62 protein-coding genes and 1 pseudogene (1 of these 63 only partly in view) are annotated in these 56,110 nt (G+C 51.8%); 31 read left to right on the top strand and 32 right to left on the bottom strand.

From position 1 onward, the window contains the following. Both WH277_RS27275 and WH277_RS27270 read left to right on the top strand, forming a co-directional pair. Window positions 1–877, top strand: partial view of a terminase ATPase subunit family protein gene (locus WH277_RS27275; RefSeq protein WP_339507416.1) — the 3' portion only. Its footprint begins 887 nt before the window's first position; the window shows 877 of its 1,764 coding nt (coding positions 888–1,764); its start codon lies beyond the left edge, outside the window; it ends in the stop codon at window positions 875–877. After that, window positions 877–1,905, top strand: coding sequence for a phage portal protein (locus WH277_RS27270; protein ID WP_339507414.1), 1,029 nt, complete (start codon window positions 877–879; stop codon window positions 1,903–1,905). The genes WH277_RS27275 and WH277_RS27270 overlap by 1 nt, the downstream gene beginning before the upstream one ends. 34 nt (window positions 1,906–1,939) lie before the next feature. Here the strand turns inward: WH277_RS27270 and WH277_RS27265 are convergent, their stop codons facing one another. Genes WH277_RS27265 through WH277_RS27255 form a run of 3 tightly spaced genes read right to left on the bottom strand, consistent with a single transcriptional unit; the run spans window position 1,940 to window position 3,694 of the window. Then, the gene (locus tag WH277_RS27265; RefSeq protein WP_339507413.1) at window positions 1,940–2,485 is read right to left on the bottom strand and encodes a HEPN domain-containing protein; all 546 of its coding nucleotides are present in this window, start codon (window positions 2,483–2,485) and stop codon (window positions 1,940–1,942) included. Window positions 2,486–2,497: 12 nt separating this feature from the next. Beyond that, entirely contained in the window at window positions 2,498–3,139 is a 642-nt protein-coding gene (locus tag WH277_RS27260) for a hypothetical protein (RefSeq protein ID WP_339507412.1), read from the bottom strand. Window positions 3,140–3,166: 27 nt separating this feature from the next. Next, on the bottom strand, window positions 3,167–3,694 hold the full coding sequence (locus WH277_RS27255) for a DUF262 domain-containing protein (protein WP_339507411.1): 528 nt from the start codon (window positions 3,692–3,694) through the stop codon (window positions 3,167–3,169). Window positions 3,695–3,960: 266 nt separating this feature from the next. Here WH277_RS27255 and WH277_RS27250 point away from each other — a divergent pair, with 266 nt between their 5' ends. Continuing rightward, window positions 3,961–4,155 (top strand): hypothetical protein, encoded by a 195-nt coding sequence (locus WH277_RS27250; protein WP_339507410.1) that lies wholly within the window; start codon window positions 3,961–3,963, stop codon window positions 4,153–4,155. Window positions 4,156–4,184: 29 nt separating this feature from the next. On the opposite strand, the gene WH277_RS27245 is transcribed toward WH277_RS27250, so the two are convergent. The 3 genes from WH277_RS27245 to WH277_RS27235 all read right to left on the bottom strand — a co-directional run bounded on the left by WH277_RS27245 (window position 4,185) and on the right by WH277_RS27235 (window position 7,105). Then, a complete protein-coding gene (locus tag WH277_RS27245) occupies window positions 4,185–4,415 on the bottom strand; it encodes a DinI-like family protein (protein ID WP_339507409.1) in 231 nt (76 codons plus the stop codon). A gap of 18 nt (window positions 4,416–4,433) precedes the next feature. Next, window positions 4,434–4,619, bottom strand: a complete 186-nt coding sequence (locus WH277_RS27240) for a hypothetical protein (protein WP_339507408.1) — start codon at window positions 4,617–4,619, stop codon at window positions 4,434–4,436. Between the two features lie 188 nt (window positions 4,620–4,807). Next, window positions 4,808–7,105: a replication endonuclease gene (locus tag WH277_RS27235; RefSeq protein WP_339507444.1), complete on the bottom strand. Its 2,298-nt coding sequence runs from the start codon at window positions 7,103–7,105 to the stop codon at window positions 4,808–4,810. A 50-nt stretch (window positions 7,106–7,155) separates the two neighbouring features. On the opposite strand from WH277_RS27235, the gene WH277_RS27230 reads away from it, so the two are divergent. Beyond that, window positions 7,156–7,746 (top strand): hypothetical protein, encoded by a 591-nt coding sequence (locus WH277_RS27230; RefSeq protein WP_339507407.1) that lies wholly within the window; start codon window positions 7,156–7,158, stop codon window positions 7,744–7,746. Window positions 7,747–7,762: 16 nt separating this feature from the next. Here the strand turns inward: WH277_RS27230 and WH277_RS27225 are convergent, their stop codons facing one another. The 6 genes from WH277_RS27225 to WH277_RS27200 all read right to left on the bottom strand — a co-directional run bounded on the left by WH277_RS27225 (window position 7,763) and on the right by WH277_RS27200 (window position 9,750). After that, the gene (locus WH277_RS27225; protein WP_339507406.1) at window positions 7,763–7,990 is read right to left on the bottom strand and encodes a TraR/DksA C4-type zinc finger protein; all 228 of its coding nucleotides are present in this window, start codon (window positions 7,988–7,990) and stop codon (window positions 7,763–7,765) included. Then, window positions 7,990–8,217 (bottom strand): DUF2732 family protein, encoded by a 228-nt coding sequence (locus WH277_RS27220; protein ID WP_118664030.1) that lies wholly within the window; start codon window positions 8,215–8,217, stop codon window positions 7,990–7,992. The genes WH277_RS27225 and WH277_RS27220 overlap by 1 nt, the downstream gene beginning before the upstream one ends. A 65-nt stretch (window positions 8,218–8,282) precedes the next feature. Next, window positions 8,283–8,615 carry a hypothetical protein gene (locus tag WH277_RS27215; protein ID WP_238337015.1) on the bottom strand — a complete coding sequence of 111 codons (333 nt, stop codon included), beginning with the start codon at window positions 8,613–8,615 and terminating at the stop codon, window positions 8,283–8,285. After that, window positions 8,615–8,800 (bottom strand): phage filamentation protein Fil family protein, encoded by a 186-nt coding sequence (locus WH277_RS27210; RefSeq protein ID WP_339507405.1) that lies wholly within the window; start codon window positions 8,798–8,800, stop codon window positions 8,615–8,617. The genes WH277_RS27215 and WH277_RS27210 overlap by 1 nt, the downstream gene beginning before the upstream one ends. Before the next feature lie 7 nt (window positions 8,801–8,807). Beyond that, window positions 8,808–9,317: a phage regulatory CII family protein gene (locus tag WH277_RS27205; RefSeq protein WP_187509068.1), complete on the bottom strand. Its 510-nt coding sequence runs from the start codon at window positions 9,315–9,317 to the stop codon at window positions 8,808–8,810. 31 nt (window positions 9,318–9,348) lie between these two features. Continuing rightward, window positions 9,349–9,750, bottom strand: coding sequence for a hypothetical protein (locus tag WH277_RS27200; protein WP_159336715.1), 402 nt, complete (start codon window positions 9,748–9,750; stop codon window positions 9,349–9,351). Window positions 9,751–9,864: 114 nt separating this feature from the next. Here WH277_RS27200 and WH277_RS27195 point away from each other — a divergent pair, with 114 nt between their 5' ends. The 4 genes from WH277_RS27195 to WH277_RS27180 all read left to right on the top strand — a co-directional run bounded on the left by WH277_RS27195 (window position 9,865) and on the right by WH277_RS27180 (window position 12,575). Beyond that, window positions 9,865–10,707 (top strand): phage repressor protein CI, encoded by an 843-nt coding sequence (locus tag WH277_RS27195; protein ID WP_339507404.1) that lies wholly within the window; start codon window positions 9,865–9,867, stop codon window positions 10,705–10,707. A gap of 314 nt (window positions 10,708–11,021) precedes the next feature. Beyond that, a complete protein-coding gene (locus WH277_RS27190; RefSeq protein WP_339507403.1) occupies window positions 11,022–11,609 on the top strand; it encodes a hypothetical protein in 588 nt (195 codons plus the stop codon). A 283-nt stretch (window positions 11,610–11,892) separates the two neighbouring features. Then, a complete protein-coding gene (locus WH277_RS27185; protein WP_227534610.1) occupies window positions 11,893–12,147 on the top strand; it encodes a hypothetical protein in 255 nt (84 codons plus the stop codon). A 68-nt stretch (window positions 12,148–12,215) separates the two neighbouring features. After that, the gene (locus WH277_RS27180) at window positions 12,216–12,575 is read left to right on the top strand and encodes a bleomycin resistance protein (protein ID WP_339507402.1); all 360 of its coding nucleotides are present in this window, start codon (window positions 12,216–12,218) and stop codon (window positions 12,573–12,575) included. Between the two features lie 153 nt (window positions 12,576–12,728). Here WH277_RS27180 and WH277_RS27175 read toward each other — a convergent pair whose 3' ends face one another. Both WH277_RS27175 and WH277_RS27170 read right to left on the bottom strand, forming a co-directional pair. Further along, window positions 12,729–13,859, bottom strand: a complete 1,131-nt coding sequence (locus WH277_RS27175; RefSeq protein WP_339507401.1) for an AI-2E family transporter — start codon at window positions 13,857–13,859, stop codon at window positions 12,729–12,731. A gap of 126 nt (window positions 13,860–13,985) precedes the next feature. Beyond that, complete coding sequence (locus WH277_RS27170) at window positions 13,986–14,780, bottom strand: spermidine synthase (RefSeq protein WP_339507400.1); 795 nt, start codon at window positions 14,778–14,780, stop codon at window positions 13,986–13,988. Window positions 14,781–15,082: 302 nt separating this feature from the next. On the opposite strand from WH277_RS27170, the gene WH277_RS27165 reads away from it, so the two are divergent. Next, window positions 15,083–15,376, top strand: coding sequence for a hypothetical protein (locus tag WH277_RS27165; protein ID WP_133841811.1), 294 nt, complete (start codon window positions 15,083–15,085; stop codon window positions 15,374–15,376). A 284-nt stretch (window positions 15,377–15,660) separates the two neighbouring features. On the opposite strand, the gene rsmF is transcribed toward WH277_RS27165, so the two are convergent. The 3 genes from rsmF to yebS form a co-directional block, all read right to left on the bottom strand. Next, window positions 15,661–17,097, bottom strand: a complete 1,437-nt coding sequence (rsmF, locus tag WH277_RS27160) for a 16S rRNA (cytosine(1407)-C(5))-methyltransferase RsmF (RefSeq protein WP_339507399.1) — start codon at window positions 17,095–17,097, stop codon at window positions 15,661–15,663. A gap of 167 nt (window positions 17,098–17,264) precedes the next feature. After that, window positions 17,265–19,898, bottom strand: a complete 2,634-nt coding sequence (locus WH277_RS27155) for a PqiB family protein (protein ID WP_339507398.1) — start codon at window positions 19,896–19,898, stop codon at window positions 17,265–17,267. Further along, window positions 19,867–21,111: a membrane integrity lipid transport subunit YebS gene (gene yebS / locus WH277_RS27150; RefSeq protein WP_133841814.1), complete on the bottom strand. Its 1,245-nt coding sequence runs from the start codon at window positions 21,109–21,111 to the stop codon at window positions 19,867–19,869. The genes WH277_RS27155 and yebS overlap by 32 nt, the downstream gene beginning before the upstream one ends. Window positions 21,112–21,334: 223 nt before the next feature. Between yebS and WH277_RS27145 the strand changes: the two genes are divergently transcribed. The 4 genes from WH277_RS27145 (at window position 21,335) to htpX (ending at window position 25,756) form a co-directional block, all read left to right on the top strand. Then, entirely contained in the window at window positions 21,335–21,835 is a 501-nt protein-coding gene (locus WH277_RS27145) for a GAF domain-containing protein (RefSeq protein WP_133841815.1), read from the top strand. Between the two features lie 96 nt (window positions 21,836–21,931). Beyond that, entirely contained in the window at window positions 21,932–22,624 is a 693-nt protein-coding gene (proQ, locus tag WH277_RS27140) for an RNA chaperone ProQ (RefSeq protein WP_133841816.1), read from the top strand. A gap of 19 nt (window positions 22,625–22,643) precedes the next feature. Then, entirely contained in the window at window positions 22,644–24,689 is a 2,046-nt protein-coding gene (gene prc, locus WH277_RS27135) for a carboxy terminal-processing peptidase (RefSeq protein ID WP_167863786.1), read from the top strand. Window positions 24,690–24,874: 185 nt separating this feature from the next. After that, entirely contained in the window at window positions 24,875–25,756 is an 882-nt protein-coding gene (htpX, locus tag WH277_RS27130) for a protease HtpX (protein ID WP_133841818.1), read from the top strand. A gap of 51 nt (window positions 25,757–25,807) precedes the next feature. On the opposite strand, the gene WH277_RS27125 is transcribed toward htpX, so the two are convergent. Continuing rightward, entirely contained in the window at window positions 25,808–27,181 is a 1,374-nt protein-coding gene (locus WH277_RS27125) for an MFS transporter (protein WP_339507397.1), read from the bottom strand. A gap of 188 nt (window positions 27,182–27,369) precedes the next feature. On the opposite strand from WH277_RS27125, the gene kdgR reads away from it, so the two are divergent. Then, a complete protein-coding gene (gene kdgR, locus WH277_RS27120) occupies window positions 27,370–28,161 on the top strand; it encodes a DNA-binding transcriptional regulator KdgR (protein ID WP_133841820.1) in 792 nt (263 codons plus the stop codon). A 38-nt stretch (window positions 28,162–28,199) separates the two neighbouring features. Here the strand turns inward: kdgR and WH277_RS27115 are convergent, their stop codons facing one another. Then, window positions 28,200–28,436 (bottom strand): YobH family protein, encoded by a 237-nt coding sequence (locus WH277_RS27115; RefSeq protein WP_133841821.1) that lies wholly within the window; start codon window positions 28,434–28,436, stop codon window positions 28,200–28,202. 230 nt (window positions 28,437–28,666) lie between these two features. Here WH277_RS27115 and WH277_RS27110 point away from each other — a divergent pair, with 230 nt between their 5' ends. The 5 genes and pseudogenes from WH277_RS27110 (at window position 28,667) to rlmA (ending at window position 31,893) form a co-directional block, all read left to right on the top strand. After that, window positions 28,667–28,942: a YebO family protein gene (locus tag WH277_RS27110; protein WP_133841822.1), complete on the top strand. Its 276-nt coding sequence runs from the start codon at window positions 28,667–28,669 to the stop codon at window positions 28,940–28,942. A gap of 19 nt (window positions 28,943–28,961) precedes the next feature. Next, complete coding sequence (locus WH277_RS27105; protein WP_133841823.1) at window positions 28,962–29,966, top strand: MBL fold metallo-hydrolase; 1,005 nt, start codon at window positions 28,962–28,964, stop codon at window positions 29,964–29,966. A gap of 539 nt (window positions 29,967–30,505) precedes the next feature. Then, window positions 30,506–30,574 (top strand): annotated as a pseudogene (locus tag WH277_RS27100) (DUF2627 domain-containing protein); the annotation flags it as partial. A gap of 88 nt (window positions 30,575–30,662) precedes the next feature. Next, window positions 30,663–30,872, top strand: coding sequence for a transcription antiterminator/RNA stability regulator CspE (gene cspE / locus WH277_RS27095; RefSeq protein WP_001062678.1), 210 nt, complete (start codon window positions 30,663–30,665; stop codon window positions 30,870–30,872). Between the two features lie 163 nt (window positions 30,873–31,035). Continuing rightward, the gene (rlmA, locus tag WH277_RS27090) at window positions 31,036–31,893 is read left to right on the top strand and encodes a 23S rRNA (guanine(745)-N(1))-methyltransferase (protein ID WP_159336536.1); all 858 of its coding nucleotides are present in this window, start codon (window positions 31,036–31,038) and stop codon (window positions 31,891–31,893) included. Here rlmA and WH277_RS27085 read toward each other — a convergent pair. The 4 genes from WH277_RS27085 to manX form a co-directional block, all read right to left on the bottom strand. Then, window positions 31,874–32,332 carry a DUF986 family protein gene (locus WH277_RS27085; RefSeq protein WP_133841825.1) on the bottom strand — a complete coding sequence of 153 codons (459 nt, stop codon included), beginning with the start codon at window positions 32,330–32,332 and terminating at the stop codon, window positions 31,874–31,876. The two genes, rlmA and WH277_RS27085, sit on opposite strands and share 20 nt — an antisense overlap. Window positions 32,333–32,450: 118 nt before the next feature. Then, window positions 32,451–33,299: a PTS mannose transporter subunit IID gene (locus WH277_RS27080; RefSeq protein ID WP_133841826.1), complete on the bottom strand. Its 849-nt coding sequence runs from the start codon at window positions 33,297–33,299 to the stop codon at window positions 32,451–32,453. 15 nt (window positions 33,300–33,314) lie between these two features. Then, window positions 33,315–34,115 (bottom strand): PTS mannose/fructose/sorbose transporter subunit IIC, encoded by an 801-nt coding sequence (locus WH277_RS27075; RefSeq protein ID WP_133841827.1) that lies wholly within the window; start codon window positions 34,113–34,115, stop codon window positions 33,315–33,317. 57 nt (window positions 34,116–34,172) lie between these two features. After that, window positions 34,173–35,132, bottom strand: a complete 960-nt coding sequence (manX, locus tag WH277_RS27070; protein WP_133841828.1) for a PTS mannose transporter subunit IIAB — start codon at window positions 35,130–35,132, stop codon at window positions 34,173–34,175. Window positions 35,133–35,649: 517 nt separating this feature from the next. Between manX and WH277_RS27065 the strand changes: the two genes are divergently transcribed. After that, entirely contained in the window at window positions 35,650–37,212 is a 1,563-nt protein-coding gene (locus WH277_RS27065) for a TerC family protein (RefSeq protein WP_339507396.1), read from the top strand. A gap of 81 nt (window positions 37,213–37,293) precedes the next feature. On the opposite strand, the gene WH277_RS27060 is transcribed toward WH277_RS27065, so the two are convergent. From WH277_RS27060 to pabB, 4 genes are all read right to left on the bottom strand, one after another. Continuing rightward, complete coding sequence (locus WH277_RS27060) at window positions 37,294–38,856, bottom strand: EAL domain-containing protein (protein WP_133841830.1); 1,563 nt, start codon at window positions 38,854–38,856, stop codon at window positions 37,294–37,296. Window positions 38,857–39,096: 240 nt separating this feature from the next. Next, on the bottom strand, window positions 39,097–40,461 hold the full coding sequence (locus WH277_RS27055; protein WP_133841831.1) for an L-serine ammonia-lyase: 1,365 nt from the start codon (window positions 40,459–40,461) through the stop codon (window positions 39,097–39,099). Window positions 40,462–40,653: 192 nt separating this feature from the next. Then, window positions 40,654–41,226: a CoA pyrophosphatase gene (locus tag WH277_RS27050; protein WP_339507395.1), complete on the bottom strand. Its 573-nt coding sequence runs from the start codon at window positions 41,224–41,226 to the stop codon at window positions 40,654–40,656. Continuing rightward, a complete protein-coding gene (gene pabB / locus WH277_RS27045; protein WP_159336540.1) occupies window positions 41,216–42,583 on the bottom strand; it encodes an aminodeoxychorismate synthase component 1 in 1,368 nt (455 codons plus the stop codon). The genes WH277_RS27050 and pabB overlap by 11 nt, the downstream gene beginning before the upstream one ends. 116 nt (window positions 42,584–42,699) lie before the next feature. On the opposite strand from pabB, the gene WH277_RS27040 reads away from it, so the two are divergent. After that, window positions 42,700–42,939: a YoaH family protein gene (locus WH277_RS27040; RefSeq protein WP_339507394.1), complete on the top strand. Its 240-nt coding sequence runs from the start codon at window positions 42,700–42,702 to the stop codon at window positions 42,937–42,939. A gap of 36 nt (window positions 42,940–42,975) precedes the next feature. Here the strand turns inward: WH277_RS27040 and WH277_RS27035 are convergent, their stop codons facing one another. Beyond that, window positions 42,976–43,320: a RidA family protein gene (locus WH277_RS27035; protein WP_133841835.1), complete on the bottom strand. Its 345-nt coding sequence runs from the start codon at window positions 43,318–43,320 to the stop codon at window positions 42,976–42,978. Between the two features lie 132 nt (window positions 43,321–43,452). Here WH277_RS27035 and WH277_RS27030 point away from each other — a divergent pair, with 132 nt between their 5' ends. From WH277_RS27030 to rnd, 5 genes are all read left to right on the top strand, one after another. After that, window positions 43,453–45,372 carry an ATP-dependent DNA helicase gene (locus WH277_RS27030; RefSeq protein ID WP_159336542.1) on the top strand — a complete coding sequence of 640 codons (1,920 nt, stop codon included), beginning with the start codon at window positions 43,453–43,455 and terminating at the stop codon, window positions 45,370–45,372. 49 nt (window positions 45,373–45,421) lie between these two features. Further along, window positions 45,422–46,123, top strand: coding sequence for a tRNA (adenosine(37)-N6)-threonylcarbamoyltransferase complex dimerization subunit type 1 TsaB (tsaB, locus tag WH277_RS27025; RefSeq protein WP_133841837.1), 702 nt, complete (start codon window positions 45,422–45,424; stop codon window positions 46,121–46,123). Window positions 46,124–46,181: 58 nt separating this feature from the next. After that, on the top strand, window positions 46,182–46,778 hold the full coding sequence (locus WH277_RS27020; RefSeq protein ID WP_133841838.1) for a Slp family lipoprotein: 597 nt from the start codon (window positions 46,182–46,184) through the stop codon (window positions 46,776–46,778). A gap of 216 nt (window positions 46,779–46,994) precedes the next feature. Then, window positions 46,995–48,680 carry a long-chain-fatty-acid--CoA ligase FadD gene (gene fadD / locus WH277_RS27015; RefSeq protein ID WP_339507393.1) on the top strand — a complete coding sequence of 562 codons (1,686 nt, stop codon included), beginning with the start codon at window positions 46,995–46,997 and terminating at the stop codon, window positions 48,678–48,680. 120 nt (window positions 48,681–48,800) lie between these two features. Then, complete coding sequence (gene rnd, locus WH277_RS27010) at window positions 48,801–49,910, top strand: ribonuclease D (RefSeq protein WP_133842141.1); 1,110 nt, start codon at window positions 48,801–48,803, stop codon at window positions 49,908–49,910. 54 nt (window positions 49,911–49,964) lie between these two features. Here rnd and minE read toward each other — a convergent pair whose 3' ends face one another. The 3 genes from minE to minC are packed head-to-tail and all read right to left on the bottom strand — an operon-like array spanning window position 49,965 to window position 51,794. Next, complete coding sequence (minE, locus tag WH277_RS27005; RefSeq protein ID WP_133841840.1) at window positions 49,965–50,240, bottom strand: cell division topological specificity factor MinE; 276 nt, start codon at window positions 50,238–50,240, stop codon at window positions 49,965–49,967. Between the two features lie 3 nt (window positions 50,241–50,243). After that, window positions 50,244–51,056 (bottom strand): septum site-determining protein MinD, encoded by an 813-nt coding sequence (minD, locus tag WH277_RS27000; protein ID WP_062746173.1) that lies wholly within the window; start codon window positions 51,054–51,056, stop codon window positions 50,244–50,246. A 42-nt stretch (window positions 51,057–51,098) separates the two neighbouring features. Next, on the bottom strand, window positions 51,099–51,794 hold the full coding sequence (gene minC / locus WH277_RS26995; RefSeq protein WP_133841841.1) for a septum site-determining protein MinC: 696 nt from the start codon (window positions 51,792–51,794) through the stop codon (window positions 51,099–51,101). Between the two features lie 156 nt (window positions 51,795–51,950). On the opposite strand from minC, the gene WH277_RS26990 reads away from it, so the two are divergent. From WH277_RS26990 to WH277_RS26975, 4 genes are all read left to right on the top strand, one after another. After that, entirely contained in the window at window positions 51,951–52,226 is a 276-nt protein-coding gene (locus tag WH277_RS26990) for a YcgL domain-containing protein (protein WP_133841842.1), read from the top strand. A gap of 90 nt (window positions 52,227–52,316) precedes the next feature. Beyond that, on the top strand, window positions 52,317–53,357 hold the full coding sequence (locus WH277_RS26985; RefSeq protein WP_339507392.1) for a lytic murein transglycosylase: 1,041 nt from the start codon (window positions 52,317–52,319) through the stop codon (window positions 53,355–53,357). Window positions 53,358–53,426: 69 nt separating this feature from the next. After that, a complete protein-coding gene (locus WH277_RS26980) occupies window positions 53,427–54,086 on the top strand; it encodes a fumarylacetoacetate hydrolase family protein (RefSeq protein ID WP_133841844.1) in 660 nt (219 codons plus the stop codon). Window positions 54,087–54,150: 64 nt separating this feature from the next. Continuing rightward, window positions 54,151–54,600, top strand: coding sequence for a YcgN family cysteine cluster protein (locus WH277_RS26975; protein ID WP_133841845.1), 450 nt, complete (start codon window positions 54,151–54,153; stop codon window positions 54,598–54,600). 55 nt (window positions 54,601–54,655) lie between these two features. Here WH277_RS26975 and dsbB read toward each other — a convergent pair whose 3' ends face one another. After that, the gene (gene dsbB / locus WH277_RS26970) at window positions 54,656–55,186 is read right to left on the bottom strand and encodes a disulfide bond formation protein DsbB (RefSeq protein ID WP_133841846.1); all 531 of its coding nucleotides are present in this window, start codon (window positions 55,184–55,186) and stop codon (window positions 54,656–54,658) included. Between the two features lie 285 nt (window positions 55,187–55,471). On the opposite strand from dsbB, the gene fadR reads away from it, so the two are divergent. Further along, a partial coding sequence (fadR, locus tag WH277_RS26965) for a fatty acid metabolism transcriptional regulator FadR (protein ID WP_339507391.1) occupies window positions 55,472–56,110 on the top strand: 639 nt, incomplete at its 3' end.

Here is a 56,110-nt window from a genome sequence, read left to right as displayed (position 1 = left end):
CGAGTTGTTCAACAAGGGCCGACGTAACCGCGCCGACCGCATCGAGCTGGATCTCAGTCATTCTCACCTGGCCAACGGCGCGTTATGCGATGACGGCCAGTGGCGGCAGATTGTCACCGTTGAGGATGCGCTGACCGGGGGCTGCAACCTGTTCGACCTGGAGCAGCTGTCGCTCGAATACAGCCCGTCTGAATATCAGAACCTGCTGATGTGCGAGTTTGTCGACGACGAGGCAAGCGTATTCCCGTTTGCCGAGCTGCAGACCTGCATGATCGACAGCATGGAAGAGTGGAATGACTTTAACGTGTTCCTGCTGCGTCCCTTCGACTATCGCCCCGTTTGGATTGGTTACGACCCGTCACACACGGGCGACAGCGCAGGCTGTGCCGTCATCGCGCCGCCTCTGGTTCCCGGTGGTAAGTTCCGCGTGCTGGAGCGCCATCAGTGGCGCGGCATGGATTTTGCCGCGCAGGCCGCATCCATCAAGGAGCTGACGGAGAAATATAACGTCGAGTACATCGGGATTGATGCCACCGGTATCGGCCAGGGTGTTTTCCAGCTTGTGCGCCAGTTCTTCCCCGCAGCCCGTGAAATCCGTTACACGCCAGAGGTGAAAACCGCGATGGTCCTGAAAGCGAAGGACACGATCACCAGCGGGCGCCTTGAGTACGACGCAGGGCATACGGATATCACGCAGTCCTTTATGGCTATCCGCAAAACGATGACCGCCAGCGGGAACCGATCAACCTATGAAGCCAGCCGCAGCGAAGAGGCCAGCCACGCCGATGTCGCTTGGGCAATCATGCACGCACTTTTAAACGAACCGCTTACCGCCGCCGCCGGTGGTCAGAGTCAAAACTTTGTGGAGTTTTATTAATGAGCAAGCGTAAAGGCCGCAAGTCTTTTCAGCAAAAATCCACGCCAGCAATGACGGCTACATCCAACCAGCAGGCCGAGGCGTTCAGCTTCGGTGAGCCGATCCCGGTACTTGATAAGCGGGATATTCTGGATTATGCCGAGTGCATCAGCAACGGACGCTGGTTCGAACCGCCGGTGAGCTTCCACGGTCTGGCTAAAAGCCTGCGCGCTGCCGTACACCACAGCTCACCGATTTACGTTAAGCGCAATATTTTGCTGTCTACTTACATCCCGCACCCGATGCTCAGTCAGCAGGATTTCAGCCGCATCGTGCTGGACTATCTGACCTTCGGTAACGGTTTTGCAGAACTGCGCAAAAATGCATTAGGGAAGGGGTTCCGCGTGGAGTGTTCACCGGCGAAATATACCCGGCGCGGCGTTGAGGATGACACGTTCTGGTTTATCAATGACTGGAAAGATGCGCATCGTTTCGAAACGGGCAGCGTGTTCCAGCTACTGGAACCGGATGTAAATCAGGAAATTTACGGCCTGCCGGAATACCTGAGCGCGCTTAACTCGGCCTGGCTGAATGAAGCGGCCACCCTCTACCGCCGCAAGTATTACCAGAACGGCGCGCACGCGGGTTATATCCTGTATATGACGGACGCAGCGCAGAGCAGCAGCGACATTGAGCAAATGCGAAAGGCAATGCGCGACACAAAAGGCGTCGGCAACTTTCGCAACCTGTTTATGTATGCGCCCAACGGAAAGCCGGACGGGATTAAGATCCTGCCGCTGAGTGAGGTCGCCACCAAAGATGATTTTTTCAATATCAAAAAGGCCAGCCGTGACGACCTGCTGGCCGCGCACCGGGTACCGCCTCAGATGATGGGTATCATCCCGGACAATGCGGGCGGTTTTGGTGATGTGGTGAAAGCGGCACAGGTCTTTGTAAGGAATGAGCTGACTCCGCTTCAGGAGCGGATGAAAGAAATTAATCAATGGGTTGGCGCTGAAATTATTGGATTTAAAGATTACTCGCTTTAGTTTTCAAATTGGGTAACTAGGTTACCCAATTCAGTTATGCTGCTGTGGTAGAATTACTATGCTCCCTTAAGTAACCAGGGACCCACTCTACAAAATATGTTGCTTCTTGATAAAGATCATAAATTTCGCGCGTAGTTTTTTCTAAAGTGAAATTCCCAAAATCCTGATGCACTAGGCGGTTTCTTTCTCTGCCCACTTCCAAAAATGCTTTTATAGATGAGTCAAGTGCAGGATTTTCTCTTACGGCTATTTTGGCAACTTGTAAGAAATCCTGACCGAACAGTGAGAAAAAAGCATTGGCATTTTTCTCATCCCAACTAAACCATGTATGATACTGCCGTTTAATAGCTTTGTTCTGAACTAACGAAGCTATAATATGCCCTCCACCGGCAGATTCACATACAAAGTCCATTACACAGTCAGACATGTTTTTTTCGAAAAAACTTGCAGCAGCCAGAAGTAGTGATTTTTTAAAATTTTCTTCTGCTGAACTAATTAATGAGATTTCTTGTGTTTTTTGCAGTAAGGCAATCAACTCATAAAATTCAACATGAAGCCTATCTACGATTGTACCTGCCATGGTCACCCCCCGCTAGACTAGTATCAACGTATCTTTAGCAATATCCAATCTCGCAGAGACATTGGAAACTTTAGTTGTTCCTTCACTAGCAGCCTGAGTGAAGGTAGTATTCATTTTTATGTCGTTCAAGCTTTCTAAAGAAATTTTTCCAGTAACTAATCTTTCTTCATTAAATGCATCGAAGCATGCTGCTCGGAAGACTGCTTCATAGACTGCAATATTGAAACGATTATTGCTTTTGTTAGTGAATGCATCTTCAGGAAGCTCACTACAAGAATCTAAGAAACTAACATATAAATTTTGGAGGTAAGTGTTTTGCTCTATGGTGTTGTTTTTACATTTTTTGGAAAATTGGTTTAAGAATTTGACCATAGATGGTACGTAATTCTCAATATCCATCAGCATAGCAAATCCGCGTAAAATAATTTCAATATCTTTTACATGCAGATCAGGTTGCGATGAACCTAATAATGTTCTTGTTTCGGGGAAGCTATTCAATCGGTATAACATCTCGTAAAAAGCAGAGTGATACATGCTGGTTCTTATTTCTTGTGGGCGAAGATTTATACCACCAGTATTTAATCTATTAAATATCTCATACATTGAAGAATCATCACCATCTGGCGTGTTCTGTTTTACAATAATATTTCTCAAAGGTCTCAAGTCAAATTGTGTTTTATATTAGCCAAGCGTGGAGTAATTAAGGTTTTTAAATATGCTTTTAACTCCAGGTATTTTCTCCGGGAGTTTTAGGTTAAAGGATTGAAAGTAAGTGTCATCATGGAGAACTTCCTCTGGTATTCTGCCAGCCTTATCAAAAATCTCTCTAAGCTCCACTCTCATTTCTTTTCGTGGGAATCTTTTTTTCACGAAGTAATAAATAGACATTAACCTTTGTTGCCCATCGATTACAAGGAAGTTATTCCTCCCTTGCTCATAAAGAAAAATTTGAGGTACGGGCAATCCTAATATTAACGATTCGATCAGCTTTGAAGATCGTGCAATATCCCAAACAAAATTACGTTGAAAGCCAGGTATTTTTACAGCGCCAGATTCAATAAAACTAAATAAAGTCATCACATTGAAATCATTGGGAGTTGACGTGATGTCATATTCGGCTATCTGAAAAGGGTCAGTGTTATCAGCATAATCCTCAAACCAACTGTTTTCCGTTGAGGGCAGCACTTCATCGAAAGTTTCTTCAGACATAACATCTCCTTGTTCATAACGTAGAAAATCTAGAATTAGATTATTCGAGAATTTACTTTACTACAACTGAACATTCGCGCGCAATGCTATCCCCGCCACGCCTGCCCGCTTTAGTGACCTCATTTCATGCAACTGCACGATCCTCACGAAGCTGCGCCGCAACTGGTGTGGTGAGGAGTGTGGGGCAGGGGATCCTACATGCGGATCCATGCACTCTATGCATGCATGGCTACAGGCCACCGATTTGGTGGCCTAAATGCGGGTTAATGAGTGAAGCGGAAGAGGTGGAAACCGTGCACACCCTCAGTAACGATCTTAACGTTCTGGCGTTGCGCCTTGATGTAGATATTGGCCTCAGCAGCAGTAATCGCATAGCCGGCACCAATAACCAGTTGAACAAAGTCAGCCGTGGAAATTTCGAGAAAATTACCCTGATGCTTTATGGCTTCCCTGTAAGCTGAAAACATTGCACCGTCTTTTCTGGCCATGTCTAAACCCACCCATCCTGTTCCCATACTTCCTGTATCAACTGGCTTAAGATTTCGCGGTCAGACTCCAGAGTAAACCCTGCTATCTCAATACCAGCAGTGATGCCTGTGCGTATGGTGATTTTTGTCGCCGGGAAAACACTTAACACACGGCGGTGCAGTTCAGCATGAAAAGCATTCAGCGCTTCCGGGCTGACTTTCTGTTGACGATCCAGAGTGATATCAATTTGCATAGCGGCCTCAGTGACAGCTCAATCAACAGCGTAAAAAAGACTGTCGCTGATTTCATTGCGAGGCGGCGCATTCGCCAGGTCAGCAATGATACTCAGCGCCAGTTCGAAATCAGTTGGTTTGCAGTTAGCTATGAGTGACACCTCAGCTATAAACCGTACACACGCCATTTTTTTATGCATGGCGTTTAGTTCGTCCATCTGCATACTCCCCCCTGTATAAGTACTGTGTATATATACAGTATCATGGTGCTTAAGTGGATTGAAAGCATTTTGTTAAGATAAGACTTAAGTTTTATCAGTATGATAAGAAAGGTAAAATTCCATTTTCAGTATTCCTTTATCTGTGCATGGCTAGGCACCCGATAGGTTACAAAGGCAGGGCAGTCCGGGCCTTAAACCCCTTTTGATGCTGTACGCAAAAGATTAAACCGGGCTAACAGTTTCACAGTGTTAACCGGCTCTTTTCCTCTAAAAATCTCACCACTGCCCGCGCCTCTGTACCATTCACCGAATATTTTGGTATCAAAACCACGGATAAGGCGCACAGCCAGGCCACGGCTAATCGTCTCTCCGGTCAGATCCTTGATTTCGCCAATCGCCCGGGCACAGGCCGCTTCAACTTTCCCACTGCGCCTGAACTCTTTAGCTGCCTTTTTCGGCTGATCGGCCCGTATCCTTTGCAACAATCGCCGGCGCTCCGTCCGGTTCATCTTCTCAAAGTCCTTAGCAGGCATTATTTCCGGGTTCGACGCATCCTCAGATCCCGGCTTCCCCGTACAGTTATTGACAGAACTCCGAGAGGACGCGGGCGCGCCCTCAAGGTCAAAAACAAAATCAAAGGCAGATTCAACTGACAAAACCGAAAGCGGGGCATCTGATGCGTCAGCCTGCTGAGTGGCTTTTTTAGGCACGATCTTCCACTGCACAAGGCGAGTCAGGATAGGTGTATCTTCTCCAACGGCGGTGGAATACACCCCCTTGATGCGTACCGTTTCTTCGCCGTACTCATTCAGCTCGTCACCTGATTGGTACCATGTGCGCACGGCTAATTCATCACGCCGAACAAACGGCCCGCCCTGGGCGTTAACGTACTCTGCCCATTCACCCTGATCGGCAGCATCGTGAACAGCAGCAAACTCTATACTCAGGCCGTGTGCTGTCTCACTGTCGGCCATGCGGCGCAGCTCGCGATAAACCGTAACAGGTGCGCCACCGACAAACTGAAACTGTCGGATGTGCCAGCGCGCCGCCCAGGCAGATACAGCCGGGGCTGTTTCCTTAAGCTCTTTCCCGCTCTCGTCGTCCAGCTCACCATCAAGAGCGTAACCATCGATATTTTTAGAGATGTATTTCGCAACGTATCCGGTGGCGCTACCTTTTTCAGAGTCGATCGCTTCGGCATGAAAGCGGGCTTTCCTGGCCTTATCTGTTGTCAGCTCGCTGCTGTCTTCCTGAAATGCGTAATCGCGCAGAATCTCACGCACTCGATCGACATCGCCGGGCAGCATGAACATGAGCATATGCCAGTGAGGCGTGGCGTCGTGGTGCGGTTCAGCAACGCGGATACCAAAAATGCGGATATCTTCACGGTGAAGTTTTGCACGTACCTTTTGCCATACACTGCAAATATAGCGCTGCGTCTCAGAAGGATTGGCACCGTTCCACTTGCGGTTACGATGTCCGGTCTTAATCGTTGCGTGATAGCGGGACGGGGCAGTGATGGTGTAGAACTCACCTACAAATCCCATCTCATTACAGATATCTTCAAAGCCACGGATGCGGGTCATCAGCTCACAGCGACGAATTGCAGGATTAGCCACGCTGCCATCATATTTGTCTATCAGGCTTATACGATTCCCGTCATCGTCTTGCAGATCCATCCCTTTCAGGAATTCACGAGTGCGGCGCTTTTGCTCACGCCACTCAATCACATTCATCGTGCTGGCGTAAGGTGTGTGTTTTTTGCTGACGTTTGCCAGAGCTATCTGCAGGTGTTCACGCCACGAAGCAGCAACGCGGCGTAGGCGGTTTTTCCACCATCTTTCAGTGCTCATGCGAGAAATCGCGGAGGCAACTTTTTCCGGCTCAAAGAGTTTAGTTGTTACCTTGTCCCACAGTGGAGGCGCCTGCTTTAACTGGTGGGTAATAGCGGCCGCAACGGTATAGAGTAGGTGCGCATATTTATAATCGGATGCATCGCTGACTACCGTGCTCGCTTGAGCCATTTCAGCAGAGATGAAACTTGCGACATCACCGGCCAGCATATCTACGTCGGCACGGGACATATCTGCCAGGCGGTTAAACCGACCGTTCAGCGCCCACAGAGTTGAAACAGCAGACACGCCGCGATCACCAGCGGGCGCGTGAGCTGCAAGCATTGCAAACATATCAGGGTGCATATCAGCAGTTTTGTATTGGGCATTGACGCGCTCAACGCGTGGCAATGTGCGCTCGACAAATGTTTTCGTTAAGTACGCATTGGCACGTGCTAAACCTTCTGTTTTTTCCAAATCATTCAAACGGCGCTTAACATCCATCTGAATAATGATCGGTTGTTCCTGGAGAAGGTCACGCGCACGCAAAAGCGCCGCGAACATCTGTGCGCGGCGTTGGATATTGGTTGTTGCGAGGTAAGGCTTACTTATTGCATCCCGTGGTGCGTTCCACGGGTATGCATAGGCTTGTTGAATTCCAGTAACAGCATTACAGTTGCCACTATTTCCAAAGGAAGGAGTCTCCGATGTTGTCTTATCCACCGCTCAATCGTCCTTATTATGACGAGATGATGAATATGCATGCGGCCGCATCTGCACCTCAAGGCGCTGTAAGGATTTTATCATCGAGCGAAATGTATGCTGCATGTGACGCGTTTTTGAGTCAGACGAAAAATTACGAATTAGAACGTTGGCTTCCCTCAAAACCCTGTCGAAATGAGATTGCTCGTCGGCTCCAATGGGCCGTTGAAGCAAAGTGGAGACCTCGCGAAGAATGGACAGGAGCAGTGCAGCGCGCATTGAATATCGTGCTCCAACCGACCCCGCACACCCATACACAAGGATTTCCTGAGTGGGTGAATGAGGGATCTCTAGAGTCAGATATTCACATTTCTGTTCATGCGACTCGCCAAACAGTTGAGCTTTTTGCACTTGGCGATCGACGATTTGTGCCAACGCAGACAGAACTTTTTCTGGTTCCCTCTCATTTTGGTGAATTTCTTGCTTCGCTGGCCGCTGGCAATGTATATCCGCTGTGGCTTGCGCAGGTTGATAGCAAAGACACTCCAGGGTGCCGTGATGGTCAGTACCCGATATATACCCAGCGTGAAGTTTAATCATCTGAATATGGCGTTAAACCGCCATCCTCTTGTAGTGAGAGTTCTTGTGCTCTTCTATCTCTTTGCAATTCACACACAGGGTTACCCCATCCAGCGCTTTACGGCGCTCTGCAGGGATAGGTGACTCACAGCATTCACAGAAGAAAGCGCTCGGTGCTGCTGGACGTTTGAGGGTATTAGCCAGAGCGTGAGCGAGATTCTCCTCAACGCGCTGTTGTACCAGATCCATTGAGTCGGCCATTAGTGCAGCTCCTGTGAGCACGCCTCAAAGCGGCCAGCTTCCTGTCGCAATAGTTCGATTATCTCGACGGCAGACAATTCGCTGCGCTGTGCATAGATAGCAATTGCTTCAAGACGGATTGAAACGGCCAGCGCCTGGTCTTTCTTCTGTTCAGTGCGCGCTTTATTCAGCAGTACCAATACGGCATCTGCTGCAGCAACCATTTTTTTATTATCAATATTCTGCATAGTTAATCTCCATATTCAGGCAAAAGAATGCCCGGCGTGTTTACGCCTTTAACTTAGTTTTGGGGTTATTCGGAAAGTGCGCAGTCAGCGAATGACAGATAGCGCGGTAGCATTTTTCCCCAGCGGGAAATCTTGTTCATTGCCTCGATAATGTAGAGGCGGCGAGCCTCGTCAAACTCTTCAAAATTCTTACCGACTTCATCAGCCTTGAATGCGGCTGTGTGATCACGATTGGCCAGAGTTAAAACCACAAACTTAAAGTCATGATCCAGTCGATTAAAATACCGTAGTGCTGGATTGTCATTTTTCTGGCGAAGCTGACGACGACGCGCCTGGAACTGCTCAAACGGCATCGGCTCTTTAACCGCCTCAAGGTGAGAGTGAACATTAAAAGTCATTACTTACCCCATAATGTTGAGAGACGTTGAATAAAACTGGGCTTCACAGATGACAGCTCACGCAAAAGTACTTTCTGATTGTTGCTTGGATGCCAGCGCTTACCTTCACATCCCATAATCCAGCCGTGGCCAAATGAAAGGGAAGGAGACTGTCGCTTTAGCAATGGCGCGATAGATAAAGGCATAAGTACCTCAGCTCAGGCCGATTGATGCGCTGATACCACCAATAACATCAGCAGTAGAAGCCATCGCAGGATTGCTGTGAATGCGTGTATGTACAGCCATTGCCGCCAGTGTCAGGCAGCGAATACCCGAATTGACGCTATTCACAAAAGCATTTTTGCGTGATTGCGTCATATGCTCACCAGACACAGCGCCGGCGGCCATTTGCCCGACAGCAGCCGTGGCGTGCAAAACGTAGTTCGGTAGATTATCTGCTGACAGTTCATTTACCGGGACAGAGGGCAGGCAGTTCAATTGCGCCAGCAATCCATCAACCAATGAAGCGTCTTCTGTGAGATCCGTAAGTGCCAGCACATCAGCCAGTGTCAACTGGTGAGGCTGTTCCGGATTTAATTTGTTGCGAAGCACCTGTGACCGCATACCGACCTTTTCAGCCAGCTCTGACAGGTTGTGATTTTGAGCAAACTGGCGACAGGCCGAATCGAGAAGCTGCTGTTTAGATACCTGGTAATCAAACATGGCTCGTTCCTGAGAAACTTGCATAATCAAGTTATGGCTTGATGTAACGACATTTGAGGGCGTGCTGACGGTTCTTTTCGCGCCATGCGGCTACGTTGACCAGGGCATTACCATGCTTTTCCATCACGTCAGTACGCGCTTTTCCTGTCTTCCGACAGGTTGAGTTACGAACTACGGTGGTGGTCGGGGTAGGGGCAAGCAAAACAACGCCGTCACGGATCCATTTTTCCAGCACTGACTTACTGATGCCGTTGGCAGCAGCAAAATCATCCTTGGACATTGTCGGGGAGCTATTGAGGCTGATTGCACGGTTTACAGCGTTGTTAAGGGCTTCGCTTAGGGCGGGCATCAGTGAAGAAGTAATTGTCGCGATCAAATCTTGCGACTTAACTAAGTCAAATGCGTGCTGACTGTTTGCATTTTCAGTATGCATAAAGCAGTATCTCCATTCGGTGTATTGTGTTCTATCGTATTGCATGTGGTGTGTAGCTACTTTAGATCGCTTTATTTTAACTGTAAATGCATTTTTGCGATTCATGGTAAATTTATGCGTCTTGAAAACGCCGTAGCTACTGACGTTCTTGAAAGAATCCTCTCTGCATATGGCTTCACTATGCAAAAAGACCTCAGCGACAGGCTTGGTATTGCGAAGAGTAATGTTGCAAGCTGGTTGCAGCGCGGGCATGTGCCAGGCAATGTGATTGTGCAGTGTGCTTTAGATACCGGCACTGACGTTAACTGGTTGGTTACTGGTGAACTCGCAAAAACAAGTTTTGATATTCCCCAGTCTCTTGGTAGCGGCAAAGCTCTCTATGATGAAATCATGTCGAATGGAGGTAAGCCTGTCTTACGCCGCATCATGGATGCCTATGGGTTCACTCTCCAAAAGCAGCTTTGCGACCTTCTGCAAATATCGTCTGGCACGGTAAGCACTTGGGTGCGCCGCGATTATTTCCCTGGTGATGTCGTAGTGGCTTGTGCACTTGATACGGGAGTGTCGCTGCAATGGTTGGCTACCGGGAAAGGGATGCCGGGAAGTGAAGGTTTGGTCAGCATTAGTAGCTCTTCGATTCCACGTAAAAATCTGACAGCCGGTGTATTGCAGGATGCAGGGCAATGGACTGTGGATTTAACCTTTATCTCTCACTCTATAACTGAGCCAGTATTCGTGTTCAGCAATAGTGGTGCGTGGATCGTAGATATGGCAGTTGTCGAAATTAGCAATGGTCGATGGTTACTTGGTATAGATGAAAAATTCGATGTGTATGATATTACTCTTTTGCCAGGCAGGAAAATTAGCGTGACAGGGAAGGGGACAAACTTTACCTGCGGTGCAAGTGAGGTAAACACTGCTGGAAAAGTAGTGATGACAATGGATTTTAATTTCTAAAGGAATAACAAATGGGTATTGTTTTTTCACTGCTGTCACTGACACTTTCAGCGTGGGCTATTCGCAGCATTTGTATTAAAAAACAGAGCGGTGGTAAAAAAATCGGCAAGTCAATTTTTTCCCTATGGTACTTGTCACAGGCATTTAAAACGTTCAGGCTGGTTGTATTAATGGTGACATTACCATTCGAGATATAGGTGAGGTAGTTGAGCCTAGCTACTGGAAGGGCTTAATAGAAAAATAGTTCAACACCATGTTTCTTTGTGACTTTTAAAGAATGATACTTTTTCTTAGAAAATTTCAGGTGAGATTTTATGGATACTCAACAAGACATTTCATTTTACTTGGAAAGTCAAGCTAAACGATTCAGGAAGCATCTTGACCCCAAGTTGGATATTACTTCATTAGTGCTTAAAGGGCATTTATTTGCAGAGGAGCAGCTGTTCGAAATAATAACTTTGCATTGCAGAAACACTATGCCTTTGCAACGCATTCAGTTAAGTTTTAGTCAGAAGTTGAAACTTGCTAGTGCTATGTATAGTTTTCACCTTCCTGTAGATCTTTCAAATAATAAGCTTTGGTCGGCATTGGAGCATCTGAACAAACTTAGGAATACATTGGCTCATAGTTTAGATAATCCAGAAACCAATAAAAAAATTATTGTTTTCTTAAATTCAATTAGAGATTTGTCATTTTCTTCTGTTAGTGGTTCTTGCAATGAAATATTAGATTTGGATGATAAGGAGTTATTGTTAAAATTATTTAACTCAATCAGTGGGCTTTTAGGATACCTCAGCTGCATGAGAGGTATTGCTTATCTTAACACTCCCGAGAAATTATACAGGCGTGCAAATATCGATAATTCTGATTTTGTTGTAATCCTTCCTGATAAGATTTCTTAGTGATAGCAGTGGTGATGTAGTCATTACATCGCCATCGTGTCATGTAAACTTCTGATTATTAAGGGGTTGATTAGTATTTGGTCTTTTTTTGGAAGCGATTTTGTATCGACGCTATAACCGTGCCCCCAATCCCAACATCCCCACCTCCGTTTGCTTTTCCCCCTAACATAACGCAGTATCTTCAACGGCTTGCCCCTACATGGGCAACTTGCACTGCGGCGTTACGCTGCCACGGGTTCCGATGCCCGATATCAATAAATCACATGTACAAAAGGGTATTGCAATGGGAACCATGTTGGGGCTGCTGGGATTGATGTTGGGTGCATGGGCGGTACGCAGTATCTGTATGAAACCCATTAACAATGTGAAGAAGGTGATCCTTGCGCTGATTGCCGGGCTGTATTTTCTCTCGGCAGGCGGGATAGGGGGCACGGAAGAGGACAAGATCCCCTACGTCATCGTTGCGATGCTGATTGGGGCTGCGGTGGTGTGGTACGGAAATCGTGTCTATAAAGAAGATGCCGCCAACGAAGAGTAAAGCCAACATTTGGCCCCTGCAATGACGTTGCAGCGGAATGCTGCTCACTGCCTCTTAAGGAGCCCCGGATGACCGATCGCGCCACGCCTAATCTGCCCTCGCGGAATTTCACTGAGACAGAACATTTTTATCGTCAGATGGGTTTTACCACGCAATATAAAGATGAGCACTGGTTGATTATGTTGCGTGGGGATCTGACGCTGGAGTTCTTCCCGCACAGGGATCTTGATCCTTACAGTAGCTGGTTTAGCTGCTGTCTGCGGCTGGATGATCTCGATGGGTTTTATGCGGTGTTGCAGGACGCCGGTATTGAGGAGAAGTGCGAAGATTTCCCGCGTATTCATCCGCCCCGCGAACAGCCCTGGGGATTGAGAATGGGGGCGCTGGTGGACCATGATGGAACGTTGATCCGACTGATTAGCAATTGAGTCAGGAGGGTGCTGGTTCCGTCTCCTTATTGCCTTCCGGCAGGTAAGAGGCTAACCAGATCTTGTCTTGCATTAGGATCGGACTCATTTTGATTTAACGTCAAAGTGGGGCTTTTCTCTATAAAAAACGGGGCCTGTATCAGCCCCGTAATATTATGATTCGTTCTCTTTTTCCAGACCTTCCTGATGTGTTTGTCCTTCCTCGATAAAGTCAGGATCAATCCCATCGGTATTGCCTTTATGGTCCTTACCGGACAACAGGTTCCAGCAGGAGATAAACAGCGCGGCAATCAAGGGACCAATCACGAAGCCATTGAGACCATAGATTTCCATACCACCTAGGGTCGAAATGAGAATCAGGTAGTCCGGCATCTTGGTGTCTTTCCCCACCAGCAGTGGGCGCAGGATGTTATCGATAAGACCGATGACCACCACAAAGAAGAACGTCAGTGCCAGACCTTTCACCATCGCACCGGTGAAGAAGAAATACAGCACCACAGGCAGCCAGATAATCGCTGAACCAACCGCCGGGATCAGTGACAGGAAGGCCATCAGCGACCCCCATAAAATACTGCCCTGAATATCCGCAAACCAGAATGCAATGCCACCCAGCGCACCCTGTACTGCAGCTACGACGATGGTGCCTTTAACCGTTGCGCGTGATACTGCCGCAAACTTCACAAACAGATGTTGTTTAACAAACTGCGACAGCGGAATGGCATCCAGCGCCAGGCCGACAAGATAGGCTCCATCTTTCAGAAGGAAGAACAGCAGATACAGCATCACACCAAAGCCGATGGCAAAGCTGAAGGTGCTTTTACCAATCATCATCAGGCTACCCGCAAAGAACTGGCCGCCTTTCATCGCCACACCAGACAGCTTTTCCTGAATGGCACTGGCATCGTTCATGTTGTTTTCTTGCAGGAAGTGACGCAACCAGTCGGGCAAATGATTGATAACGCTTGCTGCCACCGTGGTGAGCTCGGTCTGGTTACCCTGCAAACGGTTGTAGAGGGCGTTGAACTCTACCGCCAGTGAGGAGGCGACCACGGCCAGTGGGATAAATACAATCAGGCAGATCACCAACAACGTCAGCAGCGATGCCAGGCCGTTTTTATCGCCAAGATGTTTTCTGATTTTGGTTTTAAGTGGATGTAAAATAATCGCCAGAATGGCGGCCCAGAGGATCGCCGAAAAATAAGGCCCCAGGATGTGAAAAAAAGCCAGCGTGGTTGCCGCCAGTATAAAGATAAAGAATCCCTTACTAATGCCCTGAATGATCATTTTATTGTCTCTGTTTATGGTCTCGGTAATGAACGTATTCCCTTTGATCGCTAAAAATAGACCACGCTCCGGTTACCAGCAATGTTCGCCGGAAAATTTAAAGGAAATGAAGTCTAAGCAACGGTATCAGGTCTGTTGACCAGGCCAGCGATAAATTTTATGCGCCAGCAGGGAGAAATCAGATTGATACCCTTCGCCGCTGGCTTTCATCATGGCGCGCAGTTGCGTCAGCGGCGTGCTGCAATGCCCGACGCTGGCATAGATCACCACATTGCCACTGGGCGTGGTGCAATAGAGCACAGTGCGAAACAGGGTTGTGAGTGCATCGGAAAACGCGGAGTCTTCATCCGGGGCCTGAGGATGGTTCAGTACCAGCCAACCGTTGGGCTGTAACGTTTGCGCGCACTGACGCAAAAACTCACGTGAAGACTGCAAGGGCACAATGGCACTGGCGGAATACAGGTCAGAAAAAATCAGTGAGTAGCGGGCAGGGTCTGCCTGCGCCATGAAATCGGCGGCATCTTCCACCCGATAGTGAATATCTGGGGTTACCGGCAGGTGAAAATGCGCCAGGGCAACATCCAGCACCACCTGACGCAGCTCCACGGCATCAATGACGATCTGTGGGTTACCTGCAAACAGCGGTCGTATCAGGCATCCGCCACCCAGACCCAGCACCAGAATGCGGTTCGCGGGAGTCAGCGCCGTAACCATCAACATGGCACAAATGTATTTATGTACGGGGATCTTCGGGTTGCTTTTCTGCATTTTGCTTTGCTCGAAAACCCGGTCAAAGCTCAGAAGGCGGTAGACCTTGTTATCGATCACGGTGACCTCACCGTGTGCATCCTCAGCGGTGGCCACAATGTCGCCCCGAATGCGAAACAGCATGGAAGAAGTGTAAACATCGTTGTCAGACATGATGGTGATTCCGTGGCGCTCAGCCGGAGCCGAGTCCTTGATGATCATTTTTATACTATGTTTACATTTAACCGCAGGGCAGAGCAATGCGTGTTGTTCGCATAAAGGCAGCCCCCGATGGTTTTTACCCGCAAGAAATCACGCAAAATATCGTAGCATGAGGGTTTCATGATGAAATAAGGACGATTCAACCCCACTTTCTGCCATCATGGCTTGTGCATCATCGCCCGGCACTCTACGATGTCACGTGGCCCGGTGCTGCGGATAACCGTAACACTGATGACTGGCCAGGAGCCTGTTGCATGAAAAGCGAGAAAGAAATTTCCATCGACCAGTTTACGGATGATGAAAAAGTATTGGTGGAGCAGCGGGTTAAAACGTTGACCGATAAACTCAGTCACGTCGCCAGTAAGAAAGAAGAGAAAGAAATCCTCAAAGAGGCCAAGCGGTTAGTGATGAAAGAGCGCGTTGTGCGCGAAAGCAGCAAAGTGGTACTGGCTAAGAAACCACGTAAACCGTCTGCGGCAAAAGAGAGCGAAGTGAAAGATTTTAGCTGGAGCGGTTCACTGCGTAAAAATCCGCGCGCACTGAAATAATTCTGTTATCGGGGCTGTGATGGCCCTTGTATTCCTGTCTGCTTATCTCGCCTATCCCACGATAATCAAATGTACCAGTCGCGCCAGCACCTCAATAATTAATAAACTGCCTGTGGTAATCAGGGCCAGCGTCAGATAAAACTGCCTGCGTTTGCTCATCTCTGTGAAATCCGTGAAGGTCAGAAAGACATCATTTTAAAGCAATTGCGATAAACCATGCCTCAATATCGTGCCAATTGGCCGTGCCATAACGTCAATGGCGGCTCCGAAAAACCGCCAGTGAGTTACACGCTGAACAGCTTGCCGTCGCGTACCAGTTCTCGGGGGTAGCTATTTTTAATGCGGCTACCGACCTTTTTGGCTATACCAATCGGCTGCTGCTGATAACAAATGATCAGCTCATCACCCGGCAGTTCACGCTCAGGATAGATATCCCGCCCACGATACCACTCTTCCGCTTCACTGCTGCACAATTCAACAGCATGAGGTGCCGCCGGATCAGCCAACGCGATAGCGGCTTCATGCTGCCAGCGGTAACCTTTCGGGAATGTTTCTGCCAGCTTCAGGCCGATTCGAGAGAAACGTACGCGGCCCAGCAATGCTTCTATCGCGCGCGGGAACAGCCACAGCTCTTTGTCACGCTGCCACAGCGCCATGTCATCTTCCCAGCGCAGTCCCGATTTTGCCGCCGCGGCGATCACCTCTTCCTGCTGTTTACGATTGAGCGGGCTGAAGGGCGGTTTCCCCACTTTATAGCCGGGCACCGGCAGAGGAGGCACGCTTGCCGTTTTGCGCAGACGTGCAACAAAGAAGCCTTCGCTGTCGAAAATGTGCGGGAACACATGGAGGAAACCCTCCGGCGTGGCCGCCTTTTCCGCTCCCTCGAACAGCGAGTTCAGGGGTTCAATCTCTACGGCATTCGGGTACTGTTCCTGCAACCAGGTAATGACCTGCTGATTTTCACTGCGGTTCAGGGTGCAGGTGGAGTAAACCAGCGTGCCACCCGGGCGCAGGGCATGAAACGCACTGTTGATCAAATCTTGCTGCGTGGCGGCAATCTCGGCGGTGCTGGCTTCAGACCAGTTACGCAGGGCGTCCGCATCTTTGCGGATGACACCTTCACCCGAGCAGGGGGCATCCAGCAGAATAGCGTCAAAGCACTCGGGTAGCGCCGGGCCGAAGACGCGTCCATCGAAATGGGTCATTGCGGTATTGCTCACGCCGCAGCGGCTAAGGTTAGCGTGCAGCACTTTCACGCGGCTGGCGGAGAATTCATTGGCAAGGATGGCGCCATGATTCTTCATCCTGGCAGCAATCTGCGTGGTTTTTGAACCTGGCGCTGCCGCCATATCCATAATCCGCTCAGGAGAGGTATCACCGGAAAACAGTGCACTGACCGGTAGCATCGAGCTGGCTTCCTGGATGTAGAATAGCCCGGCGAGGTGTTCAGCGGTGCTGCCCAGCGGCAGCGTGTCGGCATCGTCACGGCTGATCCAGAATCCTTCTGCACACCAGGGAATCGGCGTTAATGCCCACTGATACGGCGCCACCTGTACGAGAAAGTCCGCCACGCTGATTTTTAACGTATTGACGCGAAGGCTGCGGCGAAGAGGTTGCTCACTGATGGCGAGAAAACGTTCGTATTCGGTGTTATCTGGCAGTAACTGCTGCATTTGATCGAGAAAGGCTTGCGGAAAATAGACGCGGGAAGAGTGAGACACAGGCTGAATCCAGGGGAAATAAGTGCTTGCAGTTTAGCATGGTCATGACAGTGGTAAAAAATAAGAAGCCAAAAAAATCTGTTTTTTTCCTATAAAATGTCGCGGATAAAGAGCGGGGCCGTATGTTGCGACATAAGGCCCCGCGGTGTTTTGCCCTGTTTACACCACTACTGTGGCAGTGCGGTACCCCATTTGCGCCACTCTTTCGGTTCCTCTTCCTCCAGCAGGAAGTGTTTACCGGAAGAGGCTTGCGGAGCCAGCGGCACGGTTGGTGGTGTGGCGAAGGCGATACCACCCTGAATGAACTGCTGGAAGGTTCCGGTTTTCACCACCCCACCGATCAGCCCAAATTTCAGGTTGTAGCCCGATGCCAGCCAGAACACCGAGTTATTACGCACGAGGTGTTGATATTTCTTACTGATGCGCAGCGTAATCTGTACGCGGTCGGCCATTGCTCCCAGTGATGTCCCTGTCACCGTACCGACTTCCACGCCGCGGAACAGCACTGGCGTACCGACCGACAGTGAACCGCCTTCCGGTGCGTCCATCACCACATTCAGTCCGTCAAGATAACGCGCATCGGTGATGGTGGACTCCTGGAGCTCAAAGGTGCGCTGAGCACGGCCTTTGCCCGGGTCTACGTTGATATAAGGCTGAAGCAGGGTTTCCAGGTGGTTAACGCCGGCAGCCGAAATCTGCGGCGATACCACGGAGAAGCGGGTGCCAAGACGGGCGAAATCCTGCACGTATTCAGGGTAGAGCACCGCTTTGGCGATCACCTGATTATTATCGGCCCCCAGTGCCAGTGATTCTAACTGCCCAATGGTGATGCCGAGATAACGAATCGGCATACCCGCTGACAGCTTACTGGCATCATAAGTCCGCAGGGTGATCTGGCTGCCCACGGCGCGGGCTGTGGTTTCTGAATCATACAGAACGCGTTTATCCTGACGGGTTAAACCGACGCCCGCACCGGATAAATTATCAAAGCTGATGGCGCCCTTCAGTGCACGATTCAGCGGCGAGGCCTGCACGGTCAGGCCGCTACCGTTCAACTGCACGCGTGCACCGCCTTCGGCCCAGAAGACACTGCTTTGCGTCAGCAGGCGTCGGTACTCCGGCTTGATATGTACGTTGACGTCGAAAGCATCGGAGCGCGGGTTCACGCTGACAATCTCACCGACCTGGAACTTACGGTAAAGCACCACAGAACCTGCCTGGATGTCGGGCAGACTGCTGGCGGTCAGGGTGAGGGTGGTGGGCAGAGTGTCACCGAGAATGCCTTCCTCCGCTTTCTCGCTGTTGGCATACAGCGGATAACGGGTTTTCACCGCGCCTTTGTTACCCGGATCGAGGCGAATGCCCCCGTCGACCCACTCGCGGGCGCTGGCGCCCAGCACTTCCATTCCGTCTATGCCGAGCTTCACATCCAGGCGGCTGTTAATGATAAATTTGCTGTCACCATGCACCAGATGGCGGTACTCGGCCGCCACGGCAACATTAAAGGTTACGCCTTTTTCATTCAGGGTACGCTTGATCACCTGTCCAATGCGCATTCCGTGCAGCATCAGCGGCTGCCCGGCATCAATGCCGTAGCTTTCCGGGGCATTGAGCGTCAGCTCAAGCGCGTTGGGTTGCTGTAACAGCGATTCATTGCTTGGCAAGACCGTATAATGATTTTGTGGCTCACCGTCACCCGGGATCAGCTCAAGCGTATTGCCTGTCAGCAGGCTGCTGAGGCTGGTATCGCTCAGGCTAATTTTCGGGCTACGCATTTCAATGCGGGTTCCCGTGCGCATCAGGCTGGTCACGGACGGGTCGAGGGTCAGTTCACCGCTGACTTTGCCGCTGTCCAGCAGCGTCATTTTTGTCAGCGTGCCGACCTCCAGTCCCTGATACATCAGCGGAGTACTGCCTTCTTTCAAATTCTTACCATCTGGCAGATCGAGCGAAATCATCACGCCGCGCTGGCTTTGCGCCAGGTCAGGGTAGAGGGCATAGGTGTCGTCGGATTTCGCGGCCTCCGATGTTTCTGGTGAATCGAAAGCAATAGCGCCATTGACCAGCGCGGCCAGGCTTTCCAGCTGCACTTTTGCACCGCTGAGGCCGACATCAGCTTTCACGCCTGAAACATTCCAGAAGCGGCTCTCTTTTTTCACCAGATTAGTGAAACGCCGTTCAATCAGTACGTCGATGGTCACGCCCTTGTTGCCCGAATTCAGGCTATAGTCGTAGACGCGTCCGACCGGGATTTTGCGGAAATAGACCAGCGATCCGCTGTTCAATGCACCGAGATCCGGGGCATGCAAGTGGATCATCATTTCACCCGTATTGACGCGGTATTTCGGCTGAGTATCCAGCGCAACAAAGTTCTCGCGCGGTTCGCCTTTACCGGGCATCATCCCGATGTAGTTCCCGCCAACCAGCGCATCCAGGCCGGAAACACCGGCCAGTGAGGCTTTGGGCGTGACCAGCCAGAACTGCGTATCTTCACGCAGCGCATCCTTCATATCGCTTTTAATACTGGCCTTGATCTTAATGGTGCGCAGATCGTCAGTCATGCTGATGCCCTGCACCAGACCGACTTCCACCCCCTGGTAACGCACTGGCGTGCGGCCGGGCACAATACCGTCGGCGGTAGCGAAATCGATGGTGACCGTGGTGCCGCGCTCCTGGTAATTGGTCCAGATCAGCCAGCCGGCAATCAGCAGCGCAATAAAGGGCAGCAACCAGAACGGCGATATTTTGCGCCGATTTTTGATGCGTGCGCTAGTCGGTGTAGTCGGCGTTTCCTGTTGCATGAGCATCCCAAAGTAAACGGCTATCCAGCCACTCAACGGCAAGGATAGTAAGTATGACCGCCGATCCAAAGTAGAACGCAGCGGGTCCCATTGTAAAAGCCAGAAGCTGGTCGCGATTGACCAGCGACATGGTTAACGAAATAACGAAGAGATCGAGCATTGACCAGCGGCCAACCCATTTCACCACGCGCAACAGGCGTATGCGGGTTTTCAGCCCCTGTTCGCAATTAAAGTGAATGCTGATTAACAGCGTCAGTAACACGATGACCTTAGTGAAGGGCACCAGGATACTGGCAATAAACACCACGGCGGCCACCGGAATATTACCGGAGGCCAGCGAAAGTATCCCGGAAAGAATCGTGTCTTCCTGACGCGCGCCGTTCAAATAGATGATTGAGATCGGCAGCAGGTTTGCCGGGATCAGCAACACGATGGAGGCAATCAGTGATGCCCAGGATTTTTGCAGGCTGAAGTGGCGGCGAAAACGCAGTGGAGTGTGGCAGCGTGTGCAACGTCCACGATCATCGGCGACCCCGGTGTGGTGGCAGCTCAGACAAACCTGCAATTGTACGAGGGGGACATTGGGGTTTGGCTGCGGATAAAAACGATGCCACAGCTGTTCAACATTCAGGTGAATTAACGTCAGCAGGCTCAGTAGCGTCAATATAATGAAAGCAATCAGCCCAATGCCGGGCGTAATCGCCGCATAGTCCTGAACCTTGATGGAGGCAATGGCGACACCCACCAGATAAATATCCAGCATCACCCACTCTTTTAAGCGGTCGAGCATCAGGAGCACCGGGCGCAGGTTCATGCCCAGTTTTTCACCAAAATAGAGATAAGCAATGGAGGCGACCAGCGTCACCGGTGCACCAATGGTACAAAACGCCACCATCGCAGCGGTGATCACATCGCCCTGTTGCGCCATCTGCATGATGCCGCCCAGCAGGCTGGCATAAATATTGGTTCCCAGCAGACGCACCGACATTAACGATTCATTAAATGCGAACGGCATCAGCAACATCATGGTGACGGCCATGGCCGCCAGACGCGTCATTGACCAGTCACGTCCATTAAGGATAAGCGCATTGCAACGCGGGCAGTGTGCTGACTGGCGTGATTTCACATCTGGTAAGGAAAAAAGGGTATCACATTGGGGACATCGCTGATAACGTGCCTGTGGCAGAGCATGACTGATGGCGTGTATTTTCATATTCCCGATCGTGCTTTAGCCCAAACAGCGCAGGTGCAGGGCAGGGTTAGGCTGATTAACGCCATGAGAGCAAGACTCAGTATAGCCATGCTTCAGTATTCGGATAATTCTAAGGTTATAGTAACTAACAGAATGATTCATCTGATCCGCTGGTTTTTTAATGCTTAATTTTTCGGGCGATGCAGCCTGACGGTGTCGTCTTCGTTTCTACAATGGTTAAACAATGACAAAAGCAGAATTTTATACCGACCTCAATCGTGATATGCGTGCCTTACTCAGTGGCGAAACCAGCTTTCTGGCGGTGATGGGCAATTGTAGCGCGCTTTTATACGAACGTCTTGATGGGGTTAACTGGGCAGGTTTTTATTTGTTAACGGAAGAAAAAACGCTGGTTCTGGGGCCATTCCAGGGGAAAATCGCCTGTGTGCGTATTCCTGTGGGGCGTGGTGTCTGTGGAACGGCCGTGGCAGAGAATACCGTTCAGCGCGTTGATGACGTGCACGCATTCCCCGGACATATCGCTTGTGATGCCGCCAGTAATGCAGAAATTGTGTTGCCGCTGGTGGTTAATGGCAGTGTTATTGGTGTTTTGGACATTGATAGTGTGGAATATAACCGCTTTGACAGTGAGGATGAAGCGGGGCTAAAAGCGTTGACGGACGGGCTTTGTGAGGTGCTTGCCGGATCGGATGTGGAAAAATTTATTCACATGAAACGCACCTAAAGCGCTGGATCACGTAGCAATTGCTGATGGTGTCATTATAATGACGCCTGTTCATGCCCGCGCTGATTGGCAAACCCGTTGTAATCAGGAAATTTCATGGAAAATCAACCTAAGTTGAATAGCACCAAAGAAGTCATCGCCTTTCTGGCAGAGCGTTTTCCACAATGCTTTAGCGCAGAAGGGGAAGCTCGACCACTTAAAATCGGCATCTTTCAGGATTTAGTCGACCGCGTGCAGGGCGAAATGAACTTGAGCAAAACTCAGCTTCGTTCAGCACTGCGTCTTTACACTTCCAGCTGGCGCTATCTTTATGGCATCAAAGCTGGCGCAGCGCGTGTTGACCTTGATGGTAATGCCTGTGGCCAACTGGACGAACAGCATGTTGAACATGCGCGTAAACAGCTTGAAGAAGCCAAAGCGCGTGTGCAGGCACAACGCGAACAGCAGCAGGCGAAAAAGCGTGAAGCGGGTGAAGAAACCACACCGCGTCGTCCGCGCAAACCTGTTCGTAAACCTGCGGCAGAAGGTGAGCAGCCACGTAAAGTGCGCAGCAAACCCGCTCGTCCTCAGGTCGAATCAGGCTCTTCCGCACCTCGTGTAGAAACTCAGCCGGAGCCACGCAAACCGGTTACCGACACATCAGCGTTGCAAGTTGGCCAGAGCATTAAAGTTACCGCAGGTAAAAGTGCAATGGATGCCACTATTTTGGAAATTTCAAAAGATGGCGTTCGGGTGCAGTTAGCTTCCGGCCTGGCAATGATAGTACGCGCAGAACACTTGCAGTTCTGATACGGAGGCTAATCAGGGCATGAACACTCTTTTTAAAAGCACCATCATTGCGGGCCTGTTTATCGCAGGCAATGTTTTTGCGGCTGACAATATCTCGCGCGCCGATCAAATCCCGCAGTTACATCAGGAAGCACAGCATGCCACTGTCAGTGAGCGTGTGACCTCCCGTTTCACCCGTTCCCATTATCGCCAGTTCGATCTCGACAAAGATTTTTCCGTTAAAATCTTTGAGCGCTATCTGAACTTGCTCGACTACAGCCACAATGTGTTGCTGGAGTCGGATATTACGCAATATGCGGACAAGAAAACGACGCTGGGCGACGAGTTAAAAACCGGCCAGCTTTCGGCGTTTTATGATCTCTACAATCTGACACAGAAACGCCGTTTTGAACGTTATCAGTACGCACTCTCCGTGCTGAATAAGCCGATGGTTTTCACCGGCAATGACACCATTGATATCGACCGCAGCAAAGCGCCATGGCCTAAAAGCACCGCAGAGCTCAACGCCCTGTGGGACGCGAAGGTCAAATATGATGAGCTGAGCCTCAAGCTGGCCGGTAAAGATGAGAAAGAGATCCGTGAAGTTCTGACTAAACGTTATCAGTTCGCGGTACGCCGTCTGGCGCAAAGCAATAGCGAGGACGTCTTCCAGCTGGCAATGACGGCATTTGCGCACGAAATTGATCCGCATACCAACTACCTCTCTCCACGTAACACCGAGCAGTTCAATACCGAAATGAGCCTGTCTCTGGAAGGTATTGGTGCGGTGCTGCAAATGGATGATGACTACACCGTGATCAATTCCATGGTGGCGGGTGGCCCTGCAGCCAAGAGCAAAACGATCACCGTTGGCGATCGCATTGTCGGTGTTGGCCAGCCAGGTAAGCCGGTGGTCGATGTGATCGGCTGGCGTCTGGACGATGTGGTTGCGCAGATTAAAGGGCCAAAAGGCAGCAAAGTTCGCCTGGAGATCCTGCCTGCCGGTAAAGGAACCAAAACCCGTACCGTCACGCTGACGCGTGAAAAAATCCGTCTGGAAGATCGCGCGGTGAAAATGACCGTGCATAACGTTGGCAAACAGAAAGTCGGCGTGCTGGATATCCCCGGCTTCTATGTTGGTCTGACCGATGACGTGAAAGTGCAGTTGCAGAAACTGCAAAAGCAGAATGTTGACAGTATTGTTATCGACCTGCGTACTAACGGCGGTGGGGCTCTGACGGAAGCGGTATCGCTTTCTGGTCTGTTTATCCCGGGCGGCCCTGTTGTGCAGGTGCGTGATAATAACGGCAAAATTCGTCAGGATAGCGACAACGACGGTGTGACCTATTACAAAGGTGCGCTGGTGGTGCTGGTTGACCGCTTCAGTGCTTCAGCGTCTGAAATCTTTGCCGCTGCAATGCAGGATTATGGCCGTGCGCTGATTGTCGGTGAACCGACGTTCGGTAAAGGCACCGTGCAGCAGTATCGCTCACTGAACCGTATCTACGATCAGATGTTGCGCCCTGAGTGGCCAGCGTTGGGATCTGTACAGTACACCATTCAGAAGTTCTATCGTATCAACGGCGGCAGCACACAACGGAAAGGGGTGACCCCTGATCTGCTGATGCCGACCGGCGTGGAAGCGGTGGAAACCGGCGAGAAGTTTGAGGACAATGCCTTGCCGTGGGACAGCGTTAAAGCCGCGACCTACGTGAAAATGGGTGACCTCAAGCCGCTGGAACCGAAACTGATCCAGCAACATCAGGATCGCATCGCGAAAGATGCAGAGTTCCAGTACATCATCAAAGATATTGCTCGTTTCAATGCGAATAAAGAGAAGCGCAATATCATCTCGCTCAATCTGGCCGAGCGTGAAAAAGAGAACCGGGAAGATGATGCGCTGCGTCTGGAACGCATCAATGCACGTCTGAAAGCAGAAGGCAAAAAGGCCCTGGTGAAACTGGACGATTTGCCGAAAGATTATAAAGAGCCTGACCCGTATCTCGATGAAACGGTGAAGATTGCTGAAGACCTGGCGCAGTTGGAAAAACAGCAGCCGCCAGCGACCCCAGCCGCGGCGAAATAAGCCCAACAGGCACAGCATTCGCTGTGCCTTTTTTATTCCCTCCTGGCGTGGTGCGTAAAAAGTAAGACAAAGTGTAAAGTTATGTCTTTTTAAGCACTTAAAGATTAAGAGTGCTTGAAATGCACAGTATTGACCTTACGATGGTGTTACGCGAATAGCGGAATAACTGAGGAAGAATAAATTTTATGATGCGTATTGCTCTTTTCCTGTTAACCAACCTTGGGGTTATGGTGGTGTTCGGGCTGATCCTCAGCCTGACAGGGATCCAGTCAAGCAGTGTTATGGGCCTGATGATCATGGCGGGTCTGTTTGGCTTCGGCGGTGCGTTTGTTTCACTGCTGATGTCGAAATGGATGGCGTTACGTTCCGTCGGCGGTGAAGTGATTGAACAGCCGCGTAATGAAACCGAACGCTGGCTGATGGAAACCGTAGGCCGCCAGGCACAGCAGGCAGGCATCGCGATGCCGCAGGTGGCTGTGTACCATGCGCCCGATATCAATGCTTTTGCAACGGGTGCGCGTCGTGATGCTTCACTGGTCGCGGTATCAACCGGCCTGTTGCAGAACATGAGCCGTGATGAAGCAGAAGCGGTGCTGGCACATGAAATTAGCCATATCGCTAACGGTGACATGGTCACCATGACGCTGATTCAGGGTATTGTGAACACCTTTGTGATCTTCATCTCGCGTATTTTAGCGCAGCTGGCGGCAGGCTTTATGTCTGGCAACCGCGATGAAGAAGGGGGCAGCAACGGTAACCCGATGGTGTATTTTGTGGTTTCAATGGTACTGGAGCTGGTCTTTGGTATTGTTGCCAGCATCATCACCATGTGGTTCTCACGTCACCGTGAGTTCCATGCGGACGCGGGGGCTGCACGTCTGGCCGGCCGTGAGAAGATGATTGCCGCGCTGCAACGTCTTAAAACCAGTTATGAGCCACAGGAAGCCAGCAGCATGATGGCGTTCTGCATCAACGGGAAGTCTAAGTCGCTGAGTGAGCTGTTTATGTCTCACCCGCCGCTGGACAAACGTATTGAAGCGCTGCGCAGTGGTGAGTACCTGAAGTAACCACCCACACTGCTCAATTAAAAACCCGCCTTCTGGCGGGTTTTTTTATGCTCAAACGTTACGTGGTTGAGTGATGCGCAGAGCGCTGACCAGCGCGGCGACGGTAGCGAAGCTGCCCGCCAGCAGCAGCGAAAGGTGAGTTCCCTGGGTGGCAAAGAGGTTAAACATCAGTGCCACCAGCGCAGCACCGCTGGCCTGACCCAGCAGTCTAGCCGTACCCAGCATTCCGCTGGCACCCCCGCTACGATGGCGCGGGGCAGAGGAGATAATGGTGTGGTTGTTGGGCGACTGGAACAGACCAAATCCGGCACCGCACAATATCATGCGCCAGATAATATCGCCGTCAGTCGGGCTGGCAGGCAACAAAGCCAGAGCAAATAACCCGCTGGCAAACATTGCCAGCCCAATAGCGCCCAATAGCCCGGCGTGAACGCGTTCAATCAGCCTGCCAGCAATCGGTGCTATCACCATGGTGGCCAGCGGCCACGGCGTCAGCAGCAGCCCCGTGGCGACCTCGCTCCGCCCCAGTACGCTTTGCAAAAAGAACGGCAGTGAAACCATCGCCAGCATTTGCGCACAGAAAGAACAGACCGATGTGCCAATTGACAATGCAAAGACCGGGATGCGGAAAAGATCCACCGGCAGCAGCGGAAATGTCATTCTAAGCTGACGGCGAATAAACAGGGTGCCAACAACCAGGAGCAACAACAGCTCTGCCAACAGTAGCCTGCCATCCACCCCCTGGGCGAACCCACTCAGCAGCGAGATAAGCAGGCCGAAGGTGAGAGCGTTCATCACACCGCTGGCGACGTCAAAACGCTGCCCCTGAGACTTCTGCTGATTGTCTGGCAGGAAACGCAGGGCGAGATACAGTGCGGCAATGCCGACCGGGATATTGATCAGAAACAGCCACTGCCAGGAGGCGAAAGACAGTATCGCAGCGGCCACCGTTGGCCCCGCGGCGCTGGAGACGGCGACAATCAGCGAATTAATTCCCATACCGCGCCCGAGGTGGCGCTGGGGATAGATAATACGTATCAGTGCGGTGTTGACGCTCATCAGCGCTGCGCCGCCGAACCCTTGCAACACGCGGGCGAAGGTTAACATGCTCAGCGAGTCTGAGAGGGCGCAGAATAATGACGTGCAGGTAAACAGCACCAGGCCGCACTGGTAAACGCGGCGATAACCCAGCATATCACCCAGAAAAGAGAGCGACAGCAACGAGACAATAATCGCCAGCTGGTAGGCATTCACAATCCAGATGGACTGTGCCGGGCTGGCATGAAGCTCGCGAGCGATGGTCGGCAGTGCAACGTTGGCAATGGCACCATCAAGCACAGCGACAGTAATGCCGAGCGCAATGGCCACAATGGCCCCGTAGCGTTGGGGTAACGGTAAACCGTCAGTCGGTGATTCAGGCGGCATGGTGATGAAATAGTCAGAGGGGCGAATATCACCATGCTAATGGTTTTTACGATTTTTTCCAGTCTGTAACTGGCTGAAAACTATCACCGGATGTGTCCGTCATCACGCGCAGGTCGTTGCACACTCAGGGTGCGGGCCGTATAATGGAAATAGCGTTCCATTTTTTATAAAACACTTAAAGGTAAAACATGATCAGTGCCGATTCAGATAAACAACCAGACTCCGTCTCTTCGGTCATGAAAGTGTTTGGCATTTTGCAGGCGCTGGGCGAGGAACGTGAAAATGGTATCACCGAGCTTTCGCAGCGGGTGATGATGTCGAAAAGTACCGTTTACCGTTTTCTGCAGACCATGAAAACCCTGGGCTACGTCTCACAGGAAGGGGAGTCTGAGAAGTATGCGCTGACCCTTAAACTGTTCGAGCTGGGCGCAAAAGCATTACAGAATGTCGATCTGATCCGCAGTGCCGATGTACAGATGCGTGATATTTCGCGTCAGACGAAAGAAACGATCCACCTTGGGGCCCTGGAAGAAGACAGTATTGTTTACATCCATAAGGTGGATTCATTATACAACCTGCGTATGTATTCCCGTATTGGTCGTCGTAATCCACTCCACAGCACGGCAATTGGTAAAGTGCTGCTGGCCTGGCGAGACCGCGCAGAAGTCGAGGAGATTCTGACGGGTGTCGAGTTTACTCGCAGCACGTCAAGGACGCTCGACAGCGCTGCAGCACTGTTACCTGCGCTGGACCAGGTGCGTTCTCAGGGCTTTGGTGAGGATAATGAAGAGCAGGAAGAAGGGTTGCGTTGTATTGCAGTACCAGTCTTTGATCGCTTTGGCGTGGTGATTGCTGGTCTGAGTATCTCATTCCCGACTATTCGTTTCTCAGAAGAACATAAAAAAGGATACGTCGCGATGCTGCATCAGGCGGCGAAAAACATCTCCGAGCAGATGGGTTACCACGACTATCCTTTCTAATCCTCAACGGGCCAGCAGTGCGCTGGCCCGATTGTCTGTCAGTTGTCGACCACTTCCGAGCTCTTCCTCAGCAGAGGACAGTCTGTCACGCCGATGATCCCGCTATCAGTATGCAGATACTGCGCAATCACCATGCCGCGTGCTGTCAGATACTGGCACTGAAGCCCCATTCCCGCGACATTTTTGTTGCTGCCTGTCAGAACGCCATAGCCTGTCAATAGCATTGCCAGCCAGATGATGACCAGCAGTGCAACGATCCGTAGCAAAAATTTCATGTGTATCCCCTTATTATTGTTCAGGCGGTGTCCTCACTGCCCGCGCTAAGCATAGCACCATGCAGGTTACTGGTACTAAAAACGATAAGAGGATACTGAAAGCGCGGAACATTTCTGTCGCAGTACGTTGAGTATTTTGTGATGCAGCTATCAATTAACGCCCGAGCAGGTAAAATCATCTCGGCGGCGCTAACGTACTTCGGTAGCCCATTTTCAGTTTTGAGGCATGTATGAACGAAATGACGACAGGTGCGATGGATATCGCATCAATGGGTGTGGTGACTGTCCTGGTCATTATTGGGCTGGTAGTCTGGTTTTTTGTTAATCGGGCCAGCGTCAGGGCAAATCAGCAAATTCAGTTGCTGGAAGCGCTGCTGGAAGAGCAGAAAAAACAAAATGTGTTGCTGCGCCGTCTGACCGATTCGGTTGCGGGTAAAGAGCAGGCAGAAAAAACCACGGATACCGCTGAGAACAAAGATTTTACCCGTCTGATTCCGGAGCGTTAATTTCATCAAGGAGCCGTCAATGGCCTGGCAGAATCCCTGGTACGACCCTGAAAAACCTCACCATACCCCGGAGGGGTTTCGTAACCTGGAGCCAGATTTGCGCCAGAACGGCGATCTCAAACGCTGGCGGCAAGAACGTAAGCAGCAGGGATTACCCCGGCCCCCGGCGCAAGGCTATGAACAGTTCATCAGGCAATGGTGGCAGCCCGCCGATCTTAGCGGTGAGCAGGATGCCGTCTGGTGGCTGGGTCATGCCTGCATGCTGCTACGTACCGCCGGACATTATACCCTGATCGATCCTGCGCTCTCATTACGCGCTTCCCCCCTTAGTTTTTATGGTCCACAGCGTCAAACGCCGTCTGCGCTGGCGATTGAGGATTTACCCCGGCTGGATGTGGTGCTGATCTCCCACAATCATTACGACCACCTTGATCGTCCAACGATAAAAAAAATTCTACGTCGTTTTCCGCAGGTCACCTTTGTGGTGCCGCTAGGATTGGAAACGTGGTTTAAGCATCGCGGTGCACGTCAGGTCGTGCCGCTCGACTGGTGGCAGCAGACTCAGGCGTACGGGTTAACCTTTCACGCAGTGCCTGCACGCCACTGGAGTATGCGTACGCTGTGGGACCGAAATCGTTCATTGTGGTGCGGCTGGGTCATAAAAAGTCAGACGCTTAATTTCTGGTTTAGCGGCGACAGCGGTTATTGGGAGGGGTTACTGGAGATCCCAAGACGGTTAGGGCCGTTTACACTTGCTGCCTTGCCGGTCGGTGCTTATGCACCAAAATGGTTCATGCAGTCTCAGCATATGGACCCTGACCAGGCCGTCTCGCTCCATCAGGCAATAGGTGAGCCTGTGACGATCCCGATCCACTGGGGGGTATTTGAGCTTGCCGATGAATCACTGGATGAACCCCCTCAGGTACTGGAGCAGGCAATGCTGTCCGCAGGGCTGGATTTGACCCGTTTTAAGCCGTGGATAATCGGAGGTAAAATGCTGCTGGATAATATCGATTCGGATTGACCTTAACCCTGTTTTCTTATATCGCAGTGAAAATTAAGAACCCGGATCTAATAATGCAAATAGAGTGATTTGATTGTGATAATACGCGGGGTCAGATCAATGCTTTTAAATGGGGCAATGAGTTAGCGACTTTCATGATTTTGGTGCAATACAAATATACACTGGCGCTAATGCCGGATTTTTGTACAAGTGGAGGTGGCCTTACTCCCGTTATTGTGTGTTTATCAACGATAACTTTCGTCAATGCTTTGCCATATTTATGCAATAATTTTCGCGCAAAATATCAGGTTTACGCAGTATCAGCATAGACTTCATGGCATCTGCGGTTTAAAATATCGCTCAGCCTGAGCAGGCAGTGAAAGGGGTCAGCAGGGGAATGAGGTGTTCATCGTTGATGAAGCGTCATGCATGTACGTGCAATCTGTATCGGCTATCGTTTCAAATGTGTGCGACATCACTATCTCTGTTTAAAAATGACTTGCCATTAATTAACGGATATGTGATAAAACATTCGGGTAAAACGAGGTACAGTTCTGTTTATGTATGGCATCTTCAGTAAAGAAGTTCTGAGTAAAGACGTTGACGTTGAATTCCACTTCCTTGCCGATCTTTAATTTAGTGCCTCATGCAGTTATGTCTCTGGTTTTTCTGTAAGTAAAGCCCACGGGCGAATAAACACTCTAAGGAATTTGCAAAATGGCAAAGATTAAAGGTCAGGTTAAGTGGTTCAACGAGTCTAAAGGTTTTGGTTTCATCACTCCTGCTGACGGCAGCAAAGATGTATTCGTACATTTCTCTGCAATCCAGGGTAATGGCTTCAAAACTCTGGCTGAAGGCCAGAACGTTGAGTTCGAAATTCAGGACGGCCAGAAAGGCCCTGCTGCTGTGAACGTCACCGCTATCTAATTTTCGATCTGAGCCTGTCATTGCCGCCCTGCGTGTAATCCAGGCTGAAATCTGAATACTAAAGCCTCGTCAGAAATGACGGGGCTTTTTTGCGTCATTGTATGCGGGATTTTCATCGGGGTTTGCAGTAAACTGCCGCGTCATGTGTTTATGGAGTGTTGTTATGTCGTACCAGTGTCCTCTCTGCCAGCAACCGCTGCTGTTTAATCAGCGTATTTACAGCTGCTCAAATCATCATCAGTTTGATCAGGCGAAAGAGGGCTACGTCAATTTGTTGCCGGTACAGCATAAACGCTCTAAACAGCCGGGTGACAGCGCTGACATGATGCAGGCAAGACGCAACTTCCTGGATGCCGGGCACTACCAGCCGCTGCAACAACAGGTCTGTGATTTACTGGTGCGTGTTTTGCCACAGCCGCCTGTCAGCGTGCTGGATATTGGCTGTGGGGAGGGGTATTACACCCATGAAGTGGCCAACCGCCTGGAAGCGCAGGGGGAGGCGAAAGTCTACGGTCTTGATGTGGCGAAGATTGCCGTTCGTGCCGGGGCAAAGCGTTATGGCAACGTTGAGTTCTGCGTGGCTTCCAGCCATCGTCTGCCGTTCAGTGATAATCAGTTTGATGCCGTGCTGCGCATCTACGCGCCCTGCAAGGCTGAGGAGTTGGCACGCGTAGTCAGACCTCAGGGCTACGTGTTGACAGTGACGCCCGGTCCACGCCATCTGATGCAGTTTAAAGCGCTGATTTACCAGGATGTGCAGTTGCACGATACCACGCCTGAAGAGATGCCTGGCTTTACGCTGGTCGAAGAGCAGCAGCTAAGCTATCCCATGACATTGAACAGCGAAGAGTCTGGCGCCTTGTTGCAGATGACGCCTTTCGCCTGGCGTGCGCGCCCTGAAGTGTGGGGAATTCTTGCCACCACCGAACAGTTCTCCTGCGAGACCGACTTCACCCTGCGTCTGTGGCAGCGCGACAGCGCTTCTGTCATCGCGATGGATGTTAGCGACTCTCCAGCATAACCTGATAAATCTTCTCCAGATCGTCGAGCTGACGCACATGGATCAGTAAACGACGGTTTTCCAGTGCAATCACCAGCACGCCATCTTCAGACAGGTTGATGGCGCTGATACGCCCCCAGGGGATAAAAACGTTAGCGTAGAAAAAACCATGCTGCTTTAGCAGCAGCTTCGGTGCGCGTATCCAGAATAACCACGCCGTCAACGCACCCAGCGCCATGAGCAACAGAGTGGTGATCTGCGGACCCTGGTCACTCACATTCTTGTATAAGAGAATACCCAGCAGGACGATGAAAATCAGGCTGTCGAGCTTATTACGCCGTTGCAACAGGACTTTCAGCCGCGTTGGACCCTGCAAACGGTCCATGATCAGTTCGTCGTAAAGCCCATAAAGAAAAATCAAAACAATAAACAGAATAATCAGGTAATCAGTCAAAAACATATCAGCGTCCAAAAAAAGGGCCAGACTGTGCTGGCCCCTGAGAGAATATGTGATGAACTCGTCATACTTCAGGTCCCCAGGAGGGGACTCGAATGATGTAGAGTTGAGTGATACGTTGTTATACGCCCAGCAGGCCGACCCAGTAACCGAAAATACCAATCACGAAGAAGCCCATGATAATCCACAATGCGTTGACTTTGCGACGCAGCAGCCACATACACCCGAAGGTCAACAGCAGCGGAATTAAGCCCGGCATCAACTGATCAAGAATGGATTGCACAGTGGTGACCGTAGTTTTTCCGGTCTGGTCAGTGATCCTCGATACCACCAGCGGCACGTTAACGTGGGTCCATTTGTTGACCAGCGCCCCCATCACAAAGAGGCCGAGAATGGACGCCCCCTCAGTCAGTTTTTGCAGGAAGCCGCCGCCCATATCACTGACGATATCCACCCCTTTGCGGTAGCCATAAGCCACGCCGTAATAACGTACCAGTAAACGCACCAGGTTAAACAGTACGAAGAACAGCAGTGGGCCCAGCAGGCTGCCACTCATGGCGATACCCGCACCCAGTGCCGCAAATACCGGGCGCACGGTTCCCCAGAAGATCGGGTCACCCACGCCGGCCAGCGGCCCCATCAGGCCCACCTTGATACCGTTAATCGCGGCATCATCGATGGCGGCACCGTTCGCACGCTGCTCTTCCATCGCCATCGTTACGCCGAGCACGGGTGCGGCAACGTAGGGATGGGTATTAAAGAATTCCAGATGGCGTTTGATCGCCTGTTTACGGTCGTCGTTGTTCTCCGGATACAGACGGCGGATCACCGGCACCATGGAATAACAGAATCCCAGCGCCTGCATACGTTCGAAGTTCCACGAACCCTGGAACAGGTTTGAGCGTAAGAACACACCGCGGATGTCGCCTGGTGTTAATTTCTTCTGCGTAGTGGTAGTTGTATCAACCATTTCTCTCACCTTTCCTTAATCGAGTTCGTTATCAAGGTCATTATTCGCCGGGCCTGAGGCCTGCGCACCAGCAACACGGTTATATTTCGGTGCCAGCTGGATGTACAGGATGGCCATCACCACACCAATCACGCCCAGCGCAACCAGGTTGAAGCTGGTGAATGCCGCGGTCACGAAACCGAGGTAGAAGAACGGCATCAGATAACCGGCACGCATCATGTTAATCACCATCGCATAACCCACCACCACGATCATGCCACCGGCAATATTCAGGCCGTTAGTGACCACGTCTGGGATCGAGTTCAGCAGTTCCTGCACGATGTGGGTGCCAACAGAGACGCCAACAATCAGTGCCGGGATGGCGATACGCATCGCCTGCAATACCAGCGCAGAGACGTGGATCCATGAGATAGCGGTTAAATTACCTTTTTCGGCTGCCTTATCGGCCGCATGCTGGAAGGCAACGGTGATGGTACGCACGATGATGGTCAGCACCTGACCAGCTGCTGCCAGCGGGATAGCAAGGGCAATACCAGCACCCACGCTCTGCCCACCCGCAATAACCAGAATGGTCGAGATGATAGACGCCAGTGCGGCATCCGGGGCCACGGCGGCACCGATATTCATCCAGCCCAGCGCGATCATCTCCAGCGTACCACCGATGATAATGCCTGTTTTCATATCGCCGAGAACGGCGCCAATTAACGTACAGGCCACTAATGGCCGGTGGAACTGAAATTCATCGAGGATTGATCCCATACCTGCAATACAGGCGACGATAAAAATCAGAACAATTTGCAGCGTGGTAATCTCCATTACACTTTTCCTCTTTAATGCCAGAACGGAGTTCAACCTGAAACATCAGGCCACGGGCTACTGAGCTATTTTGCCGATCAGGTCCATCATTTTCAGTTTCTGATCGCTGGACACTTTGCGCACTTCCAGTTCGATACCGCGATCGTTCAGCTTTTTAAACGCCTCAATATCTTTCGCATCAACCGAAACGGCATTGTTCACCTGGGTTTTACCCTGACGGAATGCCATACCTCCGATGTTCACTGAGGGGATGGTGACACCTTCTTCGACCAGGCGGACAACGTCGGTGGGATTGGTGAATAACAGCATGACTTTGTCTTTGCCGTATTTCGGGTTATTCCACACACGGATCATCTTAGCGACATCAACCACATGCGCGGTGACACCGGGTGGGGCAACCTGGGTGAGGAGCGTTTTACGGACGTTGTCAGCGGCCACTTCATCACTGACGACAATAATACGTGTGACGTTGGTTTCTTTGGTCCAGCGTGTAGCAACTTGCCCGTGGATCAGGCGGTCATCGATGCGCGCCAGCCCGATTTTCATATGCTCACCGGGCTGAAGAGGAGCCTGCGGAGCGGCAGGGGCTTTCGTTATAGCGGCAGGTGTCGCTTCAGGAATTTTGGCTTTCAGTGCTTTGACGCCCTCGCGCCCGGTTTCAACGGCCAGTGCGACCAGTTCATCGAACGTGGGGTTATCGTCACGTGCCATCAGCACTTCGACCAGCATCGGAATATTGACCCCGGCGACAACGTCATAACCTGGTTTATCGACAACAAGGCGGCTGGCGGCGTTAAACGGGCTGCCTCCCCATGTATCAACCAGAAACAGCACACCCTGCGTACTGTCCATCTCAGCCAGCCGCGCCTGGTATTTCTCCATCAGCGTTTCGGCATTTTCCCCGGGGACAAAGTCGATCCAGCCGACATTTTCCTGTTCCCCTAACAGCATTTCGGCGGTTTTCAGCAGTTGCTCTGCTGCCCAGCCGTGCGTGCCAATCATAATAGCAATAGTCACTTGCTACCTCCTGTATCAGTTGGCAACGGCTTTGTCTGCAAGCCGCGCGAGGTTCACCTGAATCCTGTTGCATCCAGTATGATTGAGGTCCAACTTTTAGTGCAGCGCGGTGAGAATGTATCAGCGCCTTTAAACACACAGCGTAGTAACGGGAATTATTTTAGTACGCGAAAAAATAAATTATGTGACGGTGCTCAGCTATTTAGACGTTAATCGCGATTTCTGGAACGTTGATGAAACATTATCCAGAAATGCGCAGCATGCCGCGGTAGTGTAAGAAATTATTTTGACGCGCATGTTTCACCTGATAGAGTAGGGATCCTTTTTCAATACAGGAGTAACGGGCCTCAGCCCTCCCTATGGACTGTCACCGAAGTCGCTCAATGATGCCGCCGGGCTTTCCGGTACCGCTTTTAACGTCTCCTGACGTAACCGTACATTCCTCTTGTTGTCATCCCTGCTGCACGCTCATTCGAACGTCTGCTGCGTATTGCCGTTCCTTTTTCCGGAGTCTGTCATGGAATTTCTCTTAGACCCCTCAATCTGGGCAGGTCTCTTCACGCTCATCGTTCTTGAGATCGTACTGGGTATTGATAACCTGGTCTTTATTGCCATCCTTGCCGACAAACTGCCACCGAAGCAGCGCGATAAAGCGCGTCTTATTGGCCTGTCGCTGGCGCTGATTATGCGTCTGGGACTGCTGTCGCTGATTTCATGGATTGTGACGTTAACCACCCCGCTGTTTAGCATTGGCGAGTTCAGCTTCTCCGGACGCGACCTTATTCTGCTGCTCGGGGGACTTTTCCTGTTGTTCAAAGCCACGATGGAACTCCATGAACGGCTGGAAAACCGCGACATGAACGCCGGCGGGAATAAAGGTTATGCCAGTTTCTGGGCGGTGGTAGTGCAGATCGTTATTCTTGATGCCGTGTTCTCGCTTGATGCCGTGATCACAGCGGTCGGGATGGTAAACAATCTGGCGATTATGATGACGGCCGTGGTGATCGCGATGGGGGTGATGTTGCTGGCCTCTAAGCCGCTGACAAACTTCGTCAACGCGCACCCGACGGTAGTGGTGCTGTGTCTGAGCTTCCTGCTGATGATTGGTCTCAGCCTGGTGGCAGAAGGCTTTGGTTTCCATATACCGAAAGGTTACCTGTATGCTGCGATCGGCTTCTCAATCCTGATCGAGTTGTTCAACCAGATTGCGCGCCATAACTTTATGCGCCATCAGGAAAGACGACCAATGCGTGAGCGTACCGCTGAGGCGATTCAGCGCCTGATGGGTGGCCGCCGCCAGAGCGAAAATCACAGCAGTGAGAGCAGCGAAGTTGCCGCCATCATGCCGCAGGAAGCGTTTAAAGACGAAGAGCGTTACATGATCAATGGCGTACTGACGCTGGCTTCACGCTCTGTACGCAGCATTATGACGCCACGCGGTGAGATTTCCTGGGTGGATGCAACGCGCCCGATGGACGAAATTCGCCTCCAGCTTCTGGACACGCCGCACAGCTTATTCCCGGTCTGTCGTGGAGAGCTGGATGAAATCATCGGCGTGGTGCGTGCCAAAGAGCTGCTGGTTGCCCTCGATCATGGTATTGATGTTGCCAGCTTTGCCTCGGGCACACCGCCGATTATCGTGCCGGAGACGCTTGACCCGCTGAATCTGCTGGGCGTGCTGCGCCGCGCCAAAGGCAGCTTTGTGGTCGTGACCAATGAGTTCGGTGTGGTGCAGGGGCTGATTACGCCGCTGGATGTGCTGGAAGCGATTGCGGGTGAATTCCCGGACGAAGATGAAACCCCGGATATTATCGCAGATGGTGATGGATGGCTGGTGAAAGGCGGTACGGATCTGCACTCGCTGCAGCAGTTGCTGGATACGCAGGAACTGGTAAGGCCGGAAGACGATCATGCATCGCTGGCGGGTCTGTTGATTGAGCAGAAAGGGCAGTTACCTAAGCCTGGTGAAGTCATTGAGCTACTGCCACTGCGCTTTCAGATTATCGAAGCCACTGATTATCGCATTGACCTGGTTCGTGTGACGAAACAGCGCTATGAGCACGACGAAGACGAACAATAAAAAAAGGGCGCCAGGTCTTCACCGGGCGCCCCTTAACAATATTGTTACGGGCAGAACCTGCAAAGGTCTGCCCGTTTTCGATCAGGCATCCAGTGTTTCTTCATGATTCACCAACCAGTCAGGGAAATCCCCTAATGGCATCGGGCGGGCATAGAAGTAACCCTGCAACACATCCACGCCTTTCTCACGCAGATAAGCCGCCTGCTCTGCGGTTTCCACCCCTTCGGCTACCAGGCTGATATTCAGCCGTTGCGCCAGCGAGATCACCATGTCGGTCACCGTCGCATTAATCGCATCTGTTCCAATCGCCGCTGTGAACACCTTATCGATTTTGAGCACGTCCGGGCTGAGTGTCTTCAGGTAGGAGAGCGAACTGTGCCCCGTACCAAAGTCATCAATAGCCAGTTTGACCCCAATCTTATGCAGATGGGAGACGACGCGCTGATCGACAACCGGCAGTGAATCACGCTCTGTCAGCTCAACAATAAGCTGAGGTTTCGGGTTTGCCGGCCACCACAGACGCTGTAAATCATCAATAATCGCCCGATCGTGGAAGTGACTAGCTGCAACGTTGATAGCAATATGGAACGACTTACAGCCAGGCAAATCGGGCAGATGGCGAACCACCTCGCTGATAACAAAACGTGTCAGCGGAGCAATCAGATTCTGCCGTTCAGCCAGCGGGATAAACACATCCGGCGGTATCCATCCCTGACGGGGATTATGCCAGCGTAACAGCAGTTCAATACCGTCGCAGGCGCCGCTGCGAGCGTTGATCAGCGGCTGACAGTAAACCATAAACTCACGTGCGGTAATGCCATAGCTGATTTGCCAGGACAAACTCATGCGGTTGGCGGTTGCCAGCCAGACAATGTATCCCATCAGTAAACTTAACAGCAGCGCCAGTGGCAGTTGCGAAGGTACCGTCATCAATGCCAGACGGGAAGGGGATGGCCCAAAAAGTGTAATAGAGAACGGGTAACGTAACGACGATTCTTCGTAGCTGACTTCATCTTCCGATGGCACCGCCGTTTCGATCATTGGGTTGCCGTATTCGAGACTCTTCCCTCCGACATTGAAAATGGCGCGTTCTACCCAGGGGAGCGTTGGCTCCAACAGATAGTTGGTCATCAGCTCAATGTTGATGATCTGAATAATACCTGAACGGTTATCCAGCGAACGCGGTGTCCAGAACAATAATACCGGAGACCCCTTAATCAGATGCTCATCCACCGCCAGCAGCATTCGCTGGTTATTCACCGCCAGTTCAGGGTAGTTATCAGTAAATGGAATATCCGAACTGCCATAAATGCTCGAACAATAAATCCGGTCTTCATCGACCAGTAAAATGGATCTGACCGTCTGTAATGACGCCAGTTTCTCAATCAGTGGGAAACGGATTTCACCACAGGTGAGCCCTACCAGACCAATGGTGTTATTCGCCGCCACATCCAGTGGCGAAAACATGCGATCAAAACGCTGGATGGCATTATCGGCAAATGTGCGCGACTGCTGCTCTATTCGGCCTTTCTCTTCCATAAAACGGAAGGTTAATGTGAGAATGAGCACCAACGCGGCAACAACCGCAGCGATGAGTAACCGCTTACGGCGAAACTGTCCGAATACTTCCTGGGACATTTGCATCAGTAACCACCCTTAGATCAAGACGCGTATATAGAGACCGAATACCAATTATCGGCAACTGAGGCATTAAGTTTAGTAGTGTTGAAGAGAAAAGCTGAATGGCTCAAAAACAGGAACTTACTCTCACAAGACACGCCAAAACACTTTAGCTATTTCCTACTGTTGGCGATAGCCGGGAGCTAAACTATTTTTGCTGAATGGCGCAAAAAGAAACGCCACCGGGGAGGTGGCGTTGATGAATCAATCACACTGGACTTTTATCGCCAGTCCACCGCGCGATGTCTCGCGGTATTTAGCATTCATATCCTTGCCCGTCTCGTACATGGTCTCGATCACTTTATCGAGTGAGACGCGCGCTTCGCTGGTACGGCGCATCGCCATACGGGCGGAGTTAATCGCTTTTACCGAGGCAATCGCATTACGTTCAATGCACGGCACCTGCACCTGTCCGGCAACCGGGTCACAGGTCAGCCCCAGATTGTGCTCCATGCCGATTTCCGCCGCCACACAGACCTGCTCCGGGCTAGCCCCCAGCAGTTCTGCCAGACCCGCCGCCGCCATGGAGCAGGCAACGCCCACTTCACCCTGGCAACCGACTTCCGCGCCGGAGATAGAGGCGTTCATTTTATACAGAATGCCAATGGCGCCAGAGGCCATAAAGTAACGGGTAAAGATTTCAGGGGTGACAGGCTCAATAAAGTGGTCATAGTAAGCCAGTACCGCAGGGACGATGCCGCATGCGCCGTTAGTCGGTGCCGTCACAACACGGCCACCGGCCGCATTCTCTTCATTCACGGCGAGAGCAAACATATTGACCCAGTCGATGACAATCATCGGGTCGCTGGACATTTTATCAGAGGACACCAGCAGGCGGCGCAGCGCCGAAGCACGGCGCGGTACACGCAGTGGGCCTGGCAGCACGCCTTCAGTGTTCAACCCGCGATCGATACATTCACGCATCGTCTGCCAGATATCGGTGAAATAGCGCTCGATATCGGCACGGCTGTGCACGGCCTGTTCGTTCTTCATGATCATGCCGGAGAGCGACAGTCCGGTCATCTGGCAGTGGGCCAGCATCTCTTTTGCCGAGTTGAACGGATATGGAACGGCGACTTCATTCACCACCGATTTACCGAAGTTCTCTTCGTCAACAATAAAGCCGCCGCCAACAGAATAGTAGGTTTTGCTGTAGATACGCAGGTCGCCAGCAAAAGCGTGAATGGTCATGCCATTCTCATGCAGCGACAGGTTATCGCTGCGGAACACCATGCCGCCTTCACGTGGGAAATCAACTTCGTGGGCACCGCTGGCCAGCAGCAGGCGCTGGCGCTCTTCGACATCACGGATAAAGGCAGGGATAGCATCGATATCAACGCTTTCCGGCGAGGCGCCAGACAGCCCCATAATAATGGCGATATCTGTATGGTGGCCTTTGCCCGTCAGGGACAGAGAACCATAGACATCGACAGCAATACGCGTCACCGAAGAGAGCTGGCGATTGTTCACCAGATCGTCGACGAACTGTTTGCCGGCTTTCATTGGGCCAACCGTATGAGAACTTGACGGGCCAATGCCGATCTTAAACATGTCGAAAACGCTAATCACGTTGTACGCTCCTTGGAGGATTTTTAATCACGCAGTGGGAGAAGATTTCGGGTACCCACAATTTGCGTGAAATATAAATGAAAAAACGCCGTATTGCAGTGATTTGGATCGCCATGTGGCAATAATCTGGTGAAAAATAATGTAAAGGCGCTTTTTGAAGCAACTAATGGCTGTATTTTAGCCTGTTTATCGTTATTTAGCCACTTGCAGGCTTAACTGGCGAATAATTCCGGCGGTCATACCCCAGATAAAGTAGTCATCGAACCATGAAAGCCAGACGCGGTGCATCTGTCCTGAGCGTTGGATATCCAACGGCGCATAACGCCCGAGACGCAGCGCTTCACGCAACGGCATCTCAAATACCGATTCCACTTCATCTTCATTTGCATGCCAGTTAAGACCCGGCGGCAGCACGCCAACCACTGGCGTGACCTGAAAACCGGTGCTGCTGGTCACCGGGGGCAGCACGCCAATAACCCGCACAGCATCGGGCGGTATGGCGACTTCTTCCTGCGCTTCACGCAGGGCGGTAGCCACCAGAGAAGCATCGCTGCTGTCCATCATGCCTCCGGGGAAAGCCACCTGGCCCGCATGCTTGCGCAGTGACGCGGCGCGACGTGTCAGCAGTAACGTCGGTTCAGGATGCGCAATAATCGGCACCAGGACTGCAGCCTGTCGACGAGGCAAATTTTGCTGGCCTGCCTCTGGCGGTTGCAGCATGAAACGCGTCAGAAAGCGCGTGAGTGATGGATGCTCAGCGTTCATCAGGCGGTGACTCCAGGCAGGGCAAAATGCGATTCACTTTATCAAACGTCTCCTGATACTCAGAGGCTTCATCGCTGTCGGCGACAATACCGCCGCCGGCAGCACAATATAGCGTACTGTCTTCAGCAATCAGGGTGCGAATGGTGATGCTGGTATCCATCCGCCCGCAGACGCTGATATAGCCGATACTGCCACACCAGGCATTACGCCGTTGAGGTTCCAGTGTTTCAATAATTTCCATCGCCCGTACTTTTGGTGCGCCGGTAATCGACCCACCGGGGAAACAGGCGCGCAGCAAATCACAGGCGGTCAGTTCAGGCTTCAGCACGGCGGTAATGGTGCTGACAAGATGATGGACTGCCGGGAAAGGCTCGACGACAAATAACTCAGGGACGTTGACACTGCCCGGCGTTGCTACCCGACCGATATCATTGCGCAGCAGATCCACAATCATCAGATTCTCGCTGCGATCCTTCGGAGACTGCGCCAGCTTCTCGCCTTGCAGGCGATCTGCCACCGGGTCCGCGAGGCGGGGCAGCGTGCCTTTAATCGGGCGGGTTTCAATCTGCCGGTGGCGCAGTTTAATAAACCGTTCCGGAGAAAGGCTGAGGAGCACGCTGCCTGGCAGACGGATAAAGGCGCTAAACGGCGCGCGGTTAGCACGGCACAGCAGTAAAAAGGCCTGCCATTCATCACCGCAATAACGGGCGGCGAAGCGCTGCGCCAGATTGACCTGATAGCAGTCACCGGACAGTAACCACTGTTGCACCTGACGAAATTTTTCGCCGTATTGCTCACGCGTCATATTCGCCTGCCACGCGCTGGTGAGCTGGAAGGGGACGGCGGGTGTTGCCTGCTGAGCATCCAGCCACGCCAGACGCGCTGCGAGGTCGCCCTGAACCACCAGCGTTAGCGTCTTCTTGTGATGATCGGCGATTAACGCCCAGTCATAGATGCCCACCGCCATATCCGGTGTGGTCAGCTGTTGATCGGCCGTCGTGGGTATTCGCTCAAAACGGCGGCCCAGATCATAACCAAACAGGCCAAGTGCGCCACCCTGAAAAGGCAGGTCATCCTGCTGCTGCGCCTGTAATCCGCAGGCTGTTAACTGCTGCTGGAGCAGCGCCAGCGGATCGTCTTCGCTGACGCAGCAGGTGCTATCCTGTTCAATCACGGTCTGGATACCGCGCGTGGTCAGCGTCACCCGGGGGTCAGCGACCATAATATCGAATCGGTTATCACTGTGATCGGCGAAACCGGAATGCAGCAGCATCGCCCAGGGCCGATGGGACAGGCGGGCAAAATGATGCTCAACGGCATCTGGCGTATACTTGAGAAGATGATAAACAGGCGACATGGTTTTTCAGCAGAGAAAATTTCAATGAGACGCCAAGCGTGACATATTTTTATGCTGCTGGCATCTCTTTGTCGCCCGTGGAATAATCCGCACCGCAAATCACCCCAGGAGTCACTATGTCTACAGGATTACCCGCGTTATCACACGAACAGCAGCAGGACGCGGTTGAACGCATTCATAAGCTGATGTCAGAGGGAATGAGCAGCGGCGAGGCGATTGGCCTGGTGGCAGCTGAAATCCGTGAGAACCACACTGGCGGCAATGTTCCGGTGATGTTCGATGAAGATGAAGAAGATTACATGGGTGACAACAACCACGACGACGAAGAAGAAGAGTACGACGAATACGACGAATAAGTGGTTAACCCCTGCCAGCCCGGCAGGGGGAAAGCATTACCTGGCAGCAATCACTTTAATTTCGACCAGATATTTCGGGTTCATCAGGTTGGCCTGCACGGTGCAGCGCACCGGTGCGTTACCTGGAGACACCCACGCATCCCACGCGCGATTCATCGCCGCAAAATCCGATTTATTCACCAGAAAAATGGTGGCATCCAGAATCTTACTTTTGTCTGAACCGACGCGGGTCAGTAGCTTATCGATCACCGCCAGAGCATTCGCCGTCTGCGCTTCAGCATCGTCATCCAGATTTTCCGGCACGCTGGTGTAATACACCGTATCGTTATGTATAACGGCTTCGGACATACGATGTTCAGGATCAATACGTTCAATGGTCATGCTGGCTCCTTTTAAATGCACTCAAAACCGCGACAGACTGGCACAGATTAGCGGTGCCTGTCATCTAAAGGGTGGAGTGCGCTGGCGGATACTGCCATAATCACTGTCGTTTTAACCAGGTGGTGAGGGTATGTGGTAGACGATTTTGCAGCAGATGGCGCTCTGGCGCAGGCGATTCCCGGCTTCAGGCCACGTGAACCTCAGCGTGAGATGGCGGCTGCGGTAGCGCGTGCCATTGACAGCAAAAGTGAGCTGGTCGTGGAAGCCGGAACCGGTACGGGGAAAACCTATGCCTATCTGGCCCCGGCGCTGCGTTCGGGAAAAAAAGTGATCGTCTCGACCGGATCAAAAGCGTTGCAGGATCAGCTCTACAGCCGCGATCTGCCAACGGTGGCGAAGGCGCTCAAATTCAAAGGCATCATGGCGCTGCTGAAAGGGCGGTCCAACTATCTCTGCCTGGAGCGACTGGAGCAGCAGTCGATGGCCGGGGGCGAGCTGGCGGTGCAGGCAATGAGCGATCTCGTTCATCTCCGCGGCTGGTCAAACGAAACGGTGGATGGTGATATCAGCACCTGCGGTGGCGTAGCGGAAGACAGCACCATCTGGCCGCTGGTCACCAGCACCAACGATAACTGTCTGGGCAGTGACTGCCCGCAGTATAAAGACTGTTTTGTGGTGAAAGCGCGACGTAAAGCGATGGATGCTGATGTGGTGGTGGTCAATCATCATCTGTTCCTGGCCGATATGGTGGTGAAGGAGAGTGGCTTTGCCGAGCTGATCCCCGATGCCGACGTGATGATTTTCGATGAAGCACATCAGGTTCCGGATATCGCCAGCCAGTATTTCGGGCAACAACTTTCCAGCCGCCAGCTGCTCGATCTGGCGAAAGACATCACCATTGCCTACCGCACCGAAGTCCGTGATATGCAGCAGCTCCAGAAGTCGGCCGATCGCCTGGCGCAAAGCACTCAGGATTTTCGTCTGTCATTAGGCGATCCCGGTTTTCGCGGTAACCTGCGAGAGCTGCTGAGCAACCCGCAGATCCAGCGTGCCCTGCTGCTGTTGGATGATGCACTTGAACTTTGTTACGACGTGGCGAAACTCTCACTGGGGCGCTCTGCGCTATTGGATGCGGCATTCGAACGTGCGTCACTCTATCGCGGGCGCCTGAAGCGCCTGAAAGACACCACACAGCCAGGTTTCAGCTACTGGTATGAATGTAACGCGCGTAATTTTGTGCTGGCGCTGACGCCGCTCTCCGTTTCTGACCGTTTTCGTGAAGTGATGGATGAGCGCCCGGCGAGCTGGATATTTACCTCAGCGACGCTGGCGGTGAATGAACAGATGACACACTTTGTTGAGCGGCTTGGCGTGGGGAAGGCGGAGACGTTGATCCTCAACAGCCCGTTTGATTTCGCCCGCCAGGCGCTCCTCTGTGTGCCGCGTAACCTGCCTTCACCCAATCAGCCTGGCGGTGCCCGCCAGTTGGCCAGAATGATGAAACCGCTGATTGAAGCCAATAATGGCCGTTGCTTCTTCCTCTGTACGTCACACCAGGTGATGCGTGAGCTGGCTGCCGAGTTCCGCGCCTCCATGACGCTTCCTGTTTTGCTCCAGGGGGAAACCAGCAAAGGACAGATCCTCAAGCAGTTTGTTGCGGCAGGCAATGCACTGCTGGTGGCGACGAACAGTTTCTGGGAAGGGGTGGACGTGCGTGGCGATGCATTATCACTGGTGATTATCGATAAGCTGCCGTTTACCTCGCCAGAGGATCCGCTACTGAAAGCCCGCATGGAAGACTGCAAAGTGCGTGGCGGTGAGCCATTCGACGATGTGCAACTGCCCGATGCGGTGATCGCGCTTAAACAGGGTGTTGGACGTTTGATTCGTGACGTTGACGACCGTGGCGTGCTGGTGATCTGTGATAATCGTCTGGTGATGCGTCCTTACGGGGCGGTATTTCTTAACAGCCTGCCGCCAACGCCGCGCACGCGCGATCTGCAAAAAGCCGTGGACTTTCTCCAGTCAACGACGCAGCAGTCATTAATCTAACGGCGATGTGCTATGATGCGCGCCGAAAATTTTCTCCCCTGAGGTTAGTATGTCCACGCGAATTTTAGCCATTGATACGGCAACGGAAGCCTGTTCGGTCGCACTACTGAATGAAGATCGGTTGCTGGCACATTTTGAACTTTGTGCCCGGGAACATACGCAACGCATCCTGCCGCTGGTGCAGCAAATTTTGCAGGAAGGCGGCGTTGCGCTGAAGGACCTGGATGCGCTGGCCTTTGGCCGCGGGCCCGGCAGTTTTACCGGTGTGCGTATTGGCATCGGCATTGCTCAGGGGTTATCGCTGGGGGCAAACTTGCCGTTAATCGGCGTGTCGACACTGAAAACCATGGCGCAGAGCGCCTGGCGTCTGCACGGTGCCAGCCGTGTTCTGGCGGCGATTGATGCGCGGATGGGCGAAGTGTATTGGGCCGAATATCAGCGTGATGAGCAGGGCAACTGGCAGGGTGAAGAAACAGAAGCCGTGCTGAAACCCGATGCCGCAGCGGCGCGGATGGCAGCGCTGAGCGGGCAGTGGGCCTGTGTGGGCACCGGCTGGCAAGCCTGGCCGCAGCTGGCAGAAAACAGCGCGCTGGCATTGACGTTATCAGACGTGACGCTGCCCTGCGCCGAAGATATGCTGCCGCTGGCACAACAGGCGCTGGCAGCCGGTATGACCGTCGCCCCCGAACATGCTGAACCGACCTATCTGCGTAATGAAGTGACATGGAAAAAATTACCGGGCCGCGAGTAGTGGCAGCAACTATTTGAATCGGTAGCAGTCGAAGTAGCATAACAATGGGGGAGTTTCTATGCGTAAATCCAGTGTCTGGCAGTGCAGTGTTCTGTTCTTAGCGTCGCTGGTATTAAGCGGCTGTGTTACCGTGCCTGATTCGATAAAAGGGCATTCAGAGACCCCGCAACAGGATCTGGCGCGAGTGCTGAATGCTCCTGAGCTGTTTATTGGCCAGGAGTCACGTTTTGGCGGTAAGGTCCTCAAGGTGGACAATCGTAACGGGATGACACGCCTGGAGATTGCCGCAATGCCCCTCGATGAAGGCGCCAGGCCGACGCTGGGTTCACCGTCTATTGGCCGCATTTTTGCCGATGTGAACGGCTTTGTCGATCCGGTCGATTTTAATCAGCAGATGGTCACCGTTGTCGGCACTATTAGCGGGACTGAGAAAGGCAAAATTGGTGATGCGCAGTATAACTTTGTGGTCATCAAGGTCACAGGCTATCAGCGCTGGCATATGTCCCAGCAGATCGTTACCCCGCCGCAGCCAATTGATCCGTGGATCTGGTACGGTCCAGGCTATGGCCGCCATCGCGGAGGCTACTGGGGCCCCGCTCCCTGGGGTTACTACAATCCCGGTCCCGCTCAGGTGCAGACCATTCTTACCCCATAATTCGTATCGTATAAAAGAGACACGGCAGATCCGCTGAATATCAGCGGATAGGCCTTTTTTAATTGATTCTCTCAGGATGAGAGAAATTTAGTGATGGGCTTCGCAACCTCTCAATAGAGACCTGAGCAAACTGGTACGCTGAGTTAAAATAATGTTAACAGGCGCTGAAAGGTTGAGGCTGCGATGACGACAAATTATCATTTTCGAGGTGATTCCTTGCATAAGGTTTGGTTAAACCGTTATCCGGCGGATGTTCCGGCGGAGATTAATCCTGATCGTTATGGCTCTTTAATCGATCTGTTTGAACACGCGGTATTGCGTTACGCTACGCAAACGGCGTTTATCAATATGGGGAAGAGTCTTACTTTCCAGCAGCTCGATGACCGCAGTCGGGCCTTTGCGGCCTATTTACAACAGGGATTAGGGCTAAAGAAACGCGACCGTATCGCACTGATGATGCCCAATCTGCTGCAATATCCGATCGCGCTGTTTGGCATTCTTCGTGCCGGAATGATCGTTGTTAACGTCAATCCGCTTTATACCCCGCGAGAACTGGAACATCAGCTCAATGACAGCGGTGCCAGCGCTATTGTGATTGTCTCTAACTTCGCCCATACGCTGGAAAAAGTGGTGGCGAAGACAACAGTGAAGCATGTGATCCTCACCCGCCTGGGTGACCAGCTTTCCCCTGCGAAGGGGACATTGGTTAACTTCGTGGTGAAGTACATTAAAAAGATGGTGCCGAAATACTATCTTCCCGGTGCGATATCTTTCCGTCAGGCGCTGCAAAACGGTGCGCAGATGGAGTATGTCAAACCGACGATCATTAATGACGATCTCGCTTTCCTGCAATATACCGGTGGGACCACCGGGGTGGCGAAAGGGGCAATGCTGACCCACCGGAATATGCAGGCAAACCTCGAACAAACAAAAGCCACCTACGGCTCGCTGTTGAAAGCGGGTGAAGAAACCGTGGTAACGGCATTGCCGCTGTATCATATCTTCGCCCTCACAGTGAACTGCCTGCTGTTTATCGAACTGGGGGGGGCTAACCTGCTTATTACCAATCCGCGTGATATTCCGGGGCTGGTCAAAGAACTGAGTAAACATCCTTTCACCGCTATTACGGGGGTGAATACTTTGTTTAATGCGCTGCTCAATGATGATGCCTTTAATAAGCTGGATTTCTCCACGCTGACGTTATCCGCAGGCGGCGGGATGGCGGTACAAAAAGCGGTTGCCGAACGCTGGGAAAAGCTGACAGGTCACTATCTGCTGGAAGGATACGGTCTGACCGAATGTTCCCCGCTGGTTTCAGTGAACCCGTATGATATTCAGTGCCACAACGGCAGCATTGGCCTGCCGGTTCCCTCTACTGATATTATGCTGGTGGATGATAACGGTAATGAAGTGCCAGAAGGGGAGCCGGGTGAGTTGTGCATAAAAGGGCCGCAGGTCATGCTGGGCTACTGGCAGCACCCGGATGCGACCGATGAAGTTTTAAAAAATGGATGGCTTCGCAGCGGTGATATTGTTACCGTTGATCACGAAGGTTTCCTGCGTATTATCGATCGTAAAAAGGATATGATTCTGGTTTCCGGTTTCAATGTTTATCCTAATGAGATTGAAGATGTCCTGATGCTGCACCCGAAAGTACGTGAAGCCGCCGCCATCGGTGTTCCAAATGATGTGGCGGGCGAAACGGTGAAAGTTTGTGTGGTGAAAAAAGATGATTCACTGACCAAAGAAGAGCTTATCACCCACTGCAAGCGGCATCTGACAGGCTATAAAATACCCAGAATTGTTGAGTTTCGGGATGAGCTTCCGAAAACCAACGTCGGCAAAATCCTGCGCCGTGAACTGCGCGAGGAAGCGATAAAAGCCCAACCCCCCTTAGACTGAGGGGCGTTGCTTTTTGCCGATATCTATCATGCCGGGTTACCCGGCATTTTTATTGCGCCATTACAGTTGACCACCGGCATCATCCGCCAGTGGCGAGAGAACGCTATTTTGAATTACATCATGATCACCACTAATGACGCGCTGGCTGAGGTTTGTCTGCGTGCCCGCCAGGTTCCTGCTCTGGCGCTGGATACTGAATTTGTTCGCACCCGCACCTATTACCCGCGACTGGGTCTGATACAACTGTTTGACGGTGAAACCATCTCGCTGATTGACCCTTTGCCGATTACCGACTGGACGCCGTTCCGTGACCTCCTGATGGACCAGCAGGTCGTCAAATATCTGCATGCCGGCAGTGAAGACCTTGAAGTCTTCCAGCATGAGTTTGGGGTGTTGCCGCAGCCGATGATTGATACACAGATCCTCGCCGCGTTCAGCGGCCGCCCGCTCTCCTGCGGTTTTGCAACCATCGTAGAGTCCTTCACCGGGATCGCGCTGGATAAAAGCGAATCACGCACTGACTGGCTCGCGCGTCCATTGACGGAAAAGCAGTGCGTTTATGCTGCAGCCGATGTTTTCTATCTGCTACCGATTGCCGTCAAGCTGGTGGCAGAAACGGAAGACGCCGGGCAAATGGCCGCTGCACTGGATGAGTGTCGTCTGCTGTGCCAGCGCCGGACCACCGTGGTTGACCCGCAGGAAGCGTATCGCGAGATCGCCAATGCGTGGCAACTGCGTCCGCGTCAGCTTGCTGCATTACGCCTGCTGGCGGCGTGGCGTCTGACGCTGGCCCGCGAAAAAGATATGGCAGTGAATTTTGTGGTGCGTGAAGAGAACCTGTGGAAGGTCGCACGCTATATGCCGGGTTCCCTTGGCGAGCTTGATCATCTGGGGTTGCCGGGGCAGGAGATCCGTTTCCACGGTAAGGCGCTGGTGGCGATGGTCGCTGAAGCGAATGCGCTCGGGGAAGATGAGCTGCCGGAAGCGGTGCCGAATCTCATCGATTACCCGAACTACAAGCAGGTGTTCAAAAGTCTGAAAGCCCTGGTGGCAGAAACGGCGGAGCAGCATGGCGTCAGCCAGGAGTTGCTGGCATCGCGTCGTCAGATTAATCAGTTGCTGAACTGGCACTGGAAATTGAAGCCACAGGCCGGTAAACCGGAGTTGGTAGATGGCTGGCGGGGGACATTACTTGAAGACGGGATTGCTGACATTTTAGCGGCACACTAAATCCTGCAATTTTCCCCTGCACCATAGCAGGGGAAAATCATGAGCAGGAGAAGATCATTTCGGTGCTTCTTCCGTTTCCGTTTCCGGTAACGTTACGTTCAGTTCGAGAATAGAAATATCATCATCTTTTTGATCCAGCTTCACAGTCAGCATCTCCGGATCAATTTTCACGTATTTACAGATCACTTCCAGAATATCCCTTTTCAACTGTGGCAGATAGTGGGGCTCGCTATCGCCCCTTCTGCGCTCCGCCACAATAATCTGTAGCCGTTCCTTGGCAATATTGGCTGTGCTCTTTTTACGGGATAAAAAGAAATCGAGTAAGGCCATGGTTTATCCCCCAAACAGGCGTTTCAGGAAACCCTTCTTCTCTTCTTCAATGAAGCGGAAGGGGCGTTCTTCTCCGAGCAGGCGGTCAACAGTATCAGCATAGGCTTTACCTGCGTCGGATTCGGCATCCAGGATCACGGGCTCACCCTGGTTCGAGGCACGCAGTACTGACTGATCTTCCGGGATAACGCCGGCCAGAGGAATACGCAGAATCTCAAGCACGTCTTCCATGCTCAGCATATCACCACGATTCACGCGTCCCGGATTGTAGCGGGTCAGCAGCAGGTGTTCTTTAATTGCATCCTGGCCTCTTTCAGCGCGGCGTGATTTAGAGGACAGAATGCCGAGAATACGGTCGGAGTCACGTACAGAAGAGACTTCCGGGTTGGTGGTAATAATCGCTTCATCGGCGAAATAGAGCGCCATCAGCGCACCGGTTTCGATGCCCGCCGGTGAATCACAGACAATGAACTCAAAATCCATGGTCGCCAGGTCATCCAGCACTTTTTCCACGCCTTCGCGGGTCAGCGCATCTTTATCACGCGTCTGAGAGGCTGGCAGGATAAACAGATTTTCAGTGCGTTTGTCTTTGATTAACGCCTGGTTCAGCGTGGCATCACCCTGGATGACGTTAACGAAGTCATACACCACGCGGCGCTCACAGCCCATGATTAAATCCAGATTACGCAGGCCGATATCAAAGTCGATAACGACAGTTTTTTTCCCTTTCTGCGCCAAACCGGTAGCGATGGCCGCGCTGGACGTGGTTTTACCCACGCCTCCCTTACCCGATGTAACAACAATAATGCGTGCCATAAAATAATTTCCTTAAGAAAAGAAAGGGCTCGAGAGCCTGGCTCAGTTCAGTGTCTGTATAGTCAATGCGCCGTCCTTGAGACAAAGACGAGACGCTTTTCCGAAAAATTCAGCAGGGATTTGATCCATAAGCCAGTAATTTCCAGCAATGGATACCAACTCTGCAGATAAACTGGTGCAAAAAATCTGAGACTGCTTGTCGCCAGACGCGCCAGCCAGCGCGCGGCCGCGCATCATGCCATAAATGTGGATATTGCCATCGGCAATCAGCTCGGCACCCGCGCTGACGCTGCTGGTGACGATCAGGTCGCAGTTTTTGGCATAAATCTGCTGACCGGAACGCACCGGGGTACTGATAAGCCGGGTTTTTATGGCGGGTTGTTCGACAGGAATGGCCACAGGCGGTGCACTCTCAGCGCTGAACTTCTGTTCTTTGCCTTCGCTCAACACCGGCAGGCCGGACCGGGCAATCATGCGTTTCAACTGCTCATCTTTGCAGCCGCTGATACCCACAATGTGCAGACCCGTTTCGGCGATTGCCTGCTGCATTTGTCGCCAGTTCACCTCTCGGGTTAACGAGGATACGTTGATCACCACCGGGGCATTTTTCAGAAAAGCTGGAGCCTGACTGACTTTTTCCTGAATGGCTTTACGCACCGTTTCAGGGTCGGTGTGATGCAAATGAACGACTGACAGCGTAAAACTGCTGCCCTTTAACTCGATTGGCGATTGTGACATCTGTCCCGCTCAGTCCTGTTATTTCCTATCCTGGCTAAATCAACGCCACTTTCAGGCGTTAAATCAAGACAGGCAATATTCCGAAGTTCTGCAAGCATGTTATAGTTACTGTAATATTCAGGCAAGTCACCATCCAGGTTAATTCGAGTAAAAAATATGTTTTGTGTGATCTACAGAAGTCCCCAGCGTGACCAGACTTATCTTTATGTTGAAAAAAAAGACGATTTCTCACGCGTCCCTGAAGCGTTGCTGAAGGGCTTTGGCAAGCCGAAACTGGCGATGTTGCTTCCGTTGGACGGCAGCAAGAAGTTGGTGGGGGCGGATATTGAAAAAGTGAAAACCGCGTTGCGCGATGAGGGGTTTTATTTACAATTGCCGCCGCCGCTGGAAAGTCTGCTTAAGATGCATCTTAACGATGTTAAAAAAGATTAATTCGGAATCATCTGCAAATATATCTTCGCCGGTCAGGGATCGCTTTTTATTTTAAATTACCGGTGTAGATAGCGATAAAAGGATGCCCGCATGAAGCTCTCAGCCCGAAATTTCTTCGTATTTTCTCTCTTTCTGGTGGGGAGCTCTGCCAGCCACGCCGCCTTCCTAAACTCCGGTAACAGCACAAACACGTCAGACACCACGCTGGCACAGCAGGGCCGCGACCCGGCACAATTTCCTGCTTTCGTTGAGCAGCTCAAAGCACAGGCCCTTCAGCAGGGTTATGATGATGCGACTATCGAGACGGCGTTTACCGGCGTGCATTTTGTTGACCGGGTCATTAAATACGATCGCGGACAGCTGGAAAACAAAGTCACCCTCAACGATTATCTGACCCGCGTGATCACGCCAGAAAAGATCGCTCAGGCCCGGGAATATTGGCAGCAATACCACAACCAGCTGCAACCGATAGCCGATGCCTCCGGCGTTCAGACACAATATATTGTCGCGCTGTGGGCGCTTGAGAGTCACTTCGGCAGGATTCAGGGCAAGGAGGAGGTGGTCTCTGCTCTGGCCACGCTGGCCTTTGAAGGCCGGAGAGAAGCCTTCTTCACGAAAGAACTGATGGCAGCGCTACGAATCATCCAACGCCAACAGATGACAGCCGCTGAGCTGAAAGGATCGTGGGCAGGGGCGATGGGTCAGAGCCAGTTTATGCCCAGCTCCTTCCTGAATTACGGAAAGGATGGTGATGGTGACGGCAAAATTGATATCTGGAACAATCTGGATGATGTCTTTGCCTCCACAGCGAACTATTTACAACGTGAAGGCTGGCGAGCCGGGCAGGGGTGGGGCGTGGAAGTGACGTTGCCGGCTGATTTTAATGCGCAACTGGCGGGATTAAAAACGGCACAGGCCAAAACCTCGTCGCAGTGGCAGCAGTCAGGCGTACAGGTACTGCATCCCGAACAGAACAGCAGCAGCCAGCGCGCCTGGATCATCACGCCACAGGACGGTGACGGTCGTTCATTCATGGTTTATGACAATTTCCGAACGTTGATGCACTGGAATCGGTCTTATTATTTCGCTATCAGTATTGGCATGATGGCCGATGCCATCGCAGCGCAGTAAAAAGAACAGTCAGCAGATATGCGGCGGCATGATGTCGGCGCAGCCACTCTAACGAAGCAGGGGAAAAGCATGTATCAGCACCATAACTGGCAGGGCGCATTGTTAGATTTTCCGGTCAGCAAAGTGGTTTGCGTCGGGAGTAACTACGCAAATCACATCAAAGAGATGGGCAGCGCGACACCAACGGAACCCGTACTGTTTATTAAACCGGAAACTGCGCTGTGTGATATCCGCCAGCCGCTCTCTATTCCCAAAAACCTCGGTGCCGTGCATCACGAGGTCGAGCTGGCGATACTGATTGGCGCGACACTCAAGCATGCGACCGAAGAACACGTCGCGCAGGCGATTGCCGGGTATGGTGTTGCGTTGGATTTAACCTTACGCGATGTTCAGGCAGGCTGTAAGAAAGCCGGACAGCCTTGGGAAAAAGCCAAGGGATTCGATAATTCCTGCCCGCTGTCCGGTTTTATTCCGGTGAGTGAATTCAAACACGACCCTCAGGATGTCGAGCTAAAATTGATCGTCAACGGAGAGGTCCGCCAGCAGGGAACGACTGCTGACATGATCCATAAAATCTTGCCGTTGATTGCGTATATGAGCCAGTTCTTTACCCTGCGCGCGGGCGATGTGATCCTGACCGGGACACCGGAAGGTGTGGGGCCGATGGTCTCAGGCGATCGTCTTGAAGTGTCGCTCGGCGGCCACGGTGTTGCCACGCGCGTGCTGTAAAACTTGCAACTGAAGCCTAAACCCTCTATAAGGTGCGGGCTTTTACTTTTACCGGACACCCAACATGACTGATACCCCTTTCTGGCAGCGTAAAACGCTGGAACAAATGAGCGACGAGGAATGGGAGTCCTTATGTGATGGCTGTGGCCAGTGTTGCCTGAATAAGTTACAGGACGCCGACACCGATGAAATCTATTTCACCAACGTTGCCTGTAATCAGCTGAATATCAAAAGCTGCCAATGCCGTAACTATGAGCGCCGCTTCGAACTGGAAGAGGACTGTATTAAGCTGACGCGCGAAAATCTGCCCACCTTTCAATGGTTACCGCCAAGTTGCGCGTACCGTGTGCTGGCCGAAGGGAAGACCCTGCCACCCTGGCATCCGCTGCGAAGTGGTTCACGTGCAGCTATGCATGCTGCGCGTATTTCGGTACGGCATATTGCCGTGCATGAAAGTGAAGTGGTTGACTGGGAAGAGCATATTATCAACCGCCCGCACTGGTACGGTAAATAGACGTTCAGAGTGGGTATGATAAGCAGAAAAGCTCCGCGAAGGCGGAGCTTTTTTTTTAACGTGAGAACAGGTCGCGTCTTTTAGGTTTGCAGGGCTGACCTATCAGTACCAGCACACCAACGACCAGGTATGCGGCAAAGATGCCGACCAGCCACTGCGGCATACCCAGGGTCAGAAATGACCAGGACTTCTCTGCACAGTCGCCGCTGGCGACAAACACGGAAGGTAACCATTTATCCAGCGGCAGCCAGGACGGAAAGCGGGCGGCAAAATCACAGGTCGCAAACGGAGAGGGATGCAACTGAATCATAGTATGTTCCCACGCCAGTCGCAGGCCTTCCCATGCGCTGTATAACCAGATCAGAATAGCGGCCCAGCGCAAAGGTGATTTCGGTGCGATAGCGCCGACGATACCCGCCCCCATAATGCCGAACAGGGCACAGCGTTCATAAATACACATCACACACGGCTTCAGCAGCATCACATGCTGAAAATAGAGCGCGGTCATCTCAAGAGCGAAAGCGGTCAGTGCCATCAGTAACCAGGCGCCCCGGCCACGGGAGCAGCTATTCAGGTATCTCAACATTAGTTTATCCGTCTGGAATACATTTAGACGGCAGTGTAAACGAAAAGCGTCTGCAATCCAGCCAGGAGGGAAAAATTTAAGCAGGAAAGTGACTTAAAATAATGTTTCCGATGATAAACGAAGGTCTGTGGACAGGCTGTATTGTGGTTTCGCTGCCAGGACGGCAATGTCATATTTTTTGCAGACGATCGTCTTTTCCCTGGCAGCCAGGCTAGGTGATGCCTGGTGCCTCTGGTATGATGAGCCGAATTTTTGACGTAATGAACGCAACGGAAGAAGAACGCTATGGTTATTAAGGCGCAGAGCCCTGCGGGTTTCGCGGAAGAGTACATCATTGAAAGTATCTGGAATAACCGTTTCCCACCAGGTTCAATTCTGCCCGCTGAACGCGAACTCTCCGAACTGATAGGTGTCACCCGAACCACATTACGAGAAGTATTACAGCGCCTGGCGCGCGATGGCTGGCTGACCATTCAGCACGGCAAACCGACCAAAGTGAATAATTTCTGGGAAACCTCCGGGTTGAGTATTCTGGAAACACTGGCCCGTCTCGATCATGACAGCGTACCGCAGTTAGTGGATAACCTGCTGTCAGTTCGCACCAATATTTCGTCTATCTTTATTCGTCGTGCTATCCGTACTTACCCGGATAAAGCGCGTGAAGTGCTGGAAACCGCAAGCCACGTGGACGACCAGGCAGAAGCCTATACCAATCTCGATTACAGCATCTTCCGTGGGCTGGCGTTCGCCTCGGGTAACCCTATTTACGGTTTGATCATCAATGGATTGAAAGGGCTGTATACGCGCGTTGGGCGTCACTATTTCTCCAACCCGGAAGCGCGACGTCTGGCACAGGCTTTCTATCAGCAACTGCTGAATATCCTTCATACCCAGCAATATGACCTGATTGTAGACAGCGTGCGC

Source organism: Erwinia sp. MYb416 (genome assembly GCF_037479575.1).
Lineage (GTDB): Bacteria > Pseudomonadota > Gammaproteobacteria > Enterobacterales > Enterobacteriaceae > Erwinia > Erwinia rhapontici.
This window is presented reverse-complemented; position numbering and strand designations above follow the sequence as displayed.

Coding starts and splice junctions, on each gene's coding strand:
- WH277_RS27270 (WP_339507414.1), top strand. CDS start 877: ATGAGCAAGCGTAAAGGCCGCAAGTCTTTTCAGCAAAAATCCACGCCA.
- WH277_RS27265 (WP_339507413.1), bottom strand. CDS start 2,485: ATGGCAGGTACAATCGTAGATAGGCTTCATGTTGAATTTTATGAGTTG.
- WH277_RS27255 (WP_339507411.1), bottom strand. CDS start 3,694: ATGTCTGAAGAAACTTTCGATGAAGTGCTGCCCTCAACGGAAAACAGT.
- WH277_RS27250 (WP_339507410.1), top strand. CDS start 3,961: ATGAGTGAAGCGGAAGAGGTGGAAACCGTGCACACCCTCAGTAACGAT.
- WH277_RS27245 (WP_339507409.1), bottom strand. CDS start 4,415: ATGCAAATTGATATCACTCTGGATCGTCAACAGAAAGTCAGCCCGGAA.
- WH277_RS27240 (WP_339507408.1), bottom strand. CDS start 4,619: ATGCAGATGGACGAACTAAACGCCATGCATAAAAAAATGGCGTGTGTA.
- WH277_RS27230 (WP_339507407.1), top strand. CDS start 7,156: ATGTTGTCTTATCCACCGCTCAATCGTCCTTATTATGACGAGATGATG.
- WH277_RS27225 (WP_339507406.1), bottom strand. CDS start 7,990: ATGGCCGACTCAATGGATCTGGTACAACAGCGCGTTGAGGAGAATCTC.
- WH277_RS27220 (WP_118664030.1), bottom strand. CDS start 8,217: ATGCAGAATATTGATAATAAAAAAATGGTTGCTGCAGCAGATGCCGTA.
- WH277_RS27215 (WP_238337015.1), bottom strand. CDS start 8,615: ATGACTTTTAATGTTCACTCTCACCTTGAGGCGGTTAAAGAGCCGATG.
- WH277_RS27210 (WP_339507405.1), bottom strand. CDS start 8,800: ATGCCTTTATCTATCGCGCCATTGCTAAAGCGACAGTCTCCTTCCCTT.
- WH277_RS27205 (WP_187509068.1), bottom strand. CDS start 9,317: ATGTTTGATTACCAGGTATCTAAACAGCAGCTTCTCGATTCGGCCTGT.
- WH277_RS27200 (WP_159336715.1), bottom strand. CDS start 9,750: ATGCATACTGAAAATGCAAACAGTCAGCACGCATTTGACTTAGTTAAG.
- WH277_RS27195 (WP_339507404.1), top strand. CDS start 9,865: ATGCGTCTTGAAAACGCCGTAGCTACTGACGTTCTTGAAAGAATCCTC.
- WH277_RS27190 (WP_339507403.1), top strand. CDS start 11,022: ATGGATACTCAACAAGACATTTCATTTTACTTGGAAAGTCAAGCTAAA.
- WH277_RS27185 (WP_227534610.1), top strand. CDS start 11,893: ATGGGAACCATGTTGGGGCTGCTGGGATTGATGTTGGGTGCATGGGCG.
- WH277_RS27180 (WP_339507402.1), top strand. CDS start 12,216: ATGACCGATCGCGCCACGCCTAATCTGCCCTCGCGGAATTTCACTGAG.
- WH277_RS27175 (WP_339507401.1), bottom strand. CDS start 13,859: ATGATCATTCAGGGCATTAGTAAGGGATTCTTTATCTTTATACTGGCG.
- WH277_RS27170 (WP_339507400.1), bottom strand. CDS start 14,780: ATGTCTGACAACGATGTTTACACTTCTTCCATGCTGTTTCGCATTCGG.
- WH277_RS27165 (WP_133841811.1), top strand. CDS start 15,083: ATGAAAAGCGAGAAAGAAATTTCCATCGACCAGTTTACGGATGATGAA.
- WH277_RS27155 (WP_339507398.1), bottom strand. CDS start 19,898: ATGCAACAGGAAACGCCGACTACACCGACTAGCGCACGCATCAAAAAT.
- yebS (WP_133841814.1), bottom strand. CDS start 21,111: ATGAAAATACACGCCATCAGTCATGCTCTGCCACAGGCACGTTATCAG.
- WH277_RS27145 (WP_133841815.1), top strand. CDS start 21,335: ATGACAAAAGCAGAATTTTATACCGACCTCAATCGTGATATGCGTGCC.
- proQ (WP_133841816.1), top strand. CDS start 21,932: ATGGAAAATCAACCTAAGTTGAATAGCACCAAAGAAGTCATCGCCTTT.
- prc (WP_167863786.1), top strand. CDS start 22,644: ATGAACACTCTTTTTAAAAGCACCATCATTGCGGGCCTGTTTATCGCA.
- htpX (WP_133841818.1), top strand. CDS start 24,875: ATGATGCGTATTGCTCTTTTCCTGTTAACCAACCTTGGGGTTATGGTG.
- WH277_RS27125 (WP_339507397.1), bottom strand. CDS start 27,181: ATGCCGCCTGAATCACCGACTGACGGTTTACCGTTACCCCAACGCTAC.
- kdgR (WP_133841820.1), top strand. CDS start 27,370: ATGATCAGTGCCGATTCAGATAAACAACCAGACTCCGTCTCTTCGGTC.
- WH277_RS27115 (WP_133841821.1), bottom strand. CDS start 28,436: ATGAAATTTTTGCTACGGATCGTTGCACTGCTGGTCATCATCTGGCTG.
- WH277_RS27110 (WP_133841822.1), top strand. CDS start 28,667: ATGAACGAAATGACGACAGGTGCGATGGATATCGCATCAATGGGTGTG.
- WH277_RS27105 (WP_133841823.1), top strand. CDS start 28,962: ATGGCCTGGCAGAATCCCTGGTACGACCCTGAAAAACCTCACCATACC.
- cspE (WP_001062678.1), top strand. CDS start 30,663: ATGGCAAAGATTAAAGGTCAGGTTAAGTGGTTCAACGAGTCTAAAGGT.
- rlmA (WP_159336536.1), top strand. CDS start 31,036: ATGTCGTACCAGTGTCCTCTCTGCCAGCAACCGCTGCTGTTTAATCAG.
- WH277_RS27085 (WP_133841825.1), bottom strand. CDS start 32,332: ATGTTTTTGACTGATTACCTGATTATTCTGTTTATTGTTTTGATTTTT.
- WH277_RS27080 (WP_133841826.1), bottom strand. CDS start 33,299: ATGGTTGATACAACTACCACTACGCAGAAGAAATTAACACCAGGCGAC.
- WH277_RS27075 (WP_133841827.1), bottom strand. CDS start 34,115: ATGGAGATTACCACGCTGCAAATTGTTCTGATTTTTATCGTCGCCTGT.
- WH277_RS27065 (WP_339507396.1), top strand. CDS start 35,650: ATGGAATTTCTCTTAGACCCCTCAATCTGGGCAGGTCTCTTCACGCTC.
- WH277_RS27060 (WP_133841830.1), bottom strand. CDS start 38,856: ATGCAAATGTCCCAGGAAGTATTCGGACAGTTTCGCCGTAAGCGGTTA.
- WH277_RS27050 (WP_339507395.1), bottom strand. CDS start 41,226: ATGAACGCTGAGCATCCATCACTCACGCGCTTTCTGACGCGTTTCATG.
- pabB (WP_159336540.1), bottom strand. CDS start 42,583: ATGTCGCCTGTTTATCATCTTCTCAAGTATACGCCAGATGCCGTTGAG.
- WH277_RS27040 (WP_339507394.1), top strand. CDS start 42,700: ATGTCTACAGGATTACCCGCGTTATCACACGAACAGCAGCAGGACGCG.
- WH277_RS27035 (WP_133841835.1), bottom strand. CDS start 43,320: ATGACCATTGAACGTATTGATCCTGAACATCGTATGTCCGAAGCCGTT.
- tsaB (WP_133841837.1), top strand. CDS start 45,422: ATGTCCACGCGAATTTTAGCCATTGATACGGCAACGGAAGCCTGTTCG.
- WH277_RS27020 (WP_133841838.1), top strand. CDS start 46,182: ATGCGTAAATCCAGTGTCTGGCAGTGCAGTGTTCTGTTCTTAGCGTCG.
- rnd (WP_133842141.1), top strand. CDS start 48,801: ATGATCACCACTAATGACGCGCTGGCTGAGGTTTGTCTGCGTGCCCGC.
- minE (WP_133841840.1), bottom strand. CDS start 50,240: ATGGCCTTACTCGATTTCTTTTTATCCCGTAAAAAGAGCACAGCCAAT.
- minD (WP_062746173.1), bottom strand. CDS start 51,056: ATGGCACGCATTATTGTTGTTACATCGGGTAAGGGAGGCGTGGGTAAA.
- minC (WP_133841841.1), bottom strand. CDS start 51,794: ATGTCACAATCGCCAATCGAGTTAAAGGGCAGCAGTTTTACGCTGTCA.
- WH277_RS26990 (WP_133841842.1), top strand. CDS start 51,951: ATGTTTTGTGTGATCTACAGAAGTCCCCAGCGTGACCAGACTTATCTT.
- WH277_RS26985 (WP_339507392.1), top strand. CDS start 52,317: ATGAAGCTCTCAGCCCGAAATTTCTTCGTATTTTCTCTCTTTCTGGTG.
- WH277_RS26980 (WP_133841844.1), top strand. CDS start 53,427: ATGTATCAGCACCATAACTGGCAGGGCGCATTGTTAGATTTTCCGGTC.
- WH277_RS26975 (WP_133841845.1), top strand. CDS start 54,151: ATGACTGATACCCCTTTCTGGCAGCGTAAAACGCTGGAACAAATGAGC.
- dsbB (WP_133841846.1), bottom strand. CDS start 55,186: ATGTTGAGATACCTGAATAGCTGCTCCCGTGGCCGGGGCGCCTGGTTA.